Source organism: Microcoleus sp. S36b_A4, from assembly GCF_036700645.1.
In the GTDB taxonomy this organism is placed as follows: Bacteria; Cyanobacteriota; Cyanobacteriia; order Cyanobacteriales; family Microcoleaceae; genus Microcoleus.
The window spans coordinates 1-50,424 of sequence record NZ_JAUBPI010000045.1 but is presented as its reverse complement, the minus strand read 5'-3'; the positions used below and the strand labels follow the sequence as shown (position 1 = coordinate 50,424).

The 50,424-nt window shown below is 45.7% G+C and carries 47 protein-coding genes and 1 tRNA gene; 32 read left to right on the top strand and 16 right to left on the bottom strand.

Annotation, left to right across the window (positions count from 1 at the left end; translation table 11 throughout):
• Positions 1–379: 379 nt before the first annotated feature.
• A complete protein-coding gene (locus QUA03_RS29035) occupies positions 380–529 on the bottom strand; it encodes an MrcB family domain-containing protein (RefSeq protein ID WP_445304858.1) in 150 nt (49 codons plus the stop codon).
• Positions 530–744: 215 nt separating this feature from the next.
• Positions 745–870 (bottom strand): hypothetical protein, encoded by a 126-nt coding sequence (locus QUA03_RS16215; RefSeq protein ID WP_333213291.1) that lies wholly within the window; start codon positions 868–870, stop codon positions 745–747.
• Here QUA03_RS16215 and rpmI point away from each other — a divergent pair.
• The 6 genes from rpmI to QUA03_RS16185 all read left to right on the top strand — a co-directional run bounded on the left by rpmI (position 869) and on the right by QUA03_RS16185 (position 5,650).
• A complete protein-coding gene (gene rpmI, locus QUA03_RS16210) occupies positions 869–1,066 on the top strand; it encodes a 50S ribosomal protein L35 (protein ID WP_006634164.1) in 198 nt (65 codons plus the stop codon). The two genes, QUA03_RS16215 and rpmI, sit on opposite strands and share 2 nt — an antisense overlap.
• Positions 1,067–1,085: 19 nt before the next feature.
• Positions 1,086–1,442: a 50S ribosomal protein L20 gene (gene rplT, locus QUA03_RS16205; protein WP_190658174.1), complete on the top strand. Its 357-nt coding sequence runs from the start codon at positions 1,086–1,088 to the stop codon at positions 1,440–1,442.
• A 272-nt stretch (positions 1,443–1,714) separates the two neighbouring features.
• Entirely contained in the window at positions 1,715–2,245 is a 531-nt protein-coding gene (locus QUA03_RS16200) for a tetratricopeptide repeat protein (RefSeq protein ID WP_333053714.1), read from the top strand.
• Between the two features lie 236 nt (positions 2,246–2,481).
• Positions 2,482–2,859, top strand: a complete 378-nt coding sequence (locus QUA03_RS16195) for a response regulator (protein ID WP_333213290.1) — start codon at positions 2,482–2,484, stop codon at positions 2,857–2,859.
• Positions 2,856–3,461, top strand: a complete 606-nt coding sequence (locus tag QUA03_RS16190) for a chemotaxis protein CheC (RefSeq protein ID WP_333081855.1) — start codon at positions 2,856–2,858, stop codon at positions 3,459–3,461. Before QUA03_RS16195 ends, QUA03_RS16190 begins: the two co-directional genes overlap by 4 nt.
• Positions 3,458–5,650, top strand: a complete 2,193-nt coding sequence (locus QUA03_RS16185; protein WP_333213289.1) for a diguanylate cyclase domain-containing protein — start codon at positions 3,458–3,460, stop codon at positions 5,648–5,650. The genes QUA03_RS16190 and QUA03_RS16185 overlap by 4 nt, the downstream gene beginning before the upstream one ends.
• Before the next feature lie 1,748 nt (positions 5,651–7,398).
• Here the strand turns inward: QUA03_RS16185 and QUA03_RS16180 are convergent.
• A complete protein-coding gene (locus QUA03_RS16180) occupies positions 7,399–9,117 on the bottom strand; it encodes an ATP-binding protein (protein WP_333213288.1) in 1,719 nt (572 codons plus the stop codon).
• 91 nt (positions 9,118–9,208) lie between these two features.
• Complete coding sequence (locus QUA03_RS16175; RefSeq protein WP_333213287.1) at positions 9,209–9,550, bottom strand: hypothetical protein; 342 nt, start codon at positions 9,548–9,550, stop codon at positions 9,209–9,211.
• 178 nt (positions 9,551–9,728) lie between these two features.
• Between QUA03_RS16175 and QUA03_RS16170 the strand changes: the two genes are divergently transcribed.
• From QUA03_RS16170 to QUA03_RS16160, 3 genes are all read left to right on the top strand, one after another.
• Entirely contained in the window at positions 9,729–10,775 is a 1,047-nt protein-coding gene (locus QUA03_RS16170) for a M42 family peptidase (protein WP_333213286.1), read from the top strand.
• Positions 10,776–10,862: 87 nt separating this feature from the next.
• A tRNA-Glu gene (locus QUA03_RS16165) sits at positions 10,863–10,935 on the top strand.
• Between the two features lie 261 nt (positions 10,936–11,196).
• Positions 11,197–12,249, top strand: coding sequence for a hypothetical protein (locus tag QUA03_RS16160; RefSeq protein WP_333213285.1), 1,053 nt, complete (start codon positions 11,197–11,199; stop codon positions 12,247–12,249).
• Positions 12,250–12,383: 134 nt separating this feature from the next.
• Here QUA03_RS16160 and QUA03_RS16155 read toward each other — a convergent pair whose 3' ends face one another.
• From QUA03_RS16155 to QUA03_RS16130, 6 genes are all read right to left on the bottom strand, one after another.
• Complete coding sequence (locus tag QUA03_RS16155) at positions 12,384–13,532, bottom strand: beta-glucosidase (RefSeq protein ID WP_333213284.1); 1,149 nt, start codon at positions 13,530–13,532, stop codon at positions 12,384–12,386.
• A 144-nt stretch (positions 13,533–13,676) separates the two neighbouring features.
• Entirely contained in the window at positions 13,677–15,560 is a 1,884-nt protein-coding gene (locus tag QUA03_RS16150; protein WP_333213283.1) for a glycoside hydrolase family 2 TIM barrel-domain containing protein, read from the bottom strand.
• A gap of 198 nt (positions 15,561–15,758) precedes the next feature.
• Entirely contained in the window at positions 15,759–16,115 is a 357-nt protein-coding gene (locus tag QUA03_RS16145; protein WP_333213282.1) for an STAS domain-containing protein, read from the bottom strand.
• Positions 16,116–16,219: 104 nt separating this feature from the next.
• Entirely contained in the window at positions 16,220–17,470 is a 1,251-nt protein-coding gene (gene glf / locus QUA03_RS16140) for a UDP-galactopyranose mutase (RefSeq protein WP_333213281.1), read from the bottom strand.
• Between the two features lie 123 nt (positions 17,471–17,593).
• A complete protein-coding gene (locus tag QUA03_RS16135) occupies positions 17,594–18,895 on the bottom strand; it encodes a glycosyltransferase family 1 protein (RefSeq protein WP_333213280.1) in 1,302 nt (433 codons plus the stop codon).
• An 835-nt stretch (positions 18,896–19,730) separates the two neighbouring features.
• Positions 19,731–20,768, bottom strand: a complete 1,038-nt coding sequence (locus QUA03_RS16130; protein WP_333213279.1) for an aldo/keto reductase — start codon at positions 20,766–20,768, stop codon at positions 19,731–19,733.
• A 113-nt stretch (positions 20,769–20,881) separates the two neighbouring features.
• Here QUA03_RS16130 and QUA03_RS16125 point away from each other — a divergent pair, with 113 nt between their 5' ends.
• From QUA03_RS16125 to dtd, 4 genes are all read left to right on the top strand, one after another.
• A complete protein-coding gene (locus QUA03_RS16125) occupies positions 20,882–21,004 on the top strand; it encodes a hypothetical protein (RefSeq protein WP_333213278.1) in 123 nt (40 codons plus the stop codon).
• A gap of 187 nt (positions 21,005–21,191) precedes the next feature.
• Positions 21,192–21,593: a fasciclin domain-containing protein gene (locus QUA03_RS16120; protein WP_333213277.1), complete on the top strand. Its 402-nt coding sequence runs from the start codon at positions 21,192–21,194 to the stop codon at positions 21,591–21,593.
• Positions 21,594–22,052: 459 nt separating this feature from the next.
• Entirely contained in the window at positions 22,053–23,207 is a 1,155-nt protein-coding gene (locus QUA03_RS16115; protein ID WP_333213293.1) for a GTP-binding protein, read from the top strand.
• 177 nt (positions 23,208–23,384) lie between these two features.
• Entirely contained in the window at positions 23,385–23,840 is a 456-nt protein-coding gene (dtd, locus tag QUA03_RS16110) for a D-aminoacyl-tRNA deacylase (protein ID WP_333213276.1), read from the top strand.
• A 192-nt stretch (positions 23,841–24,032) separates the two neighbouring features.
• Here dtd and QUA03_RS16105 read toward each other — a convergent pair whose 3' ends face one another.
• Entirely contained in the window at positions 24,033–24,329 is a 297-nt protein-coding gene (locus tag QUA03_RS16105) for a hypothetical protein (RefSeq protein WP_333213275.1), read from the bottom strand.
• 31 nt (positions 24,330–24,360) lie between these two features.
• Here QUA03_RS16105 and QUA03_RS16100 point away from each other — a divergent pair, with 31 nt between their 5' ends.
• The 4 genes from QUA03_RS16100 (at position 24,361) to QUA03_RS16085 (ending at position 28,141) form a co-directional block, all read left to right on the top strand.
• Positions 24,361–25,599 carry a HetZ-related protein gene (locus tag QUA03_RS16100; RefSeq protein WP_333213274.1) on the top strand — a complete coding sequence of 413 codons (1,239 nt, stop codon included), beginning with the start codon at positions 24,361–24,363 and terminating at the stop codon, positions 25,597–25,599.
• A 529-nt stretch (positions 25,600–26,128) separates the two neighbouring features.
• Complete coding sequence (locus QUA03_RS16095; RefSeq protein WP_333213273.1) at positions 26,129–27,022, top strand: DUF2382 domain-containing protein; 894 nt, start codon at positions 26,129–26,131, stop codon at positions 27,020–27,022.
• An 88-nt stretch (positions 27,023–27,110) separates the two neighbouring features.
• Positions 27,111–27,326: a hypothetical protein gene (locus tag QUA03_RS16090; RefSeq protein ID WP_333213272.1), complete on the top strand. Its 216-nt coding sequence runs from the start codon at positions 27,111–27,113 to the stop codon at positions 27,324–27,326.
• Complete coding sequence (locus QUA03_RS16085) at positions 27,323–28,141, top strand: ion transporter (protein ID WP_333213271.1); 819 nt, start codon at positions 27,323–27,325, stop codon at positions 28,139–28,141. Before QUA03_RS16090 ends, QUA03_RS16085 begins: the two co-directional genes overlap by 4 nt.
• An 18-nt stretch (positions 28,142–28,159) precedes the next feature.
• On the opposite strand, the gene QUA03_RS16080 is transcribed toward QUA03_RS16085, so the two are convergent.
• The 3 genes from QUA03_RS16080 to QUA03_RS16070 form a co-directional block, all read right to left on the bottom strand.
• Positions 28,160–29,128, bottom strand: a complete 969-nt coding sequence (locus QUA03_RS16080) for a TIGR03885 family FMN-dependent LLM class oxidoreductase (protein WP_333213270.1) — start codon at positions 29,126–29,128, stop codon at positions 28,160–28,162.
• A 192-nt stretch (positions 29,129–29,320) separates the two neighbouring features.
• Positions 29,321–30,172 (bottom strand): DUF1206 domain-containing protein, encoded by an 852-nt coding sequence (locus QUA03_RS16075; protein WP_333213269.1) that lies wholly within the window; start codon positions 30,170–30,172, stop codon positions 29,321–29,323.
• A 211-nt stretch (positions 30,173–30,383) separates the two neighbouring features.
• Positions 30,384–30,734: an AI-2E family transporter gene (locus tag QUA03_RS16070; RefSeq protein WP_333213292.1), complete on the bottom strand. Its 351-nt coding sequence runs from the start codon at positions 30,732–30,734 to the stop codon at positions 30,384–30,386.
• Between the two features lie 350 nt (positions 30,735–31,084).
• Here QUA03_RS16070 and QUA03_RS16065 point away from each other — a divergent pair, with 350 nt between their 5' ends.
• The 7 genes from QUA03_RS16065 to QUA03_RS16035 all read left to right on the top strand — a co-directional run bounded on the left by QUA03_RS16065 (position 31,085) and on the right by QUA03_RS16035 (position 37,927).
• A complete protein-coding gene (locus QUA03_RS16065) occupies positions 31,085–31,945 on the top strand; it encodes a formate/nitrite transporter family protein (RefSeq protein ID WP_333213268.1) in 861 nt (286 codons plus the stop codon).
• A 93-nt stretch (positions 31,946–32,038) separates the two neighbouring features.
• A complete protein-coding gene (locus QUA03_RS16060; RefSeq protein ID WP_333213267.1) occupies positions 32,039–32,653 on the top strand; it encodes a hypothetical protein in 615 nt (204 codons plus the stop codon).
• Positions 32,654–32,894: 241 nt separating this feature from the next.
• Positions 32,895–33,935 carry a hypothetical protein gene (locus QUA03_RS16055; RefSeq protein ID WP_333213266.1) on the top strand — a complete coding sequence of 347 codons (1,041 nt, stop codon included), beginning with the start codon at positions 32,895–32,897 and terminating at the stop codon, positions 33,933–33,935.
• A complete protein-coding gene (locus QUA03_RS16050; RefSeq protein WP_333213294.1) occupies positions 33,904–34,131 on the top strand; it encodes a hypothetical protein in 228 nt (75 codons plus the stop codon). The genes QUA03_RS16055 and QUA03_RS16050 overlap by 32 nt, the downstream gene beginning before the upstream one ends.
• A gap of 150 nt (positions 34,132–34,281) precedes the next feature.
• On the top strand, positions 34,282–35,121 hold the full coding sequence (locus QUA03_RS16045; protein ID WP_333213265.1) for a hypothetical protein: 840 nt from the start codon (positions 34,282–34,284) through the stop codon (positions 35,119–35,121).
• A 178-nt stretch (positions 35,122–35,299) separates the two neighbouring features.
• Positions 35,300–35,866, top strand: a complete 567-nt coding sequence (locus QUA03_RS16040; protein ID WP_333213264.1) for a DUF3611 family protein — start codon at positions 35,300–35,302, stop codon at positions 35,864–35,866.
• Positions 35,867–36,295: 429 nt separating this feature from the next.
• Complete coding sequence (locus QUA03_RS16035) at positions 36,296–37,927, top strand: alpha-amylase family protein (protein WP_333213263.1); 1,632 nt, start codon at positions 36,296–36,298, stop codon at positions 37,925–37,927.
• Between the two features lie 23 nt (positions 37,928–37,950).
• Here the strand turns inward: QUA03_RS16035 and QUA03_RS16030 are convergent, their stop codons facing one another.
• Together QUA03_RS16030 and QUA03_RS16025 are read right to left on the bottom strand one after the other, a co-directional pair.
• Positions 37,951–38,916, bottom strand: coding sequence for an S-layer homology domain-containing protein (locus QUA03_RS16030; RefSeq protein ID WP_333213262.1), 966 nt, complete (start codon positions 38,914–38,916; stop codon positions 37,951–37,953).
• 53 nt (positions 38,917–38,969) lie between these two features.
• Positions 38,970–39,896: a DUF2382 domain-containing protein gene (locus QUA03_RS16025; protein WP_333213261.1), complete on the bottom strand. Its 927-nt coding sequence runs from the start codon at positions 39,894–39,896 to the stop codon at positions 38,970–38,972.
• A 489-nt stretch (positions 39,897–40,385) separates the two neighbouring features.
• Here QUA03_RS16025 and QUA03_RS16020 point away from each other — a divergent pair, with 489 nt between their 5' ends.
• The 8 genes from QUA03_RS16020 to QUA03_RS15985 all read left to right on the top strand — a co-directional run bounded on the left by QUA03_RS16020 (position 40,386) and on the right by QUA03_RS15985 (position 50,227).
• The gene (locus tag QUA03_RS16020) at positions 40,386–40,997 is read left to right on the top strand and encodes a hypothetical protein (protein WP_333213260.1); all 612 of its coding nucleotides are present in this window, start codon (positions 40,386–40,388) and stop codon (positions 40,995–40,997) included.
• Between the two features lie 155 nt (positions 40,998–41,152).
• Positions 41,153–41,704, top strand: a complete 552-nt coding sequence (locus tag QUA03_RS16015) for an SH3 domain-containing protein (protein WP_333213259.1) — start codon at positions 41,153–41,155, stop codon at positions 41,702–41,704.
• A 14-nt stretch (positions 41,705–41,718) separates the two neighbouring features.
• On the top strand, positions 41,719–42,840 hold the full coding sequence (locus QUA03_RS16010; protein ID WP_333213258.1) for an EcsC family protein: 1,122 nt from the start codon (positions 41,719–41,721) through the stop codon (positions 42,838–42,840).
• 336 nt (positions 42,841–43,176) lie between these two features.
• On the top strand, positions 43,177–44,163 hold the full coding sequence (locus tag QUA03_RS16005) for a mechanosensitive ion channel family protein (protein ID WP_333213257.1): 987 nt from the start codon (positions 43,177–43,179) through the stop codon (positions 44,161–44,163).
• A 20-nt stretch (positions 44,164–44,183) separates the two neighbouring features.
• Positions 44,184–45,509, top strand: coding sequence for a DUF2254 domain-containing protein (locus QUA03_RS16000; RefSeq protein ID WP_333213256.1), 1,326 nt, complete (start codon positions 44,184–44,186; stop codon positions 45,507–45,509).
• A gap of 17 nt (positions 45,510–45,526) precedes the next feature.
• A complete protein-coding gene (locus QUA03_RS15995) occupies positions 45,527–46,279 on the top strand; it encodes a hypothetical protein (protein WP_333213255.1) in 753 nt (250 codons plus the stop codon).
• A gap of 602 nt (positions 46,280–46,881) precedes the next feature.
• Positions 46,882–47,643, top strand: coding sequence for a ZIP family zinc transporter (locus QUA03_RS15990; protein WP_333085227.1), 762 nt, complete (start codon positions 46,882–46,884; stop codon positions 47,641–47,643).
• Between the two features lie 172 nt (positions 47,644–47,815).
• Entirely contained in the window at positions 47,816–50,227 is a 2,412-nt protein-coding gene (locus tag QUA03_RS15985) for a bifunctional serine/threonine-protein kinase/ABC transporter substrate-binding protein (RefSeq protein WP_333213254.1), read from the top strand.
• Positions 50,228–50,424: the final 197 nt, after the last annotated feature.

Here is a 50,424-nt window from a genome sequence, read left to right as displayed (position 1 = left end):
AGATATCTTGCGGCATTTAGGAGAGTATTGCTGTCAATACTATTTAATATTTTCAAGTGAATAACGATTGCGATCAAGGTGTAGATATTTGTGAATTATTTTCATTAATTAGTCAAGATACTTTGCTCTTGGCATAAGTTTCCTTGCTTCAAAATATGAGCAACCGCGATAAAATAGCAACATGAATATATGAAAAAAAGCCAATTATTTCAATTTACTTAGTTTAGGTAAATTTGACAAGCTTCTGTAATGCTAAAACTGTATAATTTCAGCCTAAAAGCGTTTGGCTTCCAAGTTTTCACAACTGATCAAGAAATCCGACCCACATCTGCGGAATGTGGGGTAAAACCCCGACTGGACATTCTCAGTTACAAGCTTGTTAAATATTGCTACCCAACCAAGGAACTTTAGCCCAAGAACCATTACCGGGTGAAGCTTTTACGCTATAGATTTCTGGTAATTCCCAGGAAGCACTTATTGATTTCGGCACTACATTTCTGACATAAGTAGCAAATGAATGTCCTTTGATGTTGTCGTGTCGTTACTGACCAATGGAGATTCAAACATGATTTTTTTAAGGGACTCTCTAAGCGCCATAGCCACTAATTAATGTTGCATCTTCAATTTAATTATCGTGGCTCACCAGCAGCTTTCAAATATTAACTCTGCCGATAACCATTAATGATAGCGCAACTGCGGTATAACATTTTATACTAGATGTTAACTCCGCAAACAACTGTAAGATTAGCCGATCGCCCATCCTGTATATTGCCCCAAATACAGCGCCGCCCCCAACCAGGAAATCTCCCTTGCAGAAAGTACCACAAATGTGATACGGTTGAAGCTTGTGTCCAAATAACACCAGTCCATGCCAAAACTCAAAACTCGCAAAGCAGCCGCAAAGCGCTTTAGAGCGACCGGCAGCGGTAAGATCGTGCGCCGCAAAGCTTACAAAAGCCACTTGCTACAGCACAAAAGTTCAGCTCGCAAAAGCCGTCTCTCTAAGCTGGTCGTCATTGACGAGACCAACGACGCTAACGTGCGGTTAATGCTTCCATACTTGTAAAGTTTAACGGAAATTAAAGATGACACGGGTAAAACGCGGTAATGTCGCCAGAGCGCGCCGCAAAAAAATTCTCAAATTAGCCAAGGGTTTCCGAGGCGCACAGTCGAAACAGTTCCGCACAGCTAACCAACGGGTGATGCAGGCCCTGCGTAACGGTTATCGCGATCGCAAAAAACGCAAACGCGATTTTCGCCGCCTGTGGATCGCTCGGATCAATGCCGCATCGCGCCAGCACGGCACAAGCTACAGCAGACTGATCGGCAACATGAAAAAAGCCAACATCGAAATCAACCGCAAAATGCTGGCACAAATGGCGATCATTGACCCGGCAACATTCGGTAAAGTCGTGGAAATGGCTAATCGAGCCGGAGGCTGAAAGTTCGCTTGATTTTCAGAAGGCAGAAAGCAGAAGTAAGAAAGATTTAACGGTCTGCCAGAGAAGGAAAACTCCTGATAAATTTAGGAGGTTGAGACAAACTTTCCTTCTTTGTTCTTACTTCTGGACTCTTGCTTTTTCAGAAATCGCGATCGGGCCGGTCGATCGCTATTTCCTTGTTTTTTATACAGTTGCAGAGGCAAATGTTAGAGATTGCTAGCGCCTTAAAATAAATAAGACCTTCCACAGACCTACCTAAATTTAAGAAAAACATGGATAGTAATTTGCTCATTATTTACTTGTCAGTCCTGCTGGCTATACTCGGCAGCACTTCCTGGTTTGTGGTGCGCCAGATTCTCAAAACTCGGAAGCTGGAAATGTCTCTGGAACGCTTAGAAAATAAGCTGACAGTAGAAAAAGGAACAGCACAGGAATACTACGAATTAGGAAGTATCTATCTAGATAAGAAGCTTTACTCCCAGGCGATCGTACTGTTTCAAAAAGCCCTGAAAGCCAAAGACTTAGAAGGCGAAGAAAATCAAGCTGTTATTTACAACGCTCTCGGTTTTGCACACTTCGGCCAAGAACAGTACGACATAGCCATCCGCCACTACAAAGAAGCCCTGAAGTTGCAGCCAGAATACGTTACATCTCTCAATAATCTGGGTCACGCCTACGAGCGCAAGAAATTAACAGCCCAAGCCTTGGAAATCTATGAACAAGCTCTCGCCTGCGAGCCAGACAATACCACGGCCAAACAGCGAGTAGAGTCCCTTCGGAAGCGTTTGGTAATCTATAATTGAGCGCCCATGTTAGGAGCAATAGAGATCCCGCAAACCTGGTTTCATTCAGAAACCGGGTTTTTTCTTCACATAGTCCAAGATACTAAACTATCCAATACATTAATGCGTTAGTTTTTAAGAACAGGAATTCCAAGTGAAGCTCGATCACACACCGTCCCAGCACTTTAAATTAATGTCAAGATAAAAGCAGTACCTGCAATACCGGTCAGTCCTAACAATAGAAGGAGGAGAACGTAGTGACATCAATTCTCGTTGTCGAAGATTCGTGGTTGACTCGCAGGGTAATCTGCAAAATTCTCCGAGCAGAGGGATACGAGACTTGGGAAGCATCCAGCGGCCCAGAAGCTCTAGAACAGCTCGGCACTAAAACTCCAAACTGTATGCTCTTAGATCTGCTGATGCCAGAAATGGAAGGTCGGGAAGTCCTGCAAGCTATGCGCGATCGAGGATATAAAATTCCAGTGATCGTAATTACCGCAGACATTCAAGCCAGCACCCGCTCCGAGTGCATGGATCTCGGAGCCCTGGCAGTCATTCACAAAATGCCCAACTCAGACGAACTAATCGGGTGGATCAAAAAAGCTCTCAGTGTCAGCGAGGAGAGCGCCCAATGAAATTAAGCACTCGACAGCTCGATGCTTTGCAGGAACTCGTCAATATCGGGATCGGTCAAGCCGCAGGGGTTTTGAATGACATGATCGACTCCCCGATTCGCTTGCAAATCCCCTACCTTCAAATCTTGACTCCCATCGACGTGGAACAAGAGTTAGAGCAGCACCTCAACGGCGAGCAAATCGCTGCTGTCCAGCTCAAATTCACAGGCTCCTTTGGAGGCATTGCCCAGCTAGTCTTTCCCACCAACAGCGCTGCCCTGCTGGTGACAATGCTTACAGGGGAAGAAGGAACTCACGATCTCGATTCAGTCAAAATTGGTACGCTGAGTGAAGTGGGAAATATTGTAATTAATGGGGTTATGGGTGCAATCAGCAACGTGCTTCAGCAGCGCCTGAACTACTCAATTCCCACTTATAGCGAAGGGACGATTGCTAGTTTGCTGATCTCTGGCGGTTTAGCTACTGATACAGTGGTTTTATTAGCCCAGACCAGTTTCATGATTGAAAGGCTTCACATTGAAGGAGATATTATTCTTATTTTCAATGTTAATTCCTTTGACACCTTGTTGACTGCTATCAATCAACTTGCCGGGGGTCTATGATTGAGGAGAGCAAAAGTATTAAGGAAAAGTTTGGGGTTCTCGACAGCGTACCAGTCGGCGCCTGCTTGCTGCAAGATGATTTTGTGGTGCTGTTTTGGAACACTTGTCTGGAAGAGTGGACTAAAATTCCCCGCAGCCAAATATTGGGAACAAAGATCACAACCCATTTTCCTCACCTGAGTCAGTTAAAGTACGCCACTCGCTTCAAGCAAATCTTTGCAGGAGGCCCGCCAACAATTTTTTCTTCTCAAATTCACAAACACCTGATTCCGGCAACTTGGCAAGACGGCCAGCAGCGAATTCAGCAAACTACTGTGACTGCTGTGCCGGCACTGGAGGCTGGCATTGAAGAACAGGAGATTAGAGACTGGATTCTCCATACTCTTGAGCTGGAATCAGACGGTAATGTCGGCTCCCGATCATCAAGAAGTGCTTTTGTGGCTAGGGAATCTCCACCCTCAGTTTCGTCATCAATATGGCCGGGGGTCAATGCCCCATCGTTCTACGCGCTGTTGGTGATTCAAGACGTGACCGACCTCACCCATCGCATCCAAGCTTACCGCACAATGCGGGATCAAGCTTTGGAAGAAGTGCAAGTGCGTCAGCGGGTGGAGGAAGAATTGCGATCGAGCCAGCATTTCATCCAGCAGATTGCTGACGCGGCGCCTTATTTGCTCTACATCTACGATTTGACCCAACAGCGAAACGTTTACGTCAACGGTCAAGCTTCTAAATTGCTGGGCTACACTCCCTACGAAATTTTACAGATGCAAACTGCTTTGTACTCGAGTTTGGTGTACCCAGAAGATTTGCCGAGGCTCAAAGCCCATCAGCAAAAATTTCCCTCGACTCAAGACGGGCATATTTTGGAGTTGGAATATCGCCTCAAACATCGATCGGGCCAATGGCGCTGGTTTCGCTGCCGCGACCAAGTTTTCGCCCGTACAGCCGACGGCTGTCCCAAACAAATTTTCGGCACCGCTCAAGATATCACCGAGTACAAGCGGGCAGAAGAGGCGCTGCGGCAGCAGAACGAACGAGAACTGCTGATGGCGACGATTACTCAGCACATCCGCCAGTCTCTGGATTTGGGCGAAGTGCTCAGCACGACAGTGACAGAAGTGCGTCAGTTCCTTCAGGCTGATCGAGTGATGATCGTGCGCTTTAACACATGTACCGGCAGTGTCTGCGCGGGCCCGGCGACGGGGGCGGTGACAGTGGAATCTGTAGCTCCCAACTGCCAGCCCATGTTGGGGGAAACCCTGGAAAATTTCTGTTTTGACCAATTCTATCTCGAAGCGTACCAACATCGAGCGATCCGACCGATCGCCGATATCTTGGCCGCGGATTTGCCGCAATATCAAATTGACTTACTCGCACAATTTGCGGTGAGAGCTTATTTGGTTGTGCCTTTAGTGCAAGGAGACGAGTTGTGGGGGCTGCTGATGGCCCACCAGTGCAGTCCCCGGCAGTGGATGCAGTTGGAAGTAGAGTTGCTGTCTTCTCTGGCCACCCAGTTGGCGATCGCGATCAAGCAAGCAGAACTATACCAGCAGTTGCAAGCGGCCAACCTCAAGTTAGAGCGCTTGGCAACTTTAGACGAACTCACACAACTAGCAAACCGCCGCCGTTTCGATCAGTATTTAGAAATGGAGTGGGGCAGACAAGCCAGGGAACAAACGCCTCTGTCCCTGATTCTCTGCGATATTGATTCTTTTAAAAGCTACAACGATACCTACGGACACCCAGGGGGAGACGAATGTTTGCGACAAGTCGCCGCGGCGATCGGCAATGCAGTCAATCGCCCCGCCGATTTAGTAGCTCGCTACGGAGGCGAAGAATTTGCCGTTATTTTGCCCAATACCGCGATTCAAGGCGCGGTGCTGGTAGCCGAACACATACAGCTCAAAATCGCAGCTTTGCAGCTTCCTCACGCTGGTTCTCAGGTGAGCCCGTACGTCACTCTCAGCTTGGGCGTCGCGAGTATTGTTCCTGCATCTGAATCGGGAGCCGAAATTCTGGTTGCCGCAGCCGACCAAGCGCTTTATCAAGCCAAACGACTTGGGCGTGCTCGTATCCAACTTTACCAGCCTGAGCCTGCTGCCAAGGCGAATGGGACAGGCACTTCGATACTTCCTGTAGATTTTTCCCTACCCAATACTAATTTACCCTCTCCCACTAGCGCTTGACGAATTGCCATATTTGTGGGTTCCGAGTAGTTATACCACTACGTAAAAAATGCCCCTGTCAGCGCGTGGCGTGATCCAAACCCTGATATCCCTCTTCTGTGACTCTGCGAATTAAAGAAGTAAGAAATAAGCTAGCTCAAACATAAAAATAAAAGGGTTGGAATTGATTTATTCTATCAATTAAATCCTTGAACCCAAGTAATAAATTAAGATTACCAAATATTAGACCTCTTGCAAAATAATTTTATGCTATAATCAAAATTTTTGCTTAATTAGAGCAGATTGCACGTTATATCAGCACTTGACAATTATGAGTTGGCTCTCAGGTCTAACACTCAAAACCTTCAATTCTAACATAGATTTTTTTTGCAAGAGGTCTATTTATAACCAAGGATAAACAAACCAAAATATAAGGATAGTTTAGATAAGCTGTTGTGCATTTAATTTGTATGTTGAGCGCGAGCAGGATGCCCGCCCCACAAGAGGAAAAATTTATTTTACTATGCAATTTAAATGCGGATTAGCTTAAGCTGTTGTGCATTTAAACTGTGATACAAAATTACCCTAATTTGTGTTTTTTAGTCCCATTCAATAATCAACTCTCGGTAAAGATTCAGGTATCTGAAAAGTAGTCACAAAAAGACTTATAAAATTCAAGGATTCGCTAAATCTACAGCTTAATTCTCAATAGATACGAAAATAAAAGCTTTCATGTTTCTTAATAAGAATGGATCTTTGATAATTATTCCACCAAATGTTTACAGCGTATAGGTTTTACTGATTTTCGCATGACCTGAATCCTTACAACTCTCCTTCATTTAAGACGCGATAAGCTGTTACGCATTTAAATTGGAAAATCGGGACAGGCTAGAAGCCCGTCCCACAAGAGTTTTATTGATTTTTGACACACAGTTTAAATGTAGAACAGTTTATAAGAGATATCTTGCAAAATATTTTTGGGCCATTATGGAAAATTTAGCCATTTTTATAATCTAGCAGGCTAGGCAAGTTTAAGCAGATGCCAATCAACCCAATAACTCAAAGTTTGACCTAAACTTGAGCAAACTTTTAAGGATCACACATATTTCTTTACCAGAGGTTTATTGCCAGAAGTTAGGTCCAGTAGTAGCCTGCCATCCAGTGATTTTAGAGCAGTTTCTCAAAGATTTTTGGGATTATTAACGGGAATTATTAGCTTACAAAGATTGCCCGATTGCAGAAGCTGCACGGGAATTAAAGTCTAAATTTTGGCAACTTTTTGACACTTTAAGCGGTTATGAGTTATTGTATCAACGAAAACAATTAACTGCTGGCAAAGCATTTCTTGTTGCGAGCGGGTTTTAGAGCATCCTGAATTACCTTTGCATAATAATCCGGCGGAGTTAGCTGCCCGGACTATGGTGCAGCATTGTAATATTAGCTATGGGAATCAGACTATTGAGGGGACTCAGGCTTGGGATACTTTTATGTCTATTGTTGCTATTACTTGTCAGTTGGCAATCAGTTTTTTGAGTATGTGCGTGACCGCATTTCTCAACTGGGAAATATTCCATCTTTGGGGACTATTATTCTCGAAAAATCTTCTCTTCTTCCCTTGGGCTTATCCTGGTAGCTAGAATAACTGCTCCCCCTATTTATTGAGCAGATAACCTCACAAGCTTGATTTGGCACAACCGCTAGCCTTCACCCCAAGCTGACAAGAAGCCCATTATTCTCAAACGCAACATTTGTTCAAAAACACCTGGGTTTTAGCACCTGCTTGTACGTCCGGTAAGGCTAGCCACCACCGCCACTAACTCGGCAGCATCTACGGGTTTGGTCAAGTGCATCTGAAAACCTGCTAATAGTGCCTGCTGACGATCGTCATTCCGGGCATAAGCCGTCAGCGCGATCGCGGGTAGCCTACCACCCCGCTGCGCTTCAAGTTGACGTAACTTGTGGATCAGGGAGTAGCCATCCTCATCCGGCATCCCAATATCGCTCACTAAAACATCGGGGCTGTGATCGGTTGCGGTTTCGATAATGGTCAAGGCCTCCTTGACTGAAGCCACAGCCATAACACCAGCACCATACTTTTCGAGAATCGTGCTCAGCAACTCTAACGCGTCAGCCTCGTCCTCTACAACTAATATTTGTAAGCCTTCAAGAGTCGGCGAGGCCTGAAACCTCCCATGCGCCTCGCCGATCGAGTTTAATGGCTCGGGAGCGCTCGGTGGTAGATGGATAATCATCACGGGCAGTTTGACTGTAAAAGTCGTCCCCTGTCCTATCCCTGGACTCACTACCGTTACAGTCCCGCCATGTAATTCAACTAATTGACGCACAATGGCTAACCCTAAACCCAACCCCCCATAACTGCGAGTAGTCGTGCTGTCGTGCTGGCTGAAGCGATCGAAGACAAACGGTAGAAAGTCCGAGCTGATGCCTGCTCCAGTGTCGCTGACAGTAATTTCAACATGGGAATTAACCCGCTGCAAACTAATCTGGACTCGCCCGTCTTTAGGGGTAAATTTAAGGGCATTAGAAAGTAGATTCCACACAACTTGCTGCAACCTATCGGCATCACCCAAGAGCGGGCCAGCTTCAGAATCGAGCACGCTTTGCAGGCGAATAGACTTTGCCTCAGCCGCCAATTGTACAGACTCAATCGCCGATTCAATCACCGGCACGAGGTTGACAGGCCGGACTCGAAGGCGCAGTTTACCTGTGATGATGCGAGAAACATCGAGGATGTCTTCGATGAGCTGGGCTTGAGACTTTGCGTTTCGCTCGATCGTCTCCAAAGCCCGCGCCACCTTATCCTCACTCAGGTTTTTTTGCCGCAACATCGTTGACCACCCTAAGATCGCGTTGAGAGGAGTTCTGAGTTCATGAGAAAGAATCGAGAGAAACTCATCCTTGGCACGGTTGGCTGCCTCTGCGTCTGCCCGAATTATTTGTTCACGCATCAATAATTCGTCTTTGGTGCGATTAGACGCTTCCAGTTGGGCAGTGCGTTCCTGCACCCGTTGCTCTAGCTCCACATTAATCGCCTGGATACGGCGGCGACTCTCTTCTAGTTCCTGGTTTGTAAGGGCGAGTTGGGCTGGACTTGGCGCATCAAGCGCCACTGGAATTAAGGGAATCAGTAAAAAGGTGAACGTATAGAAAGACCAAACACCAGTGACAGCTTTGATCAGTCCTGAAACCCAATAAATGGGGTGCCAAAGTGTCACTATTTCCATCAGGTGCGTCGTGCCACATAAGCTAAAGATAAAGAAGAAACCCACCAGCAGCATCACGGTGTGAGCAGGCAGATCCTTACGCTCATTCGTAAAGTAAACAATGGCAAACGCCACCGAGTAATAAGCGAGGGTAGTCAAGGCATCCGACGTTATGTGCAGCCAGACTAACTCCGGTTTCCAGAGGTAACAATGCCCGTGAGGAATGAAATTATTAGAAAAGAAGGTGCTCAAGAGGTCAGGCATATTAGTTTACGGCACTGTCAAGTTAATTTAGGGGGTGTCATCAATTCAACCAGATGACCGCAGCAGCCAGAAGAATCGCGCGCCGGAAAGTTCACCGCCTAGGGTGATAGCGCGTCGCGATTGCCTGATACTGCTTGAGCTTGGGGAAAAAGTTCTCAATCAAATGACGGGCTTTGTACAATTGAGCATCGTAAGTTTCCAGGGTCTTGCAATTGCGGCGAGGTGAAATCACGGTGGTCTTCCCCTCGGCATTGAGGCGGTCAATCACACGCTGATCTGGATCATAGCCCTTGTTAGCCAGCAGTGTATCCGCCACCAGTAATGGCTGCAGTTGGTCGCCTCCTGCTCGCGTCACCAGTTTGTCGGGGGGTGAGGTGAAACCCCAACGGATTGGCCAACGCATCCACGCGCTCGCATGAATCTTGTTACTCAATCGCCTTTTGCTGCCTCCAATTGCTTCATTCCTGCGCTCTTCAAAAAGCTCAGCAGGAAGATGTTTCTTTCAATTGGGAAAATGCCTGAATTGAAACTAAGTGTACAGCCGGGAAATAGTGGGTAAATGTGATTTAATATATGTCGTTAAGATTCGCTCCTAACAACGAAAATAAAAAATGTTAGAGTTCGATCGCCTATTCCAAACAATCGAAGAATTAGTAATGCTGCACTCACCCAGCGGTGCGGAATCGGAAATTAACGAGCGGTTGATGGAAAAATTCGCCGCCCTAGGAGTGAATGCTTGGGTCGATCGCGCGGACAATGCGATCGCCCTAATTAAGGGCCGCAATCCCGAAAAGTCGATCGCCATTACCGCCCACAAAGACGAAATTGGCGCCCTAGTTAAAACAATAGGCGAGAGTGGCCGCGTGGAAGTCCGCAGATTGGGCGGCGCATTTCCTTGGGTTTACGGCGAAGGCGTGGTGGATTTGCTCGGAGACAAGCAAACAATTAGCGGCATTCTCAGCTTCGGTTCCCGCCATGTTTCTCACGAATCTCCTCAGAAAGCTCAGCAGGAAGATGTTTCTGTAAAGTGGGAAAATGCCTGGATCGAAACTAAGTGTACCGCCGAGGAATTAGCCGAGGCCGGAATTCGACCGGGCACGCGGATGGTAGTGGGAAAGCACCGCAAGCGCCCGCTGCGGTTGAAGGACTGGATCGCGAGCTACACTCTGGACAACAAGGCTTCAGTGGCGATTTTGCTGGCTCTGGCGGAATGTTTGAAAGAGCCTGCGGTGAATGTTTACTTGGTAGCGTCGGCGAAGGAGGAGGTTGGGGCGATCGGAGCTTTGTATTTCACGCAGCGCCAGCCGTTGGACGCGCTGATCGCTTTGGAAATTTGCCCTCTGGCGCCGGAATACCCGATTCGTGACAGCGAAAACCCGGTTTTGCTGGTTCAGGACGGCTACGGAGTCTACGATGAAGGATTGAACGCCCAATTGCGCGCAGCAGCCACAGCAGCCGATGTAGAGGTGCAGTTGGCGGTAATTAGCGGTTTTGGGAGCGATGCTTCGATCGCCATGAAGTTCGGCCACGTAGCCCGCGCCGCTTGTTTGGCTTTCCCCACCCAGAACACCCACGGCTTTGAAATTGCTCATCTCGGGGCGATCGGCAATTGCGCCGCCATCCTCAAAGCCTACTGTGACGAGCTTTGGGACGACTAGAAAAAAAACTTTCGCAAAGTAGTTGACAGATTGGGAAAGATTAGTTAAGGTAATAAAGGTGCGGAACACAAGCAAACGCAACGACGCGCCCCCATCGTCTAGAGGCCTAGGACACATCCCTTTCACGGATGCGACGGGGATTCGAATTCCCCTGGGGGTATTGAAAATTTAAGTCTGATATCCAAGTGATATCTAGTATGTAGGGTGGGCATTTTGCCCGCCCTTATTGCTATTAGGACTTACGCACGGGTAGCCAGAAACCGGGTTTTTGCTCAGAAGACGGGTGAGAACCCGCAGCAACCGGCTTTATTTAGTTTGGTTCCTGGTGCATCGTTGAGCGATTTACCCCGGATTATTGAGCGGATACATAGGCTCAATATAGTTGAACACTTAGACAGCTAATAGCAGCAAAGGGAGTGCGATGTACATACCTGTTACTTTCGACCACAGCGGCATCCAAAGGAACGAAGCAATAGAAATAAAAGTTAGAAACTTTAAAGACTTAAACTTACAGGAAAGACATATTGAAGAGTTCTTACGCAAAAACATTAATTTGCTCTTTGGGGATGACCAAACTCTTCTAGTTGTTGGTCAACAAGTTCGTAATGCGAGTAACGGGATTAGCGACTTAACTGCCATTGATGCAGATGGCAATATTGTTCTAATCGAGATTAAACGCGACGTACAAGACATCAAAGCCAGAAAAGAACCTTTTGAATTTCAAGCTATCAGGTATGCCGCGAGTTATGCCAAAATTTCTACACCTGAATCCCTTGTAGAGTTGGTCTATAGTTCGTATATCGAGATCCACAAAGATGAGTATGAATTAGGTGATTTGACTCCTAGTGAAAAAGCGAGACGAGAGTTGAATAAATTCTTGTCAAGCAATGACGCACTCAAAACCTTTAACAAAAAACAACGAATAATACTTATAGCCTCATCCTTTGATGAGCAAACCCTTTCTGCTGTTGCTTGGTTGATTGCAAATGGAGTAGACGCAATCTGTCTTAATATCACTCCTGTTTTTATAGGACAGCAAGGTTTTTTGAGTATGGAGAAAATTTTGCCTCCGGCACAACTGGATGATTTTTACGTGGGTTTAGCCGGAGGAGGTTCTACAATCAAGGGAGAAATTATATCCAGTGCTTCTGCCATTGAAAGAACTTTTCTACCTCGAATGGACAAGTTGTTTGATTGGCAAATAATCAAAGCTGGCGATTACCTTGAGATTAAAACATTTGAAAGCTCTGAAGCTATAATAATTGATCCTACATTTGTCAGATTTAATGGGGAAGAAATCTCCTATAATAAGTGGGGAAAGAAAGTTACTGGTTGGTCTTCTATAAATATTTATGAATGGGCAAGGCTTAGTTCGATTAAGAAGACATTACATGAACTAAGGATGGAAAAAATGGCAGAGTTGGAAGCAAAAGCCAGTCAAGGTGAAAAAGTTCAAAACGAAGAGGTTGGATAGATTACATACAAAATTGTGAGAAGGACTCTTAGAGCGTTTCCGCTCGATCGATCGAAATTCCTGTAGTAGGTTGGGTTTAACTTAGTGAAACCCAACATCAACTGTTGTTGGGTTTCATTATTATATAACAATCATCAATCCTGCGACTTCAGCAACGGTTCAATCTGCTGCCTTTGAAACTGCAATTCATCCGCCAAAGGCTGGTAAATTTCCCGATCGCCCGATTCATTGCAATAATCCCACAAACCATTGTAACAGTGCCTGTCGTCGTCCCAACCCGGATGGTTAACAATCGGATACAAGCAGATTCCCTCGATCGGAACTCCTGCTTTCATCGCCGCCATTACCTCGGTGCACACATAATTAAACCAGACAGGTCTAAAATCGTCTTCAGTGCCTGTTTCTGCTACGAATAAGGGGCGACCGTAGCGCTCAAACACTTCTTGCAGCATTTCGCGAAACGGGCGGTACAGCGGATCGGTGTATTTCATGGGCTCTTCATTGTGAATCCACTGATTGCGATCGTAATAATTCACCCCAATAATATCGAGATATTTTTCCTTGCCGCCGAGTTCCGGGCGAAAGCGTCCAGCCAACATATCCCAAGCTTGATATTGAGATAAGCGATAACCTTCCGCCGCGTCCCGATCCTCCGGTTTTTCAGGGTCAGCAATAATGTTAATTGTGGGGTCGATTTGAACGATGCGGGTGCGGGGATTGACTTCCCAAACAGATTCTATCGCTGCGATCGCAGCTTTGATTAACTGGACTTTTAGCTCGTCTCCCCGCCCTTTTGCAAACGGATTGATGTAGGCGACATCGCCGCCGGCCCAAGCAATAAATGAAATTTCATTGACAGGTGTCACGAAAGGTGTTTGGTCGGTTTCCTCAGTTAGCACTTCCATAAAAGCGCGCACCATGCTGGCAAACCTGGACACAAATTCGGGACTGAAAATATCAATATCGTCGGGCCAACCGTAGTGAAACAAATCCCAAATTACCTGCATTTTCATGTCGCGGGCGGCCCGGATAATTGGCAGGGAACTGGAAAAATCGTATTTTCCGGGTGTCTGTTCAATTAAGTGCCAGCGGAGGCCTTCGCGGACTGTATAAATGCCTTTTTCCTGCAAGCGTTGGTAGTCGGCTGCTACAAATTTATCGTGGCCGGTGGCGGCTGTGACATCGAGACGCTTTCCTGATAGCAATTTGTGGGTGGAACATTCAAAGCCGCCCATGAAAAAACTTTGAAACATCAATCGAATGGGTAATGGGTCATTGGGCATTGGGCATTAGGCATTGGGCATTGGGCATTGGGCATTGGGCATTAGGAATTTAGAAATTGGTAATTGTTAGCAATTAACTAATAACTAATAACTAATAACTAATAACCGATCCCCCATGCCCCATGCCCCATGCCCCATGCCCGATTAGCACTGAGTAATAGCTTGCGGCTGTGAACTTTCTTCGGGAATATCCCAGCCGAGAGTTGCCGCAGCCATCGTCTCTAGGGGAAATTTGGGAGTGCGATCGGCATACAGCAAACCGTTAGCTTCTTGGTAAGTATCGGTTAACTGCGTGTAACAAAATCCACTGAACATTTCCACTTGGTTTACCACCTTCAGCAGCGCGGTGTAGCGCCTTTGCAGTTCCTTCGTGTCCCATGCGCGCACGTAGCCCCAAACCCTGTAAAAATCGGGGTTTTCGTGGCCGGCGCAGGCGATGCCACCGAATTCTGTCAGCATCATCGGCTGTCCTTGGTGCGGGTGGCCGTCTAGGGTGAGGATACGCCCGCCCGGACGCCCGCGATCGAACAAATCGGCTAGCTGAACTTCGGGCCCGTAGCGCTTAGCTAGGGTTTGCGGGTTGTTGTCATAGTCGTGAATCGCCAGGATGTCGGTATCGATGCTTTCCCAGCCGTCATTACCGATGACGGGGCGAGTCGGATCGAGGGTTTTGGTTAAGAAATACAGCGCTTGCACGTAGTTGCGGTGGGCTGCGGCTTCGACTAAATTCGGAACTCCCCAAGATTCGTTGAACGGTACCCAGACTACGATACAGGGGTGGCTGGCGTCGCGGTCGATGACTTCTGTCCACTCCCGCGTCAGCCGTTGTACGGCTTTGGGAGTGAAGCGGTAGGCGCTGGGCATTTCTTCCCAAACTAGGAGGCCCAGCACATCAGCCCAGTACAAAAATCGGGGGTCTTCGATTTTTTGGTGCTTGCGGACGCCGTTGAAACCCATTGCTTTGACTAATTCGACATCGTGGCGTAAAGCTTCGTCGGAAGGGGCAGTCATCATGGTGTCGGGCCAGTAACCTTGGTCGAGCACCAGTCGCAAATAGTAGGGGCGGCCGTTGAGCATGAAGCGATCGCGCTGGATGCTGACAGTCCGCATCGCGGTATAAGATTTTACCTCGTCGAGGAGTTTGCCGTCGGCCCACAACTGTACTTGAGCGTTAATTAACGTAGGTTTTTCGGGACTCCACAGCAATTCGTTGCGGTAGTCGTCGATACCAGGGTCCGAGAGGGCGATACGGCGGTGGATTTCGCCGTTGATGACTTCGTAGGTGTCGTTGACTAGCAGCAAACAGCCGATCGACAGTTTGACTTTAATCTGGATTCCCGACTGGCGATCGCCCGCGACAAACGCTTCAAAACCGATTTCCCAGCGTTCAAACTGCGGGGTCCAGCGGATGCGCTCGATATAAGTGTGAGGCACCAATTCTACCCAGACTGTCTGCCAAATCCCGGTCGTGCGCGGATACCAAATACTGTGGGGCTCTATTTGCCAGTCTTGCTTGCCGCGCGGTTTCTCCAAATCTTGCGGGTCGTCCTGGGCCCACACTGTCACCCGCTGCAGCCCGTTGAGGTTCACAACTGCTGTAATGTCTGCGGTGAAAGGAGTGTGTCCGCCTTCGTGTTCGATGACAAATTGACCGTTCACCCAGACGCGGGCGCGGTAGTCTACGGCCCCAAAGTGGAGGAGAACTCTGCCTTCTGTGTGGGGTACGTCAAATTCGCGTTCATACCAGCAGTTGGCGTGAAAATTCGTGTCGCCGATCCCGCTTTTTGCCGATTCTGGAGCAAACGGAACTTCTATAGTGTGAGTCCACTCAGAAATATCGATCGGCTGCACGCAGTGGCCCGCGTCATCGTAAGCAAACCTCCACGGACCATTGAGACAAATCCAGTTGCTCCGGCGCAGTTGGGGGCGCGGATAACCTGTTTTCCGTCCTTGAACTGTCACCTTACTATCAAGAGTTGCAGACTCTTCTATCTCACAATTTTCTAGTTCTCTACCTAACCAACTCATCGGCACATCTACCCAAAGTTATATTTATAGGTTAGCGACAATTACCCCCACTTTGACAAGTCTTTTGCTGATTAATTTGCAAAAGTTCTGCCTATTAAAACAGCCTCATCTGAAGGCTCTCTTGTGCTGAAGTCATTAGTCAGAAGAAAAAAGAATAAACCAGGAAGATTTTTCCTGTCTCCCTCTCCCCCTCTCCCTCTAGCTAGCAAGGCTTTGCAAACCTCCTAACGGTTCAGTTAGCTCACTTTTGAAAGAAAATTCTTCTGCAAACGGCAAACACTGAAATATTTGCTGTAGTCCCGTGAGTTCAAAGAGAATTCTAACTTGTTCGCTCATGGCAGAGATCAAAAGTATACATTCGCTGTCTCTCACTAATTTCACGATCGCCACTACAGCCATTAACTCGGAATTTTTCAGGAAATTTATTTTTGAGAAATCCAGCATCAGAATTTTGCCACCGCTTTCAATGAGGCGCTGTATTTCTTTCTGAAACTGAGCAAATTGAGAAACTTCCAAAACCTCATGAGACAAAACAATTTTAACTAGAACGTTCATTTTCACCTCAAGGCTTGTTTGAATTATTAAATAACTTTTGATAAAAATCTAGTAAGGTGCTCAATCAGCACCTTACCTTTTTACCAGGAACTCGCAACTTCCAGCTACTTGCTAACAGATTGGCCGTTGCCGTTGCCGTTGCTGTTGCCGTGGTTGACAGCAGCGACTTCTAGAGAAGCTGCTGCGGCTGGGCGATGGGAAACTCCATTGGATGTGCTGACATTAGAGACAGAAGCGTTAACATTTTCTACCAATTCAATCACCGGCTTGGTAGTAATTTGTTTGTAAGTTGTCAGAGCTTGAGCGACCACTTGATCCATGTTGTAATACCTGTAAGTCGCCAGCCTTCCCACGAAAGATACTCCCGGAGTTGCATCAGCCAAAGCCTTATATTTCTTGTAAATTTCGGCATTTTCGGGACGCGGAACCGGGTAGTAAGGGTCTCCCTCAGCTTGCGGGTATTCGTAGACAATGCTAGTTTTTAGATGCTCTTGTCCGGTGAGGTATTTAAACTCGGTGCAGCGAGTATATAAATGCTCGTTGGGGTAATTTACCACCGGTGCTTCTTGGTGTACGGCTACGTTCAGTGTTTCGTGCTTGAATTCTAAGGAACGGTAAGGAAGTTTGCCGTAGCAATAATTGAAATAGGAATCGACTGGCCCGGTGTAAATCATTTCTCCGTAAGGGATAAAACCCTCAATCTCCCGGTAGTCGGTATTCAGCATCACCTTGATGTTTGGGTGAGAAAGCATCTTTTCAAACATCCGAGTGTAGCCGTGCAGCGGCATTGCTTGATAGGTATCGGTGAAATAGCGATCGTCCCGGTTAGTGCGAGTGGGTACGCGCGCAATCACTGAGTTGTCGAGTTCCGACGGGTCCATGCCCCACTGTTTGCGGGTGTAGTTGCGGAAGAATTTCTCGTAAAGTTCGCGACCGACTTTGCTGACAACGACATCTTCGGAAGTGCGAATGTAATCCTTTGGTTCTGCTACTTTCGCGAAGAAATCTTCGACTTCAAATGAGGTGAGATTCAGTCCGTAAAGTTTGTTTACGGTGTTGAGATTGATCGGAATTGGCAGCAGTTGACCGTCAACACTGGCGAGGACTCGGTGTTCGTAAGGTCGCCACTCGGTGAAGCGCGAAAGATACTCGAAAACAGGGCGCGAATTGGTGTGAAAAATGTGGGGGCCGTATTTGTGTACCAGGATGCCGTGGTTGTCGTAGTGATCGTATGCGTTGCCGCCGATGTGGTTGCGGGTATCAATTATCAGGACTGTTTTTCCGGCTTCATTTGCTAGTCTTTCGGCAATAACGCTACCTGCAAATCCGGCTCCGACGATTAAATAGTCAAACATTGAAACACCTCTGATTGTGGGTAAGGGTAAGGAATAATTGGTAATTGGACATACAGCGAGGAGTGTTGAGTGTTAAGTTTTGAATCCGTAAAGTGTAACTCTTTCACTTCAACCTCAACCTTCCTAACTTAAAACTTTCATCTTGGCTTCGGCTTTCTGCCGTTTCTCGTCGATCGCACTTTCGATCAACCCCAGCATTTCGCCCCAGGTATTGTCCCAAGAATTGTCTGCTAAAAAGGCGTCTACTTCACTCAGCCACTTGGTGTGAACGTCCGAACTTTCGCTGAGGATTTCTTCGGCACAAGCAACGAATTCTTCAGAATTGCTAGCAATCCGAACCAAGCCGTTTTCTCCGTACGGCCGCACCACGTCGCGGATAGGAGTAGAAATCACCGGTTTTCCGGCAGCGAGGTATTCTGGAGTTTTCGTAGGACTAATAAACTTAGTCGATTCGTTGATCGCAAAAGGCAGCATGGCGATATCCCATCCGCCAAGATACGCTGGCAGTTCTTGATAAGATTTGCCGCCGAGATAGTGGATATTTGGGTGAGTTGGCAGAGTTGTCGGATCGATTTTCGCCACCGGGCCAATGATGACTAAATGCCAGTCCGGCCTTGCTTGGGCAATGCCCCCCAGCAGTTCGATATCCATGCGTTCGTCTATGACGCCATAAAATCCCAAACGCGGGTGAGGAATGTCTTTTTGATCCGCCGGTTCTTGTGAAAGATTCCTGGCTGTCGCAAAGTGTTCTTTTTCGATGCTGCTGGGGAAGGCGTGAATGTTTGGGTGCTGGTGCTGTTTAGCTTCGTAAAGGTTGTGTCCCCCGGTAAATACTACGCTAGCGCGCTTTAATAATTGGTTTTCATTGGCTTTTAAATCCGGGTGCGCGCCTTGGAATGCTGACAGTTCATCCATGCAGTCGTAAACTACAGCTAGCGGCTTTAAGTGGTTTGTGAAACTGACAGCCATTGGTGTGTAATACCAGAGGATGTAGTGGCTAATTTCGGCAGATCGAAACAAATCATCTAGCATGGCTTGTTGAGCAGTTTGTGCTGTTGCTTCGCTGATTCCTTCGCTCAGGTGCGGTACGATTACCCAGACTCCGCTTTCGTGGATGCTGACATCAAGCCACCAATCTGTAGCTTCGCTAAACATAGGTTCTTCTACAAAGAATACGCGACGACTTTTTGCACAGCGACTCAAGAGATGTTGCGGACGCTGATAGACAAAATTCCACCGCAGATGAGACAGGCAAACTAAATCTGGTGCCTCTAAAGCATCAGCTTTTGATAAGTTGGCGCGCAATGCGGCCGATGGAGCAAATTGAGAGAGTGATTTGGCTGGATCTATAGAGGTAAATCGGATCTCCCATGCTCGACTTTTATTGCTATACTTATTGTTTACTGAGTTTTCTGGGGGCGACATATTAGCCTCTGGAATTTGTCAATGAAAATTTGTCAGTTAAAATTTGTCAATAGGATATATTTCTCAGCATTGTCTTACTGAAAGTCGAAAGCATAAATCTGAGAACATTTATTGACGAGCAAGCGCCGCATTCAGGGAGCCAAACAAAGAAACTGTTTTGCTGCGGGAAAACACGCTTATCTGCTTTTTTCAGAATTGAAACTTGGAGATAAGTTAATATTGTTAGACTTGCTATTGTTGTTAAATGTAACCCAGTTTTTCTGCCCTAACTTCTATCTGAAGGATGACTTTTCTCTCAGGAGACACCTAGGTTGTATGCGGGGTTACAAAGCCCTTAAAATGCCGATCTACCTTGTAAAATGACTTTTAACTGGCAGGTACGGGGTGAAAAAAGAGCGAGTTTTATTGCTTTATTTGAAGATGAGACAAAATTTGCCATCCAGTTTATGTTGCTTTTTGATTTGACAAACCTTGCTTTTTTTTAACTCATCCGATCGCTAATTAGGAAAATTTGTATCCTAATATACAGATAATTAGCAGACATTTCTGACTTCCGATAGATTAACAATTGACAGTTTATAGAGTGGGGTTAAACTCACCGGAAAGTACCTGTCTCAACAATAACAGAGAATCCAGGCAACCGCAATGATAAACCTAAGATTTTGCGCGAGTCTGTGGCAAGAAATCAAGGTGATGACATTTGCGCTGTGGGCGTCAGTTTTACCTCGCGCCCACAGCACAAATATCAATCATCCCTCTCAGGGCGGGTTCGCCGATATCTGCGATCGAACGCCAAATATCCACGTAAACCCGCGGCTAGAAAATAGCAGCAACTTTACAGTCGGCGGCTGTCAATTTTGGCGATTCCTCCTCCAAAGGCAAAATCTTGCACCGTCGAACTCTTTAAGAAATCGTGAGGGAAACCCAATTCAATTGCACTTACTTTGTCTAACTGCTGCATTTGTTCCGGGCTTAATGTAAACTCCAAACAAGCGAGATTTTCCTGAAGTTGCGAGAGTTTGCGCGAACCCACAATCGGAATAACTTCGACTGGCTGTTGGATCAGCCAATTTAGGGCTACTTGAGAAGCAGGTTTGCCAATTTCGGCTGCTATTTTGCTAACTTCGTCAGCAATTTTGAGGTCTCGTTCGTTAATTTTTCCCGATTCAGGTGAATTCAGCCGTTTAGCTTCGCTGGCTGTTTCTGAAGTGTTGTATTTTCCTGTCAGCAAACCGGCTGCTAGGGGACTCCAAGCTGTGATGCCAATATCAAAGGCTTTTGCCATAGGGATCAAGTCCCGTTCAGGAGTTCGCTCTTTTAAAGAATACTCGATTTGCAAGCCGATAAATGGTGTCCAACCGCGCAGATTGGCGATCGTATTTGCTTGAGAAATAATCCAAGCCGGCGTATCGGAAATGCCTATGTAAAGAACTTTACCGGCGCGTACCAAATCGTCAAAAGCGCGCATTACTTCTTCGACGGGTGTGGTAAAATCCCAAGCGTGCAGCCACAGCAAATCTATGTATTCAACTTGCAATCGCTTCAAACTGGCCTCTACTGCTTGTACCATATTTTTGCGGTGGTTGCCGAAACCATTGATTTCGCCATTCTTCATGTTGAGGCTATACTTAGTTGCAACTACCCATTTTTCGCGATCTGCTGCGATGAACTCACCAACATATTTTTCGCTAGTACCGTTGGTGTAGAGATTCGCGGTATCAATGAAATTGCCGCCCGATTCTGCAAAGGCGTCGAACATTTTACGGCTTTGGTCGTAGGAACTCCCCCAGCCCCACTCTTCCCCAAAAGTCATGGTTCCGAGGCAGATTTCGGAAACGCGAAGTCCGCTGTGACCTAGTAGTTTATATCTCATGTCACCCTTCCGCTAATTAATGGTTGTTAACAGTTTAGATCGGGATTTCCCCAACTGTTGCCATCAGTCGGGTGGCTGGCTTTACGAGGCCTTAGTGCTGTGCTTAATGTTTAATGTTTTGCCAAGTCAATCAAAATGCCTTAGCTTCCGGGGCTCTGGACGATCGCCCCTGCGTTTACTTTAAACAGCGCGCAGGGGCGATCGTCTTATTAATGTATTTAGGATTACATGAATAAATAAAAATACAGTAAAACAGCAAAAGAAATATCTACCTTTAGATAGGTATTTTAGGAAAAGAGTTAAATAAAAAATGCTATCTTAAATAAGCAGAAAACCAGACAGAACTACAGAAAAAATTAATGTAGCTAAATTAACTTTTTAGCGTTATAGTGATTTATAGATTACACAAACTAGGTGACTCACTTGGCTGATATTGTTGATACCGCCGTTTCGGCTGGATCTTTTACAACCCTAGTTGCTGCTGTCAAAGCTGCTGGTTTAGTAGATACTCTTAAAGGCGCGGGCCCCTTCACTGTTTTTGCGCCTACTGACGAAGCTTTTGCTAAGCTTCCCGCAGGTACTGTAGAAGCACTGCTTAAGGACATTCCTAAGCTCAAAAAAATCCTGACTTATCATGTCGTTTCTGGCAAAGTTATGGCCGCTGATGTGGTCAAGCTGAAATCTGCCAAGACAGTTGAAGGTTCTGAAGTGAAAATTGATGCTTCCAACGGCGTCAAAATCAATGATTCTACCGTTACAACAGCCGATGTTGCTGCTGATAATGGTGTCATCCACATTATTGATTCAGTCTTGCTTCCTGCGTAAGCACAGACTTAGATAGCGCAATACTATCTTGAGGGCGGTGGCTGTTGTTAGCCACCGCCCTGTTTTCGTTGATAGTTGAGGTTTCAATATTTTACGCAGGTCGATAATTAAAATTATTATAGATTAGCGGGAATTTGCCGATCGCACGGGGCTTGATTCGGCCCCAAATTTGTCGCTGCTGGATTTACCTGGAACACAGCTTGTAGGCTAACTGCCACAGGTACTCTGGAAAAAAGTTTATCAAAGAAATAAAAAAGTGCGCTCGACCGCCTTAGCAATTGCCGATAATTAGCGGCCCACTTATTTTGCACTATCGGGCTGATTACCGGTTGATGCGTAGATACCATGCCACCAAACCCAACATTTATCCGAGAAACTGGGTTTACCAGGCCTTGTCCTAATTAAGATACAATAAGAGCCACAAAGAAAGTGCGATCGACATTATTTGACATTCAAGCTATGCAATCTACAACTCAGTCCGAGACAGAACTGGCGATGGAAGCTCCCAAACACGGATTGCCCGTTACAATCATTACAGGATTTCTCGGCAGCGGCAAAACAACCCTGCTCAACCACATCCTGACCAATCAGCAGGGTTTGAAAACAGCAGTTTTGGTAAATGAATTTGGCGAAATCGGTATCGACAACGAACTGATTGTCACTACCGACGACAACATGGTTGAGCTGAACAACGGCTGCATCTGCTGCACTATTAATGAAGATTTAGTTAATGCAGTTTACAAAGTTCTGGAACGTCAAGAAAATCTCGATTATCTGGTAGTTGAAACAACCGGACTCGCCGACCCGCTGCCAGTAGCAATGACTTTTTTAGGCACAGAACTGCGCGACCTGACTCGTCTCGATTCGATAGTTACAGTAGTAGATGCAGCCAACTACAGCTTAGATTTGTTCAACTCTCAAGCAGCTTACAGTCAAATAGCTTACGGCGATATAATTATCCTCAACAAAACTGATTTGGTTGAAGAAGCAGATTTAGATTTGTTGGAAGTTAAAATTCGCGATGTCAAAGAAGGTGCTCGAATTCTGCGAACAGTAAAATCGCAAGTTCCCCTACCGCTAGTCCTCAGCGTCGGATTGTTTGAATCTGACAAATATTTCCAATCTGAAGAAACTCCTAGCAATCACGAACATCACGACCATCACGACCATCACGAACATCACGAACATCACGACCATCACGAACATCACGAACATCACGACCATCACGGTCACGAACATCACGACCACGGCCATCACGACCACAGCCATCACGACCACTCCGACCATTTAGAAAATGACGGATTTACCTCAATTTCTTTCCAGAGCGACAAACCGTTTTCTCTGAGAAAATTTCAATATTTCTTAGACAAACAAATGCCAACAAATGTGTTTCGCGCGAAAGGGATTATGTGGTTTGAAGAAAGTCCCAAACGGCATATTTTTCACTTGAGTGGCAAGCGATTTACGATGGATGACGACGAGTGGAAAGGCGATCGCAAAAACCAGCTTGTTCTCATCGGTCAGGGTTTGGATACCGAGACTTTGCGATCGCAACTCGAAAACTGTCTTTGTATGCCTTCAACCAATCGCGGCAAAGGTTTTGGGAAAAACTAAAGGTTGAAAATTAAGCAGAACAGAGGTGTACTGGCTAGAAACCCGGTTTTTTCGTCGAGATTTCGCGGTGACAACCAAGATTTATCCGATAAACCGGGTTTTTTTTCATAATTCTTATTAAAAAGGTAAGTTTACCTTTTGATTTTTAGTTTTAAATTTAAGCATTTCTAATTTCCCATGCGACTCATCATCCAGCGAGTAAAATCATCTCAAGTAGAAATTGAAGGTCAAATTGTCGGCAAAATTGGCTGCGGACTTAACTTGCTTGTAGGTATTGCAGACACCGACACCGAAGCAGAACTCGATTGGATGGCTCGCAAATGCCTGGAATTGCGTTTGTTTCCCGACTCTGCCGGGGATACCGGGCGCTGGAACAAGTCCGTACAAGACATCGGCGGCGAGTTGCTGGTTGTCAGTCAGTTTACGCTCTACGGGGACTGCCGCAAAGGTCGGCGGCCTTCCTTTGACCGAGCAGCGGCTCCTGAAAGAGCCGAAATTTTTTATGATAAATTTGTCGAAAAGTTGCGCCAGAGCGGCTTAAAAGTCGAAACAGGCTTGTTTGGAGCGATGATGCAAGTCTCGATCGAGAATGACGGGCCGGTGACTTTGGTATTAGAGAAAGAATCAGGGTGAATTGTTGGCAAACAAAGCTCTCTGTGCTTCTTTCTGATTCCTTCTTGCTTCTTGGATAAGATCAAATTTTCAGATTAACCGGGTTTCCTAACTGCTGTTGCGTAGGTTCTGAAGACATTGCAGATAGCTACACTCTGCCAAGTCTCGATTCCACAATCTCTAACGGCCAAAACCGCCTCAAATAGCCAGTTATTAGATTGTCCACTCAGCGGCCTCGCAGCACCCTCCATTTTCCTGGCGATCGCCCCACGCACATAACAGCTCAGAATGCTTGTCAAGTAAGGCTTTAACGGCAATAAAACCAATCTTCCACAGCCAGCGATTAGAATCAGATTCAGCAGCCAAAAACTGTTGCATGAGAGAGTGGAACACTGGCATAACTACGGTTATCTCTACTTCCGTAACATTCAATGTATAGAGAGTTGAATCAGCACAGCAAGCGAAACCGCCAGCAACTGCCACCTCACTCTCTGACAAATGTCCTTGCACACCCGCTGTGCCCTACCACCCGATAAACGCCATGACTCTCAAAGCTGCCACCAACACCGTCAACTGCAACACCGCTTCTGACATCAACAGCATTCCGGCTGCATCCAGCGAACAAACCGCCGAAATCAATACTCTTCCCAGCATCGATATCCTCGCTTTGGCTAACTTCGCCCTCAAAGAATTGCAAGGGGAAATGAAAACTGCCAGCCGTAGCGCTCAAGCAGTGGCGATGCGGATTGCTAAGGAAGTCGAACGGATTTGCCAAAAGAGCGATCGCATCCAAATTTCCGGCGAAGTTGAAGCTTGGCAAATCACCTTGGCGGAGCACCGGTTGCAAAAAACCCTGCAATACTACCGCCTCGGTTCCAAACAAGGCCGCGTCGAACTGCATTCTCACCTCGCGGCTATGATTTACCGCCATGTTGCTTCTTTCCGATCTAACTTGAACTTCCAAGCTCGCTACAACATGATTGAAGACTTTTTGCAAGGCTTTTACATCGAATCTCTGCGAGCTTTCCGCCGCGAACATCAACTCGATGTCACCTACCAGCCCCGCACGCAGCTAGAATTGGCTGAGTACATGGCTTTTACCGAGCACTACGCCAAGCGCCAAATTGGTTTGCCCGGCCGCAACCGCCAACGCCTGATCGTGTTGCGCGCTCAAGGATTTGCCAAGGGTCAGCCTCCCGAAACTGCGATCGACATTGAAATGGCTGTAGAGTCGGGCAAGGGAGAAGATGCGGAAATGTACAGCCGCTCTCCGGCGCTGCAACAAGTGCGCGAGCAAATGGTATCGGAAACTGTCGATCCGGCTGATGCTGTGTTGCGCGATCGAGTAGTCTCGGAATTGATCGCCTATCTGGAATCGCAAAATCAGCCAGAATGCGTGAATTACTTAACTTTAAAATTGCAAGACCTTTCGGCTTCGGAAATTGACCGCGTGCTCGGTTTGTCTTCCCGCCAGCGCGACTACTTGCAACAACGTTTCAAGTACCACGTCGAAAAATTTGCCCGCACTCAAAATTGGAAACTCGTCCACGAATGGCTGGGTGCTGATGTCGATCAAAAGCTGGGAATGACTTCAGACAAATGGGAAGCATTTCGCGCTCAACTTGCGCCCGAAATGCAGCAACTGTTAGAAATGAAGCGGAATCAAGAAAGCGACAAGGCGATCGCCACCGCGCTCAAATGCACTCCCAAACAAGTCCAAAAACGCTGGGCGCAACTGTTGGAGCTGGCTAGCCAGACTCGCAACAGCAACCAAGCTTAAGTGGTACTCAAATATGAATGCAACTGTTTTCTTGAGACTGGAAAATGCGATCGGGTGCGGCACCTGCACAGGACTGCCCGCCCCGGCGTCTGCTCTCAAATCAACAATCGCTGCTACTAAATTATCGCCGCTTTTTGGCAAATTCAATTTATTAAAACAACATTACTTTTTTGAATATCTTTCGTTCCCTGGTTAGGCCGGGGAATTTGTTTTTATTAGTTATTAGTTATCAGTTATGGAAAATTGCTTGCTGAAGAGGCGGCATTGCATATATTCATAATAATAGTTAAACAGAGGGAGTAGTATAACAAAGGCAAAGTTGTTCAAAGTTCAAATTGCGAAACTTGAGGGAGCGGAAGATGGATAAAAAATGAGAATTCATCTATCCAGAGACAGAAAAAAAATTAAAATAGATATACTCATCGTACTATTCTGTTTTATTTAATACTTCATAAGAAGGAAGCATCAAATTTGAGTTGTATCTAAAATGGAGGCATAAGTTGATGTAGATAGAAAGGGAAGGATTCCTATGTTACTTTACAAAATTGAAGATTTTAATCCCCACTACCGCGAAGCGGCTTTTAATGGCGAAGATATCAAAGGCCTGGATATCTATGCTGGAAATACAGATGAGAAGATTGGCTCCATCGATACCGCGCTAGTTGATGAGACAGGACGTTTCCGATATTTTGTTGTTGACACAGGTTTCTGGATTTTTGGCAAGAAGGTATTAGTTCCAGTTGCTCTTTGTCGAGTGGATGTTGATGCAGAGCGCATCTACGCGACGGGTTTGAAGAGTAAAGACCAAGCAGAAAGACTACCCAGGTATGAGGATGGAATGGTAGTTGATTACGATTATGAAGAACAAGTGCGGGGTGTTTATCGTACTCTAACGGTAGAAGGGTCTGCACCTGTAGAAGCATCATTGCCTATAGAAGCATCTGCACCAGTTTCTATGCCGCATTCTGTCTCTAACCAAGCTAGGGCTGCTGGTTATGATCGCAACACCTACACTTACGAACAAGAGCCTCAATTGTATCAGATGAACGAGCGCGAGCATCACAAATTCCGACTCTACGAAGAACGACTGGTTGCAGAAAAAAGCCGTCACAAAGCTGGCGAGGTAGCAATTGGCAAGCGAGTAGAAACCGAAACGGCACGAGTTTCAATTCCCACAGAAAAAGAGCGAGTTGTAATTGAAAGTATAACTCCAGGGACGGCAGGTGCGCCCGTAAATCGGAATACTCCATTCCAGCAGGAAAAGGTGATGCGTATGGAAGTTTACGAAGAAACTGCTGATATCAAAAAAGAAGCTTTCGTGCGCGAAGAAGTTAACATCAGGAAAGAAGTTGAAACGGAGATTGTTGAGGCAGCGGAAACACTGCGTCGCGAAGAGTTGGACGTGAAGAGGGAAGGACGTTAGAGTGGGAATGAATTTAACAAGGGTTTGTAGTTAGTTGCGCTGTCTTCGCCCGCATGAGCTGGGTCAGCTAAAAAGCTGGTAGGATACTTTGTTTTTAGGATGGTTTGGTCCAAGGGGTGCGGCAGCAGTTTTCTATGCCATGCTGGCGCTACGTAAAACGGGATTAGATTTAGATTGGGTCATTGGTTGCCTAATTTTTTGCGCGTCAATAATCCCCCACGGCTTTACTGCTGTGCCGGTGGCGAAAGCTTATGCTAAAATGCAGCGTAAAAGACTAACTTTTAATGATTTGGTAGGTAAATGAACAACCCCAACCTAGCCGAAAAACAAGCCATAGAACAAGAGCAAGGCCAGATTTTGCAACAGCTAGAAGATTGGCTGGAAGCTCCCATGCTGGTGCTGGCATTTGTGTGGCTAGCCCTATTTATTATTGAATTAACTTGGGGATTAAATCCACTGCTAGAAGTCGTTAGCACTACTATTTGGATTATCTTTATTGCCGATTTTCTAGTTAAATTTGCCTTGGCTCCCCGCAAAATTTCCTATATTAAAAGCCATTGGATAACGGCTTTTTCTCTGCTGTTGCCTGCTTTGCGTACCTTGAGGATTGTACGAGTGGTGCGAGCATTCAAAACAGCACGGGCTGTGCGAAGTTTGCAGTTGTTGCGAGTTATGACTGGTACGAATCGAGGGATGCGGGCATTAGCTGCGAGTGTTAGCCGTCGCGGATTTGGTTATGTCGTAGGACTAACGATAATTATTACCTTGGTAGGTGCAGCAGGGATGTATGCTTTTGAAAAAGATGTCGCCGATGGTTCCTCCGGGTTAAATAATTACGGCACAGCCTTATGGTGGACCGCAATGCTAATGATGACAATGGGTTCGGAATATTGGCCCAAAACGCCAGAAGGTCGCATACTTTGCCTTGTTCTGGCACTCTATGCGTTTGCGGTTTTTGGTTATGTAACTGCGACCATCGCCACATTTTTTATTGGTCGCGATGCAGAGGATGACGAAGCAGAATTAGCAGGAGGGAAATCAATTGCAGCACTTCAAACTGAAATTGCTGCCTTGCGGGCTGAGATGCAGCAATTATTAAATCAGAATTCAAAGTCTTGAATTAGGTAGATGCCAAGATCAATTTTTTGTCAGCGCTGGCACTACTTTTTCGCCAAATACCTCAATAAACTGCTCTTGTTCTCGGTTAACGTTGTGCAAAATTAGTTCATCAAACCCCAATTCAATATCTTTTTGCAACCACTCAATATGCTGCTCTTGGTCTGCCGATATCCGGACGTGTTGATATAACTCCTCTGGTTGCACAAACTCCCCGGCCGCATCAAATTGATCGGGTGTTATCAGTTCTGTCAACATTTTGCTTTTGAAGATGTTACTACGCCATTGATGATGAGCGCCTTGTAGTGCTTTCTCTGCATTACTGTCATAAGAAAGCTGCACTTTCAAAATCATTGGTTTCCCTTCTCCACCACCGCGACGAAACGCATCGACGACTTTTTTTAACTTTTCAGGTGGGCGAGAAGTAGTAATTAATCCATCTGCCCAACTGCCCAACCATTCTGCGGTTTCTGGGGTAACTGCCGCGCCGATAATTAATGGGAGAATTTCCGGGCGGGTATAAAGTTTTGCATCTTCTACGCACACTAAACCGCGATGGGTGACGGTTTCTCCTGCCCAAAGGGCGCGGATAATATGGACACATTCTTTGAGGCGCGTGTTGCGATCGCTCTTAGTAGGCCACTTATCCCCAGTAATATGTTCGTTCAACGCTTGACCGCTGCCAACCGTTAGCCAAAAACGATTGGGAAACATTTCTGCCAACGTTGCCACAGCTTGGGCAATAATAGCCGGATGATACCGCTGTCCGGGAGCGCAAACAACCCGATAGGAAAGCCTCGGCGTTGCTTGCATTGCTGCACCCAACCAAGACCAAGCAAAACCACTTTGTCCTTGCGCTTCACTCCAAGGATGAAAGTGATCGGAAGAAAGGGCATGGGTAAAGCCAGCTTGTTCTGCCATTTTGACATATTTCAGCAGTTCGCTGGGCTTAAACTGTTCGTGGGAAGCATGATAACCAATTTGTGCCATCAGTTTTTAGGAGTTTTGAGTTGAGTACGGGCGGTGCCCCCGTGCTCGCCCTGAGTTTTGAGTTAAAATCTCCAGACTTATAAAGTATGTGATTTTATCAGGACACCTTGTAAAATTTTTGAGCTTTGAGTTAGATAAGTTCTTAATTCAAAAAACTTGTTGTACTCAAAACTCTCTGTATAACGGGCAAGCTTATGAACGCAAAATTTTCCGATAGCGAGCTTCAATTACCGAGTAGATGCCATAGGCAATTAAACCCACAGGTACTAGAGCCAAAATCACTGGACTAAAAGGCTGTTGTGCTAGAATTCCCAACACATCGCCCAATCCCTTCGTTTGACTGGCATCCGATAACCTTGCTGCTTGAATTAAGAAAAAACCGATTATAACGAAAACAATTCCACGGGCAGCAATTCCGAATCGACCCAACCGTGTCGCCCAAGTTTGCTCGGTTTGGCTCATTTCATCTAGCTTGAAATGGCGACGAAATTTGGCTTTATATGCTTCGTAAAAATAAGAAAATCCTACACCAATAACAATTGAGCCTGCCAATCCTACCAGCCATTGTCCAAACGGTTGCGCTAAAATTTGGGCTGTCAAATCTTCGGTTGTATCGCTCTTACCACCGCCCGAACCCATTATCAGTTTTACAGCCGTTAAAGCCAAACCTGCATAACCTAAAGCACTTAAGGCGTAGCCAATGCGTTGGGCTATGCGCTTGGCATCCATTTTCTGTCCTTGGTGTTCTGGGTCGAGAATTGTCTGAACGATACGCCAAAGGGCATAACCAATAATGCCAATCGTTACAAGAAATAGCAGAAATTTACCGAAGGGTTGGTTAACAATTTCTGATAATGCACCGCTAGTATCTGTTGTCCTGCCGCCCATACTAAAGGCTGCTTGTGCTGCTAAAAAACCGACAATAAAGTAAACTAAGCCTTTGGAAGCATATCCCAATCTTGCCAGTCGCTCAAACCAGGGATGAGAAGCTGCCTGTCCAATTGAGTCTTTAATGCTGTCGGTGGGTGAGTTGTCCCGTTTCATATTTTTTATACTTTAGTTGTTAACGACTGCTGGCATAGGCAATGGTGCATTCCTTTCCAGTTAACTTAGTTCTTAAACAAACGATTTATATTATCATTTATTAATCTAATAATTACTTTGTTTAGAGATTTTTGTCATCTGTCTTGAGCGGGAGTCTCATCGGTTGATTGATTAATAAACTTCACATTAATTGGGCTTGACAAATATAGCTTTATGGGTTATTAACTGGCTCTGATGGAGCAGTCTGCCAGGGGTCTAGTATATCTTTGATTAAAACTTCTTTAACCCAGATTTGAATAACAATTAGAATTGGTAGCGCTAAAAATAATCCCAAAAAGCCAAATAAAAATCCGAATGCTGTCAAGAGAGCTAAGGTGTAAGCGGGAAGCAGAGATACCTGCTTTTCCATAATGATAGGCGTGACCAAGTTGCCTTCAATTTGTTGAATAGGGAAATCAAGCAACAACACCGCGCCTGCTTTTGAAGGCAAATTTAATAAAGCCAGCAGCAGCGGTGGACTTACGCTTAAAATTGCGCCCCTACAGGGAATTAAGGCTAGTATGAATGCCAGAATTCAGTCCACAAAAGGCAGTGAAACTTGCCAAACAAACAAACCAATAATGCTGGTAATACCAATAAAACTCATGCTTAATACAACGCCTGCCAACCAAACACCTCTGTATGGGAAAGATTGTGCAAAATTAAAGCAAATAGCCAAATATCTTACTTAAGATATATTGCTTTTACATTCAATTTTAAAATTACCCAACTTAAGATAGATGCTGCACGGCGAGTTTTTCTCTATACATACTTTTTAGAAAAACCCAAAGCTCATTCTCAGGTTAGGGGCGTCGCTATTGTTTAGTTTGTATGCTGAGAACTACGAAGTTCATATAATTTAACAAGAGCGAGATGACACAAAATTGCGATCGAGCCAGCCAAGCAATAGAATTGCTGGGTCAACAAAAGTTGGAACTAAGCGATCGCGATCGTGAAGAGATCATTGAGCGCATCCGTCCCACTGCCTTAATCATTCACGAAACGATTAGGGTTGAGGGTGAAAGTGAGTTGTGTCGTCCAGTTTCAGCCCTAGCTTGGTCTGGATTAGCGGCAGGACTATCTATGGGATTTTCCCTAGTGGCTCAAGGTGTACTCCAAGCAAATTTACCCCAGCAATCTTGGAGTTCTATCATTGTCAGCCTTGGGTACAGTATCGGCTTTGTCATCGTAGTGATGGGGCGTCAGCAGTTGTTCACTGAAAATACCTTGACTGTCATTCTGCCTTTGTTAAACGATCGCAGACGCAAAGTTTTTATGCGAGTGCTGCGATTATGGGGAATTGTCTTAGCAAGCAATTTGTTAGGTGCATTCATATTTGCCTCAATAGTTGCACAGGTTGGAGTCTTCCCGCCTGAATTTCAAAAAGCGTTTGGTGAAATAGGTTTAAAAGTTATCGATGGAGGATTTTGGATAACTTTATTGCGGGCTATCTTTGCTGGTTGGTTGATTGCTTTAATGGTCTGGCTTCTCCCCGCCGCTGAGTCTTCCCAACTCTGGGTAATTGTTATCATCACTTCCCTGGTTGGGCTAGGTGAATTTCCTCATATTATTGCCGGATCGGTGGAAGTTTTCTATGCCGTGGCAATTAAAGCTGTTTCGTGGCCAGAATATTTTGGCAAATTCATGATACCTACTCTAATTGGTAATATTTTAGGTGGAGTTACCTTGGTTGCTGCCTTAAACCAGGCCCAAGTTGCTCAAGATGACCTCTAGAAAATGAACTCAAATAAACCACAAAAAGGGCATGGAAAACTCTGATTTTTTAGAGAAGTCGGGAATGTATGATCTTAAGATAGACGGAGAGGGATGATGACTACAAACTGGCGTGGCTATAGAGTTACAGCTTGGGTAGGACAGGCGTTATTAACAATAGCAGTAATAGCTGCTCTGAGTCAGGGAAAATGGCAAAATGCCTTGGGTTTAGCTTTATTCTTAGTAGCATCACTGGTGTTTGTGGTGATGGACGATCGCTTGCCAACGCTGTTTGATTTCCTCTTTGTGCTTGCTGCCTTACTCAACGCCGGAGGCTGGGTTTTCGGACTGTTTTACCAACCGGGGCTTTATGATGAAATTGTTCATGCTTTCACGACTTTTGCCGTGACTTTAGCATTGAGTTTTTTAGCGTACAGTTCAATGCTGACTATTTTTCGTAACCATAAAATGCTGTACTTGCTAACAATAACCAGTTTTGGGATTGCAATTGGTGCTTTGTGGGAAGTTGCCGAATGGACGGCTGGTATTGTTCTCTCAACCGAAGTGATTGAGAGCCTGAATGATACGATTATTGATTTGATTATGGATAGTTTTGGAGCTGCAATAGCTGCCATAACTAGCTTATGGACGTTGCAAGAATGGATGCGCCCCAGTGCGACAGTGGGGAATCAAGCATCTATCGCCAATAGTCCGAGCGATCGCACTTAACTCGCAAATTCATTATTTTTTACTCAAACATCTTTCATCAGATAGATATTTTCTTATTGCCTCCGACAGATGGCAAGCTTTTGAGAGTTGAGGTTAAATAGATATATAAGCAACGTTTTGAAAGAATGTAGAACGTAGAACACAGACAATCGACCCTTAGCAAAAGTAAAAATTTAATAATTAATTGAAATTTTCACATTATTACTGCAAGAGGTTGGTTGTTTCGATTTAGGAGGATTTTATGAAAATAAAATCATTTTCAACGGCAATTGGACTGGTTCTGTTGGGTTCAACCCTTTATTTACCGGAAATTGCTCAAGCTAGTCTCAAACCCTCTATCCAAGTAGCTCAACGAAGAGTAGTCGGCTCGGATATTGACAGTTTTACCGCATATCCAGTACAGCGATTAGAGCCAGGAACTGAACTATTTTTCGTGTTGCGAGGAGTCCCGTATTCGAGGGCTACCTTGACTATCCCCAATGCAGTGCAAAATCTGCCGATGCGGGAGGTTCAACCGGGAGTCTACGAGGCAAGCTACATGATTCGCGAGGGCGATCGACTTTCCGAAAATACAGTTGTGCGGGCCAATTTGCAACAAGGCGATCGCATCAGTAGCACCCGCTTGCAACAACCTTTAGTTGCTCGTTATAACGATCGCCGCTTTCAATCTTTGTCTATTAACCGCTTCACTGCTCGATCCGTACAGCAGTTAGCTCCGGGAACCACGCTCAATTTCAAATTGCTCGGCACTCCCAACGCTACAGCTAATTTCTCCATTGAAGGAGTTGCTTATAACATCCCCATGCGGGAAGAATCCAACGGCGTTTACACAGGGGAATATACGATCCGCAGCCAAGATTATTTCCCCCCTGCAGGTGCGGCGGTTACTGCTAGTTTGCAGTCGGGAAATCAAGTTATTCGTTCCCGTTTAGATCGAGAGCTAATTGCTGGCGATGATGGCAGTTCCAACACTGCCGAAATCCCGCTAGAAATTATCACTCCCGAAGAAAATGCTCGCGTCAGCGGGACTGTTGAAGTGGAAGGACGCAGCGCCCCAAATGCGACAGTTAATGTCAACGTTCAGGCTACCTCTTCTGTGGCAGGTTTGTTTGGAGTTGAACGAAATATCCTCGAACGCACAATTCGGGCGGATGAACAAGGTAAATTCAGTTTTGCTTTTAAGCCGACCATTTCTCTACCAGGAACCCGATACGAGGTGAATCTCAGTTCTAGTAGAGGCGATCGCACCAGTGAAGAAACGTTGGTACTGTTTCAAAATTGAGCAGCGACTCGCGACTATTTGCCCGCCCAAAGTCGGGCATACTGAATCCCGAATGCTAGCAGGTAAAGCAGAAATTGTTCTGCACAATCTACCAACGCCTTTGACTGTCACAATGGTGCGCGAAGATGGAGGGCTGCTGAAAGTTAAACCGATGTCTAGTTATGAAACAGGGATGGTAGCAGTTTCCAGAGATTAAACGAGTAACTTTGATCGCAATCAAGGGGTTTTAAGAATTCAACCTGATGGTTAACTCTTTTTGAATTCAGCAATAAAAAGACCGGGTTTTGAACACAAATTCATTAGTTTCATCAACAAAATACACAGAAAAAATCAAGGAGGTTTTTCAATGGTTAATAATCGTTTGAACAATTACACTCAAAAGCTCTCGAATGCTAAGGGAGGAGCGATCGCACTCGCACTAGCAGCTATGCTGCTTCCGGCTTGTACTACCCCACAGCGGCAAGCAACGGCACCTGTACCTGCACCTGGAACACCCGGTTCGGTTGCCACGACTACCGAGAATGTGGTTGATAACACAGCACAACTGCTTGGCAAAACTGTCACCATCAGAAGTGAACCAGTCAAAAAATTGGGGCCATCGACCTTTACAGTTAGCGATCAGGAGTTTTTTGGCAGCGAACCGATTTTGGTTGTCAATGCCACCGGCAAGCCTTTTGTGCTGCCGGCTGAATCAGGTCAAGAAGTTCAAGTAACGGGAACAGTTCGCAATTTTGTCCTTGCAGATATTGAGCGCGAGTACAAATTAGGCTTAGAGTCAAACTTGTACGCCGAGTACGAAAGTAAACCTGCGATCGTTGCACAATCGATGGCGCTAGCCCCCACACCGGGGGAACTCACCTCAGACCCCCAAAAATACTACGGCAAGACACTGGCGGTCAGCGGTGAAGTCGAAAGCCTCAGAAGTCCAAACTCGTTCACCTTGGATGAAGACAAATTAATTGGCGGACAAGACTTGTTAGTGATACACACAGTTCCACAACCAAGCGTGCGAGAAGGTGAGAAGGTTGCCGTAACCGGCGAGTTGCGTTCGTTTGTCCTCGCTGAACTTGAGCGGGACTACGATCTGCAATGGGATTTGACCTTGAAGCAGAAGCTAGAAGCCGAGTATACCAACAAACCTGTCTTAGTTGCTACAGGAGTATATCCCTCCGCGATTCCTGAGTAACCAATAGACCTCTCTCATAACTACTGCGGGGATTAGGGGGTAGGCATCCTGCCTGCCCTTAACGAAGTTTTCGGGAGATGTCTAATAGCTAACCACAAGGCGATCGCCAGGAAGACAAGCATAACCTCTTTCTTACCTCGTTTATTTTGATACTCAATTCAGCAATAAGGTGGATATAATGAATCAACCAGAATCCTTGTCGCAACCGCTGACCCAAAGCGAATTCGTCGCAACTTTTCGCTTGTTTAGTAGGTTTAGCTTCTGGATACAGTTATTCTTGGGTGCTGTTTCCGGCATAGTTTTAGTATTTGCTATGTTGGGTCGCAACATGAGCGAGCAAACCAATAATGCAGGTATTGGTTTCGGGGTAGTTTTAGCGATAGTTGGTCTGCTATTGCTGTGCTTTAGAATATTTTGGGATTTTCGCTATAGGCTATTAGGCCGACTTTTGCACGCAGAAAATTCCCAGGTATATCCCAGCAAAGAACATATTACTCACACCTTACGGATTGGATTAGTTTCTAGTTTGGTGGGGGTATTAATCGCGTTTGTTGCTTCAGAAGAAACAGTTGCTGTAGTGCTAGCGAAAACTCTTAGTCAACCCCAAGCGATGGCAGCTTATGCGCCAGAAAATGTGATTCGTTCCCTAGATATTTTTGTGACGATGGCAAACGTCAATCTGATTGGCGCTCACTTTTTTGGAGCTGTTACTTCTCTTGGGTTACTTAATTGGGTAGAAGATTAGTTGGCCGGATTGGCGATCGCTAAAGGCAAACACAACTCCCATGCCGTCAGCACTTACAAGCGCTGGCAGATTTAACTAATGTTTATGCTGGTGCACTGTCTTGGCGAAAGAGAGCGAAGACAGTGCAGCTACCAGCTAAACAAGTTGGCTATTGCAATAAAGATCTAAGCTGAAATTGGTAGCGATCGCTCCTGCTAATTGTAGTCAGACGTATCGACCCTTTTTTAATTGAAAAAACGTAAGGTATTATCTTGGTTTATGTTTAATATACCGTTATATTGAAATATTTTTAATTGGTACAAATACGACTTAAAACTATCTTCCGAAAGATGAGCTATACCCGTGGCATTCAGCTTCCTAAATTGCCCTGTGACTGGGTTTCTGAACACAGCCATGTTACACCGTTTCTCTATTAAGAAATTTACTGATATGAAAGACCTCTGGTATAAAAACGCAATTGTCTACTCCCTCGATGTTGAAACCTTCATGGACTCGGACGGGAATGGTGTCGGCGACTTTCAGGGACTTATCAACCGCCTAGACTATTTATCCGGGCTAGGAATTACTTGTTTGTGGTTGCTGCCGTTTTATCCTTCCCCTAACCGGGACAACGGTTATGACGTGATGGATTACTACAACATTGATCCGAGACTCGGAACCCTGGGAGATTTTGTCGAGTTCATGCACCAAGCAAAGGAACGAGGAATTCGCGTGCTGATCGATCTAGTAGTAAATCATACGTCCCATCAGCATCCGTGGTTTGTGGCATCCAAAAGCGATAAAAACTCGAAGTATCGCAATTACTACGTGTGGTCAGAAAATCCACCCAAAACAGATCCAGAATTGCTGGTGTTTCCCGATGCTGAGGACAGTATTTGGGAGTACGACGAACACGCAAACGCTTACTATTTGCATCACTTCTACAAAGAACAGCCAGATTTGAATATTGCCAATCCGGCGGTACGAGAAGAAATCTGCAAAATTATGGGTTTCTGGCTAGAACTGGGCGTGTCTGGATTTCGCATTGATGCTGTTCCCTTTTTAATTGAAGGAATTGGCATCGAAGGTGCAGACCCCGAAAAGCTGCGAGGTTTCTTGGAAGAAATGAGAGATTTTGTGTCATCGCGTCAGGGTGATGCTGTGTTGCTGGCAGAAGCAAATGTCGATCGCGATCAAATTCCTGTCTACTTTGCTAAGGGCGACAGAATGCACATCCTGTTCAACTTTTTGCTGAACCAGCATCTGTTTTTGGCCTTGGCGCGTCAAGAATCCACAGCATTGCGCGATGGACTAAAAACCTTACCCGATATTCCTGATATTTGTCAGTGGCTTAATTTTGTGCGCCACCATGATGAACTGACGCTAGATCGCATTACTTCATCGGAACGAGAGGAAATTTTTGCAGCGTTTGCCCCTGAGAAAACAATGCAAATTTTCGGGCGCGGGATTCGTCGTCGCTTACCACCGATGATGGGAGGATCTCGCCGCCGGATTGAACTAATCTACAGCTTGCTGTTCACCCTCCCTGGTACACCCATGCTGCGCTATGGCGAAGAAATTGGCATGGGCGATGACCTTTCGCTGGAAGGTCGCGACAGCGTTCGCACCGTGATGCAATGGTCAGATGCACCGAATGGTGGCTTTTCGACGGCTGCAACTGATGCCCTTGCCAGACCTGCGATCGCCCACGGAGAATACGGTTACAAACAAGTCAATGTCACCGCAGCGCAGCGCGATCCTGCCTCATTAATTAACTGGATGGAACGTGCAATCAGCATCCGCAAGCAATGTCCTGAGTTGGGTAGGGGCAAGTGGCACATTCTCGAAACCGACTCTCCCTCGGTGTTAGCCCACTGCTGCGACTGGCAAGGCAGGACGGTGATTGCTGTCCACAATCTAGCCGACAAACCTTGTACCGCTACGCTCAAATCTCACGAATACAGCAATCTGTGCGATTTATTTGGCGATCGGCTGTATGAATCTCTCGATGCCAAATCGCCATCTATTCCCTTAGAAGCCTACGGCTATCGCTGGTTTCGAGTCAATCGAATCCAGGGGTAAAAAAGTTAAAGTTGATGGGAGAACTAGCGACGTGGACTGTTAGGAATGTACTTAGCAGTATTCTTGTCTGGAAGCGGTTCTATCTGACCTTGATTGACCAAAGCTTGATGAATTAGGGCAGTAGCACTACCCCGACTCAGCAACTCGTTGGGATTAAGAACTCTCGGATCTGGATAGTTGACCACTATCTTTGCCTTTGTCGCTGCTGCCACTGGCTCAACCGCATATTTAGGAAGTTTCCCGGCATCTTTATAGTACGAATTGAGAAAATCTAATGCCGAATTTTTAGCAGGGGCAGTTGCAGCTTTTGTCGTTGTTGGTGGAACAGCCTTAGCCGGTTGAGATGCGGGCGCAGCCGCAGGCTGCAGCTTTGCCACGACAGGTAATAACGGCTGCATCAAAACAGTCGCTGCGAGAGGAAATGCCAAACGGTTCCTAGCAATTCGACGTTTATTTACTGGAGTTTGTCTTGCTGGAGTTGCAGCAGCTCGATCGGTTTTGACAACAGGGGGATTGAAATCCATATTTAAACCCCTCATTAACACAACTAATGCTTGTGCCTTAGTCAATGGCTGCTTCGGACGAAACTCATTTCCGGGAAAATCATTCATAAATCCCGTTTCATAAGCTTCTTGAATCGGAGTTTCTGCCCAGTAGTTTTTAGGCACATCCTTAAAGTAACTTCCACTCGGTATCTTTCTAACGCTTGCTCGATTAAAAGCTTGGCGGATCATCGCCGAAAATTCATCCCGATCTACAGCCTGTTTGGGTCTAAAAGTTCCGTCTAGATATCCGGTAACAATCTCTTTTTCAGCTAAGGAATCAATAAACGGACGCGCCCAGTAATTCGGCGGTACATCAGGAAATTTCGATTTAGCTTGTTGAGCAGCAACTTGCTGGGAACTTAGCACAAAGCCAGTGCCACTGACACTAACAGCTAAAGCTAAAAAGGCTACGCTGATTGACGGTAAATGCCTGCGAGTAGACATGATAAATTTCCTCCTAATTTTTGCATTTTTTTTAACGATACTCTTTGGCTGAGTTAAAGCGGATTACTTTTTTTATCCTCCGAATCCCATTCTGTTTTTTTTACATCTAACTCTTCGCGACGTACTGTGTCTCTTGCCTCAACCGTATCTTGCTCAACTTCTTTTCTGACTTGCACTTCCTCGCGCACGAACGCTTGCTTTTGGATATCCACACTTTCTTCGTAGATTTCAAAATGTGCCATTTCTTCTTGTTTGAAGGCGGTATCTGGGGTTACTAGACTCCCTGCAGATTCTGGAGTTGTGTGCTCAATCACAATTCGCTCTTTTTCTACAGGAACTTCCAGTTTTACCCTTTCGGTTTCAACTTGTTTGCCAATTATTACCTCGCCTGTTTTGCGACGGGTTTTATCTGCAACTAATCGTTCTTCGTACAGTTTGAGTTTTTGATGATCCTGTTCGTTCATCTGATACAATTGGGGTTCTCGCTCGTAAGTATAGGTATCCCGATCATCATAAGCAGGATTAGTAGCTTGAGGCGAGACCGAATGTGTTGTAGAAACTCGCACAGGTGCTTCTAAAGGTAATGATGCTTCTACTGGTACAGACGCTTCTACTGTTGAAGTTCGATAAATACCCCGCACTTGTTCTTCATAATCGTAATCAACTGCCATTCCATGCTCATACCTGGGTAGTTTTTCCACTTGGTTTTTACTCCGCAAACCTGTAGCGTAAACACGCCGCCCATTAAAATCAATGTGACAAAGAGCGATGGGAAGTAAAACTTTTTTGTCAAAAATCCAAGAACCAGTCTCTACCACAAAATAGCGGCAACGTCCTGTCTCATCTACCAGCACAGTATCGATCGTGCCAATTTTATCATCGGTACTTCCGCCATACACATCCAGTCCTTTGATATCGTCGTCCTCAAAAGCGGCTTGGCGGTAGTTGGGATTAAAATCCTCAATTTTGTAAAGTAACATAGTTGTTTCCTGTACTATCTACATCAACTTGTGTACCTACTTTAGATAGATATCAGCTCTAATACTTCCTTCTTATGAATGATTCAGCAAATTGAAAATCATCAAGATAGCGATATTTTTTTGTATTTTTCTATCTTTAGGTAGATGAATTTAGATTTCCTGTACTCAAAGAGGTAAATTTATCTAATCATTCGTAGGTTGGGTGGAGCCAGCCTACAAGGTTTTTGCCAGCAACTCTCACAAGGATTTATTAGGTTTTACGATCACATTAACTAGGGGATATCCTACAAAATTAAGGGCATCTCTAAAGGATCTGCTGGTTTTTTTTAAAGGAAGTTTCGATTTTATAAGCGAAGTTACTACTTTTGATATTTAAAATTTTTAACTTAAAAATATTATGCCCATCGGTAGATATTCTGGTAATGATGATTAAGTAAAATTAAATTACCTTCAAGAAAAAAAATGACGTAACGCAGGGGTTAATCTTTTATGACTTATCCAGATCGATCGGGCAATCCACTCACTGAGCCTACAATCGTCAATCCGCTGGTGGATTACCACGATCAAGTGAGGTGGGGGCCAATTTTGGCAGGAATTGCGATCGCTCTGGGTACTCAACTACTTTTAAGCGCTTTGGGAATGGCGATCGGATTAACCGCAGGTGCAACAGGGGCGGATGCAGGTTCCGTTGGTATTGGGGTCGTAATTTGGTCGATTATCAGTTTGCTGATTTCCCTATTTTTGGGAGGTTGGGTGATGGCTCAAAGCTGCGGCCCGATGACCAAGAAAACAGCATTTTTGAATGCAGCAATTCTTTGGGGAGCTACATTAGCACTTAGTGCTTGGTTATTAGGAAGCGGGATATCGGGTGCTGTTGGCGCTGCGGCTGCTAATGCTGGAGAAATTGCCAATCAAGTACAACAACAGGGCGGCGTTAATATACCCAATCAAGCGCCGAATGTAGACCCAAATCAAGTTCGCGATCTAGCTGGTAATACAGCTAAAGCTACTTGGTCATTTCTACTTGGCTCTTTGCTGAGTTTGGCAGCGGCAATGATGGGTGGTGCTGTTGGCGCTCGCAAACCTCGCGTTTATGCTTGATTAACGATGATAAAACCTGAAAATTTAACAAGCACAGGAGCGAGTCGAATTATTTTCTACCCTTGGGATGATGATTCATCCTTTCTTGGAGAAGATGAACGAGCTAAAAACCTTTTCTAAGGTTTTGGCATAGAGATTTAAAAGGAGATAAAGCGATGCAAGAGCAGAGTATCTGGCAAAAATATACAACGTTAACAAGTTCGATCTTGTTAACGGCAACGGTTTTAGTTGCTCCCTCGTTCGCCACTAATACAAATCAAACACAGATTCAAGGTGAATCTTTACTAGCGCAAGTACCGGATAGCTGTCGCCAGGTTATTGCGAGGAATGGCCTTAATGTTCGGCGACAACCGACGGCTAACAGCGAAGCGGTTGGCATCATCGGTTCCGCACGAAATGTGACGATTCAAAGTCTTGGTGAGAATGGCTGGGTACCAATTACAGCCCCGCTACAAGGCTACGTATATGGTGGTTTTCTCGGAATGTGTGAAGCCGCAACCGCCCCGCCTCCTACTAACTGCCGCCAAGTTGCAGCAGCCAGAGGAATTAATGTACATCAAGCACCTTCCACTGATGGGGAAAGGGTTGGAGTCGTCGCGAGTGGACGAAGAGTGACGATTGAAAGTATAGGAACAGATGGTTGGGTGCCGATTACAGTGCCTCTGAGAGGCTACGTCCAAGCGGAAAACCTGGCGTATTGTAGTTAATTGAAAAAACAGTGATGGATGACCAATCAAACCCAAAAAAAGAAGCTAATTCACAGCAAAAGTCTGGTTTGTTAAATTTCCTTGCCGAGACAACCGAATCTGCACTGAATACAGGCAAAGCAGTTGTTGAAACAGCAGTTGATTTGGGGGAAGCTGTTGCTAAACAAACTTATCGATTGATTGGACAAGCGACGCAAGGAACCGGAGATGCGGTGACTTATGTTGGTAATCTTCCCTTTGTTAAACAAGTAGCAGGGGTACTCAGGCTTGATTGGTTAGTTGGAGTCAGCGATCGCATCGACTTAGCCAAAGCGGAAGCTCAAGTCAAGGAACTCCAACAAAAGTATCCCAATGAATATCCCAGCGAAATTGCCCATCGCATTATGGTGGAAAAAGCAATTCACGCCGGTGGTGTTGGATTTGCTAGCAGCATTTTACCCGGTGTCGCGGCTGCACTGCTGGCGATCGATTTAGCCGCAACTACTGCGATTCAAACCGAAATGGTTTATGAAATTGCCGCCGCTTATGGGATGGATTTGCAACAGCCAGCCCGAAAAGGCGAGGTTTTGGCAATTTTTGGGTTAGCGCTAGGCGGTAGCAACGCCATGAGAGCTGGTTTGGGCTTTTTACGCAATGTACCGCTGGCTGGCGCGATGATTGGTGCGAGTACCAATGCGACGATGCTGTATGCGCTGGGATATGCGGCGCGCCAGTTTTACGAAGCCAAAGTGAGGGAAGATACTGAAGAACCTGGAACCGAAACGCTGCAAGCGATTCAGCAACAAAGCGAGAAATATCTTGATGTTGCGATCGCGCAGCAAGCAGGGATGGATCAAATTATGGTTCACATGATTTTGGCAAGTTATCCCAACAAAAACTGGGAAGATATTCTGCCAGAATTGAAGGCCTTGCAATTAAATGCCGATTCTCTCCAAAGGATTGCTGCTAACATCAAGTCCCCCAAACCATTGGGTGCATTGTTAGAGCAACTTAACCCGGACTTTGCAGTACCGCTATTAGCTCAATGCCGTCGCATTGCCGAAAGTCGCGGAGAGGTTTCCGAAGCAGAACAGAGGGTACTGGATGCGATCGCACAAAAACTCAACGGTCAAGATGTGGCTTCGATCTCCACTTGAAAAAAATTGTTGGTGCGTTAGCTTTCTGTTTAACGAATCCTCCCCAATATTTACTGTTGCTGTGTAAGTCCTAAATTAGCCTCACGTTACAGTAATCTCCAGCATTAAGATAGAGTTTGACAGGGCTAATTTTAATACTATCAATAACGACTGAGATCAATTCCGACCTGCGCCGGAATGATATCAAATCCGCGCTTCCGGAGTCGGGCGTAAAGTCGAATCAAGCTGCCAACAAATAATTCGCGCAATTTTCATTTTTTTGACTCACAGTCAACAGTCAACAGTCAACAAGCATTCCGGTGCAACCGGAATCGATATGATGCAAGAGGAAGTTTTATGACAGCAGAAATATCCGGAGTCTGGGACAAGATTCAGAGCATGATCAATGGCTTCATTATCCTGCTGCCTAATATGGTACTAGCGTTAATTGTTTTTGCAATCTTTTTCTTTGTTGGCAGGTCAATTAAGAGAGCGGTCAGGCAGCTTACCCGCAACCACCGCCAATCCCGGAATTTGGGACTCGTGTTGGGAAGGTTAGCGCAGGGTATTACTGTTCTGGTTGGTCTGTTTATTGCCTTGTCGATTGTAATTCCCACATTTAGAGCAGGCGATTTGGTGCAACTGCTGGGAATTAGCGGGGTAGCGATTGGTTTTGCCTTTCGCGATATCTTACAAAACTTCCTAGCTGGTATCCTAATTCTTTTGACGGAACCGTTCCAAATCGATGACCAGATTGTGTTTAAAAACTTTGAGGGAACGGTAGAAAATATTGAAACTCGCGCTACAACAATCCGAACCTATGATGGTCGCCGGATTGTAATTCCCAATGCGGAATTGTTCACCAATTCTGTTACTGTGAATACCGCCTTTGATAAACGCCGGATGGAATACGATGTTGGTATCGGCTACGGCGATGATATTCAGCGAGCCAAGCAGTTAATGATGGAAGCCCTGCACAGTGTGGAAGAGGTTTTGAATGACCCTGCTCCTGACGTGTTGCTGATGGAACTTGCAGGAAGTACCGTCAATATCCGCGCTCGATGGTGGATTGCTCCGCCGCGACGAATGGACGATCTGCGATCGCGGGACAAGGTACTTTCTGCGATTAAGGAAAAGCTGACTGCTAATGGCATCGACTTGCCCTTTCCTACGCAGCAAATTTTGTTTCACGACCAAACAGAAGAGACAGATGGCGATCGCAAACGTCAACGCGAAGGATGGCCCGCTGGTAATCGCGAAGTTCCCAAACCCCGCAGCATCAGCGGTTCTCTGCGACAACTAATTGAACAGCGATCGCAACAAGACGGCAACGGCAACGGATAATCTTAACCCCACCCCAACTCATGAAAAATGTCAAGTTAAGCAAACTTTGGGACTCGCTGCACTCTAGCTACTGGTTTATCCCAACGTTGATGGCGCTGGGGTCGATAATTTTAGCGATCGCCATGCTGGCACTTGACCGCACTGGTAATATACCAAACTGGAGGTGGATTTACACGGGTGGAACCGATGGTGCGCGATCGGTTCTTTCATCGGTTGCCGGTTCAATGGTCAGCGTTGTTGCTACAGCTTTTTCCATTACTATTGTGGCGCTTCAGTTGGCGAGCTCAAATTTTGGGCCCCGATTGCTGCGTAATTTTATGCAGGATACGGGCAATCAGATCGTGCTTGGCACTTTCATTGGCACGTTTATTTACTGTTTGCTCGTACTGCGAACCATTCATGCAGAAGGAGAAGGATACAGTCTCTTTGTACCCCAACTCTCGGTTACAGTTGGTACCGGATTGGCAATTGCCAGTATCGGCGTACTGATTTACTTTATCCATCACGCATCAACCATTATTCAAGCGTCTCATGTAATTACTCAGGTTAGTGGAGATTTAGACAAAGCTCTAGATCGTCTGTTTCCCGAAAAAATCGGAGAAGGTAAAGTGAACAACTCGCGACAATTGGGAGCAATTCCTGCAAATTTTGACTCAGAAGCAAGTCCAATTAAAGCCACGGGCGAGGGTTATTTGCAAGCAATCGATGACAAGGAATTAATGAAAATTGCCCGTCAGTACAATCTGCTTGTAAGTCTTACAACTCGACCGGGAAAGTTTATCGTCAAGGGCAGCGATGTAGCGATGGTTTCCCCGGAAAAACAGGTGAATCAAAGCCTGAAACAACAGATTAACGATGCTTTTATTCTGGGCAAAGAACGGACTGAATATCAAGATGTAGAATTTCCCATCGATCAGTTAGTTGAAATTGCCTTGCGTGCGATTTCTCCTGGTATCAACGATCCGTTTACTGCAATTCGGTGTATTGATCGACTCAGCGCCGGATTATCCCGCCTCGCTCAAAGGGATTTTCCCTCCCCCTATCGCTACGACGATGAACAGAATTTGCGCGTGATTGTTGAAGGAGTGACCTTTGAAGGGTTAGTGGATGCTGCCTTTAACCAAATTCGCCAGTACAGTAAATCAGATGTGGCGGTAACAATTCGCTTATTGGAAGCTATAGCTTGCATCGCCACTTACACCCGCAATTCCCAACAACGAGAAGCTTTACGCCGTCAGGCGGAGATGATTTTAAATAGTAGCCGCGAACAAATCTCTCAGGAGCAAGATCGGAAAGATGTGCAAGAGCGGTATCACCAAGTCATTAAAGCTTTAAGCCAGGATTAATTTAGTAGAGCAGAATTATGGTAATAACAACAGCTTTACGATCGGCTACTAATACTTTAGCTTTAACCGCGCTGATTGCCATTGGTTTAGCGCTGACACATTTATTTTTCGGCAAGTTGCGATTTGCTTCTATTCCTCGCAGTGGCTGGCTTTCAGCGGCGAGTGGGGTTTCGGTAGCTTATGTTTTTGTGCATATTTTACCGGAATTAAATCTGCACCAAGCGGTATTAGAGCAAGTAGACGCAGGAGTTATTTCTTATCTAGAACACCACGTTTATTTAATAGCTTTGTTAGGATTGACTGTATTTTACGGCTTGGAACGAATTGCAAATTTATCTCGTCAGCGTGGCAAAGAGGATGTGACCAGTCTTGGTGTTTTTTGGTTGCACATTGGCTCTTTTTCAATTTACAACGCTCTGATTGGCTATCTGCTGCTGCATCGGGAAGAACCGGGCCTTACCAATCTGCTGTTGTTTTCTTGTGCAATGGCCCTGCACTTTGCAGTGAACGACTCTGGTTTGCGGCAACATCACAAGCATATTTATGACCGCATCGGACGCTGGATACTAGCAGCAGCTATTATTGTGGGGTGGGTGTTGGGTAGCGCTACTGAGATTGGAAAAACTGCGATCGCAGTTTTATTTGCTTTTTTAGCCGGAGGAATTGTTCTCAACGTCCTCAAAGAAGAATTGCCAGAAGAACGAGAAAGTCGGTTTTGGGCATTTGTCCTTGGTGCTGGAATTTACACGGCTCTTTTATTGGCTTTGTAGAGGAATCAAAGGCAGCCCAAACGTTCGAGGTTAAAACTATTTGAAGGAGCCAATCGTTCTTTCAGACGCAGTTTAAGATTACCGGGATAATTTTTCCGATCGCTGCTACCAACTGCGACGGTATTAACAGTCTTAACTTTAGCCAAATTTCTGAGTTATCGACGTTTATTATTCGCATCCCTTGCTGCCAGTTCATTCTTAATTAATCTAGACATCCAACACAGCACAAACGAAGTCAAAAGCCGGGTGGTTCCTCACATAATTGCAGCAACGATTGGTTGGTTTACTGATCTAATTCTTGGGCCAGGATATCCGTCAGCGGAGACGGCGATTAGGAGCAAATATCGTTATTATTGATTGAATAATGCTAGTTAAAAAAATTAGCCATCTCTTCCGTTAGAAGCCTGCGGCTATCGCTGGTTTCGAGTCAATCGCATCCTGGGGTAAAAAAGTTAATGTTGAGGGGAACACTAGCGACTATAACTATGAGGAATGTACTTAGCAGATTAGGTGAAAAACCCGGTTTCTGGCGCCCATCCGTAAGTCGTATATATAATTAATTTTTAGGCGTGCATAAAAAATTTTCCTCTGAGGTAGAGCTGATGTTTCCAGTGTGGTTGCAGGCAGGATTTTGGGGTTTACTGGGGGGGTCGGCGCTGCTACTGGGAGCGGCGGTGGGTTACTTTGTGAGCATTCCCCAGCGCGCGATCGCGACAATTATGGCTTTTGGCGCTGGTGTGCTGATTTCAGCGCTATCCTTTGAACTGATGGATGAAGCTTACAAGCGCGGCGGTTTCGACTCGACGGCGATCGGCTTTTTGGGCGGCGCTGCTGTCTACACAGCCGCCAATTGGTTTTTGAGTCAACAGGGAGCAAAACACCGCAAGCGATCGGGCGCTTTGCACCCAGCTAAAACAGAGTCAGGCGATGGCGGATTAGCCATCGCCCTCGGCGCGCTGTTAGACGGGATACCGGAGTCGATCGTCGTTGGTGTCAGCATGATTTCTGGAGGCGCTGTTAGTTGGGTGACAGTAGCGGCAATTTTCCTCTCCAACATTCCCGAAGGACTCTCTAGCGCCGCCGGCATGAAAAAAGCAGGGAGATCGATGGGTTACATTTTTGGAGTTTGGGGCGCGATCGCAGTTATTTCCGGTATTGCAGCATTGTTAGGATATACGGTTTTCAGTGGCTTTTCTGCGGAAGTAATAGCCGCTACTACCGCCGTAGCAGCAGGGGGTATTTTAGCAATGATCTCAGATACTATGATTCCCGAAGCATTCGAGGAAACTCACGATTTTGCTGGACTAATTACTGTCTGCGGATTTTTAGCTGCTTTTGTACTCAGTAAGTTAGCAGAAAGATAATTGATAATTAGCGATCGCTCTTCACTAATGTAGAATTGCCAATTGCTGAGAGTTATAGTGTTTTTGATATAGACACAGATGAATTTGATATGTTGCCAAGCTGTATTGGGCAACAAAAAAGCTTATAATCAACATTAAAGGCCGCAGCCTGTCAAGAGGTGTTGGAAGATTTATGTGTGTCAACTTAGGGCATATCCTACATGAAAGGTACGAAATTCTCGCTTTGTTGGGAGAGGGAGGGTTTGCTAGAACCTACACGGCTGTACAAATAAACAAACCTAATAATCCTCTGTGCGTTGTTAAGGAAATTCCTTTTCCCCTATCGAACGATCCGCGCGTCTTGGAGAGGGCAAGGAAGCGATTTGAAAGAGAGGCTAGCGCTTTGCGCGGTCTCGGCAAAAACTCGCGCATTCCCGAATTATTCGATAGCTTTGAAGAAAACGATTATTTTTACTTAGTTCAAGAATATATTGAAGGACATCCGCTTAGTCAAGAACTAACTGCGGGCGATCGGTGGAATGAGCAACAAACTGTTGTTTTGTTGCGGGAAGTTCTGGAAACACTAAAATCAGTCCACCAAGAAAATATTATTCACCGCGATATTACACCTTCTAACTTAATTCGGCGCAAAACAGATCAAACAATTGTTTTAATTGATTTTGGGGCGGTCAAAGAAATCGGCACTTTTACCGCTAACTCTACCGGTGAAATATTCACATCGCAGGCGATCGGCACCAGGGGTTATATGCCTGCCGAACAATACAATCCGCAGTCTGTCCCGCAACCCTATAATGATATTTATGCAGTAGGAATTATCGCGATTCAATCCCTCACCGGGCGGCGTCCCACCAATCTGCCACAAGACCCCGAAAATTGTGAAATTATCTGGGATTATTTAACATCTGAACCGGTTAGCGATGGTCTCACAAATATTTTAACCAAAATGGTGCGCTTCCACTTCCAAGACCGCTACCAGTCTGTTGAGGAAGTTTTGCAAGACTTGAATTTGATCGTCGCAGGGCCCCCGTTACCCAAAACTTCGCGGAAGTTGCGATCGCGCTTTCGCTGGCTGCTGTTAGGCGTTGCGGGAATTGTGGCTTTTGGGGCGATCGTACTTTTAATCCCCAGAATTTCCCCGCTAATCCCCAGAATTTCCTCGCAACCAACGTTGCCTAAACCCTCCGCAGATGGTGTAAGTTCCGGCGAAAAACTCCTAGTGCAGACATCCGCCCTGTGGTCAAAACAAAGGGGAATTAATGAGTTTTCCGACTCAAATTATCCCGAAGCTTTAAAATTGCTCAAACAGTCCTGGCGGGAAGACCGCAGAGATCCAGAAACTTTAATTTACATCAACAATGCTCTGCTGAAGGCAATAAATGCAGAATATTACACGATCGCAATTGTTGTTCCCATTCGCAGAAATCAGGACGGCAGCATCCTCAACGCAAATTTAGCAGAAGAACTGCTTCGTGGCATTGCTCAAGCTCAAACCGAAGTTAATTTAGGTCTTCTGGCTGCAAATGAGAACAATAAAAATTTTCCCGGTCAAGGCTTTCTCCAACCAAAAGCTATTAAAGGAAAAGGTCTCAAAGTCATCATTGCTGATGATGGCAATATCAAATCCTACGCGATTCAAAGGGCTAATTATCTGGTCGCTCAGCCCGATATTCTAGCAGTTATCGGCCACTACACCAGCGACATGACTGTAGAAACCGTAGATATTTACAATCGAAATCAACTAATCGCCATTTCTCCAGGAAGCACAACAGAAGAACTGACGAGAAAACCTCGAAAATTTTTCTTTCGGACGGCTCCGACAACTAGAATAGAAGCTGAAGCTTTAGTAAATCAACTGCTCTTGGTCGGCGAGAAAAAAGCCGCAGTATTTTACAATCCCAACAGTCCGTTTAGCGCTTCTTTGTGGGAAGAATTCAAAGAGCAATTTGAAGCCAAAGGAGGCTCGACTTTTAGACTTAGGAATTATTACGATTTATCTAAAAATAATTTAGACGCCGAAGCAGCAATCACAGAAGTTGAGAAAGCCGGAAAAACAGCCTTACTTGTCATTCCCGACGGTCAAGTCACTAATTCTCTGGAAAATGCGATCGCAATGATTAAAGCTAATGGCGATCGCAATTGGATTGTCGGGCCCTGGACTCTGTACGAGCCGAGAACGTTAGAAGTAGCAAAAGAGCTAAAGTCTGTTGAAAAACTGGGCATATCTGTGTTTTGGCATCCGTTAATAAGTTTTGACAAAAAATTTCCGCAAAACGCTGAAAAATTGTGGGGAGGCCCGGTCAATACTCGATCGGCTTTAACCTACGATGCCGCCCGGACGCTGATTAAAGCCCTCGAAATGCAGCCAGAACCTAGCCGCCAAGGAATGCAAAAAACCTTAGCCGATCCAAACTTTAAAGCCGAAGGAGCCTCCGGTATAATTGAGTTTGACTCGAAGACTGGAAATCGGAAAAACCCTCCTAAACGAGTGGCGCATATTGTACCGTGTTCTAGAGAACAGTTTGGAGTTACATTTGTGCCGATCGAATTTTCCACAGCCGCAGCCGCAGGTTTAAAGTGCGATTGAAGTGATATAGCAATCCTTGCAGGAGTTGTAAACTTTTTACCCCACCCCAACCCTCCCCTGATCAAGGGGAGGGAGTAAGAAATTCACAAATGATGCGAGGATTGCTATATCTTGTGGCATTGGTTGAGTCGATGTGGGGTATTATCCCCAGCACCTCTCAGTTAGAACTGGACGTGCCAGTTTCCGTGCATCCAGCT

What these genes read in the sequence shown, in the direction of transcription:
- rpmI (WP_006634164.1), top strand. Translation starts at nt 869, where the DNA reads ATGCCAAAACTCAAAACTCGCAAAGCAGCCGCAAAGCGCTTTAGAGCG.
- QUA03_RS16215 (WP_333213291.1), bottom strand. Translation starts at nt 870, where the DNA reads ATGGACTGGTGTTATTTGGACACAAGCTTCAACCGTATCACATTTGTG.
- rplT (WP_190658174.1), top strand. Translation starts at nt 1,086, where the DNA reads ATGACACGGGTAAAACGCGGTAATGTCGCCAGAGCGCGCCGCAAAAAA.
- QUA03_RS16200 (WP_333053714.1), top strand. Translation starts at nt 1,715, where the DNA reads ATGGATAGTAATTTGCTCATTATTTACTTGTCAGTCCTGCTGGCTATA.
- QUA03_RS16190 (WP_333081855.1), top strand. Translation starts at nt 2,856, where the DNA reads ATGAAATTAAGCACTCGACAGCTCGATGCTTTGCAGGAACTCGTCAAT.
- QUA03_RS16185 (WP_333213289.1), top strand. Translation starts at nt 3,458, where the DNA reads ATGATTGAGGAGAGCAAAAGTATTAAGGAAAAGTTTGGGGTTCTCGAC.
- QUA03_RS16180 (WP_333213288.1), bottom strand. Translation starts at nt 9,117, where the DNA reads ATGCCTGACCTCTTGAGCACCTTCTTTTCTAATAATTTCATTCCTCAC.
- QUA03_RS16170 (WP_333213286.1), top strand. Translation starts at nt 9,729, where the DNA reads ATGTTAGAGTTCGATCGCCTATTCCAAACAATCGAAGAATTAGTAATG.
- QUA03_RS16160 (WP_333213285.1), top strand. Translation starts at nt 11,197, where the DNA reads ATGTACATACCTGTTACTTTCGACCACAGCGGCATCCAAAGGAACGAA.
- QUA03_RS16155 (WP_333213284.1), bottom strand. Translation starts at nt 13,532, where the DNA reads ATGCCCAATGACCCATTACCCATTCGATTGATGTTTCAAAGTTTTTTC.
- QUA03_RS16150 (WP_333213283.1), bottom strand. Translation starts at nt 15,560, where the DNA reads ATGAGTTGGTTAGGTAGAGAACTAGAAAATTGTGAGATAGAAGAGTCT.
- QUA03_RS16145 (WP_333213282.1), bottom strand. Translation starts at nt 16,115, where the DNA reads ATGAACGTTCTAGTTAAAATTGTTTTGTCTCATGAGGTTTTGGAAGTT.
- glf (WP_333213281.1), bottom strand. Translation starts at nt 17,470, where the DNA reads ATGTTTGACTATTTAATCGTCGGAGCCGGATTTGCAGGTAGCGTTATT.
- QUA03_RS16135 (WP_333213280.1), bottom strand. Translation starts at nt 18,895, where the DNA reads ATGTCGCCCCCAGAAAACTCAGTAAACAATAAGTATAGCAATAAAAGT.
- QUA03_RS16130 (WP_333213279.1), bottom strand. Translation starts at nt 20,768, where the DNA reads ATGAGATATAAACTACTAGGTCACAGCGGACTTCGCGTTTCCGAAATC.
- QUA03_RS16125 (WP_333213278.1), top strand. Translation starts at nt 20,882, where the DNA reads ATGTTTTGCCAAGTCAATCAAAATGCCTTAGCTTCCGGGGCTCTGGAC.
- QUA03_RS16115 (WP_333213293.1), top strand. Translation starts at nt 22,053, where the DNA reads ATGCAATCTACAACTCAGTCCGAGACAGAACTGGCGATGGAAGCTCCC.
- dtd (WP_333213276.1), top strand. Translation starts at nt 23,385, where the DNA reads ATGCGACTCATCATCCAGCGAGTAAAATCATCTCAAGTAGAAATTGAA.
- QUA03_RS16100 (WP_333213274.1), top strand. Translation starts at nt 24,361, where the DNA reads ATGACTCTCAAAGCTGCCACCAACACCGTCAACTGCAACACCGCTTCT.
- QUA03_RS16095 (WP_333213273.1), top strand. Translation starts at nt 26,129, where the DNA reads ATGTTACTTTACAAAATTGAAGATTTTAATCCCCACTACCGCGAAGCG.
- QUA03_RS16085 (WP_333213271.1), top strand. Translation starts at nt 27,323, where the DNA reads ATGAACAACCCCAACCTAGCCGAAAAACAAGCCATAGAACAAGAGCAA.
- QUA03_RS16080 (WP_333213270.1), bottom strand. Translation starts at nt 29,128, where the DNA reads ATGGCACAAATTGGTTATCATGCTTCCCACGAACAGTTTAAGCCCAGC.
- QUA03_RS16075 (WP_333213269.1), bottom strand. Translation starts at nt 30,172, where the DNA reads ATGAAACGGGACAACTCACCCACCGACAGCATTAAAGACTCAATTGGA.
- QUA03_RS16065 (WP_333213268.1), top strand. Translation starts at nt 31,085, where the DNA reads ATGACACAAAATTGCGATCGAGCCAGCCAAGCAATAGAATTGCTGGGT.
- QUA03_RS16060 (WP_333213267.1), top strand. Translation starts at nt 32,039, where the DNA reads ATGATGACTACAAACTGGCGTGGCTATAGAGTTACAGCTTGGGTAGGA.
- QUA03_RS16055 (WP_333213266.1), top strand. Translation starts at nt 32,895, where the DNA reads ATGAAAATAAAATCATTTTCAACGGCAATTGGACTGGTTCTGTTGGGT.
- QUA03_RS16045 (WP_333213265.1), top strand. Translation starts at nt 34,282, where the DNA reads ATGGTTAATAATCGTTTGAACAATTACACTCAAAAGCTCTCGAATGCT.
- QUA03_RS16040 (WP_333213264.1), top strand. Translation starts at nt 35,300, where the DNA reads ATGAATCAACCAGAATCCTTGTCGCAACCGCTGACCCAAAGCGAATTC.
- QUA03_RS16035 (WP_333213263.1), top strand. Translation starts at nt 36,296, where the DNA reads ATGAAAGACCTCTGGTATAAAAACGCAATTGTCTACTCCCTCGATGTT.
- QUA03_RS16030 (WP_333213262.1), bottom strand. Translation starts at nt 38,916, where the DNA reads ATGTCTACTCGCAGGCATTTACCGTCAATCAGCGTAGCCTTTTTAGCT.
- QUA03_RS16025 (WP_333213261.1), bottom strand. Translation starts at nt 39,896, where the DNA reads ATGTTACTTTACAAAATTGAGGATTTTAATCCCAACTACCGCCAAGCC.
- QUA03_RS16020 (WP_333213260.1), top strand. Translation starts at nt 40,386, where the DNA reads ATGACTTATCCAGATCGATCGGGCAATCCACTCACTGAGCCTACAATC.
- QUA03_RS16015 (WP_333213259.1), top strand. Translation starts at nt 41,153, where the DNA reads ATGCAAGAGCAGAGTATCTGGCAAAAATATACAACGTTAACAAGTTCG.
- QUA03_RS16010 (WP_333213258.1), top strand. Translation starts at nt 41,719, where the DNA reads ATGGATGACCAATCAAACCCAAAAAAAGAAGCTAATTCACAGCAAAAG.
- QUA03_RS16005 (WP_333213257.1), top strand. Translation starts at nt 43,177, where the DNA reads ATGACAGCAGAAATATCCGGAGTCTGGGACAAGATTCAGAGCATGATC.
- QUA03_RS16000 (WP_333213256.1), top strand. Translation starts at nt 44,184, where the DNA reads ATGAAAAATGTCAAGTTAAGCAAACTTTGGGACTCGCTGCACTCTAGC.
- QUA03_RS15995 (WP_333213255.1), top strand. Translation starts at nt 45,527, where the DNA reads ATGGTAATAACAACAGCTTTACGATCGGCTACTAATACTTTAGCTTTA.
- QUA03_RS15990 (WP_333085227.1), top strand. Translation starts at nt 46,882, where the DNA reads ATGTTTCCAGTGTGGTTGCAGGCAGGATTTTGGGGTTTACTGGGGGGG.
- QUA03_RS15985 (WP_333213254.1), top strand. Translation starts at nt 47,816, where the DNA reads ATGTGTGTCAACTTAGGGCATATCCTACATGAAAGGTACGAAATTCTC.